General features: G+C 73.4%; 50 protein-coding genes, 1 rRNA gene and 1 pseudogene (1 of these 52 running past the window's edge). 14 read left to right on the top strand and 38 right to left on the bottom strand.

Translation table 11 applies throughout. The annotated features are described in order from the left end of the window. On the bottom strand, positions 1 to 230 hold the beginning of the coding sequence (locus tag ABZ340_RS14375; RefSeq protein ID WP_358782075.1) for a GNAT family N-acetyltransferase. The gene continues 250 nt to the left of window position 1, outside the view; the window shows 230 of its 480 coding nt (coding positions 1-230); it begins with the start codon at positions 228 to 230; its stop codon lies beyond the left edge, outside the window. Between the two features lie 213 nt (positions 231 to 443). On the opposite strand from ABZ340_RS14375, the gene ABZ340_RS14370 reads away from it, so the two are divergent. After that, positions 444 to 1,529: a lytic polysaccharide monooxygenase gene (locus ABZ340_RS14370; RefSeq protein ID WP_358782074.1), complete on the top strand. Its 1,086-nt coding sequence runs from the start codon at positions 444 to 446 to the stop codon at positions 1,527 to 1,529. Between the two features lie 154 nt (positions 1,530 to 1,683). Here the strand turns inward: ABZ340_RS14370 and ABZ340_RS14365 are convergent, their stop codons facing one another. Then, positions 1,684 to 2,130, bottom strand: a complete 447-nt coding sequence (locus ABZ340_RS14365; protein WP_358782073.1) for a MarR family transcriptional regulator — start codon at positions 2,128 to 2,130, stop codon at positions 1,684 to 1,686. Between the two features lie 99 nt (positions 2,131 to 2,229). On the opposite strand from ABZ340_RS14365, the gene ABZ340_RS14360 reads away from it, so the two are divergent. Both ABZ340_RS14360 and ABZ340_RS14355 read left to right on the top strand, forming a co-directional pair. Continuing rightward, complete coding sequence (locus ABZ340_RS14360; protein WP_358782072.1) at positions 2,230 to 2,604, top strand: cupin domain-containing protein; 375 nt, start codon at positions 2,230 to 2,232, stop codon at positions 2,602 to 2,604. A 215-nt stretch (positions 2,605 to 2,819) separates the two neighbouring features. Continuing rightward, on the top strand, positions 2,820 to 3,887 hold the full coding sequence (locus tag ABZ340_RS14355; RefSeq protein WP_358782071.1) for a DUF3533 domain-containing protein: 1,068 nt from the start codon (positions 2,820 to 2,822) through the stop codon (positions 3,885 to 3,887). A 55-nt stretch (positions 3,888 to 3,942) separates the two neighbouring features. On the opposite strand, the gene ABZ340_RS14350 is transcribed toward ABZ340_RS14355, so the two are convergent. The 3 genes from ABZ340_RS14350 to ABZ340_RS14340 form a co-directional block, all read right to left on the bottom strand. Further along, entirely contained in the window at positions 3,943 to 5,028 is a 1,086-nt protein-coding gene (locus ABZ340_RS14350; RefSeq protein WP_358782070.1) for a S1 family peptidase, read from the bottom strand. Positions 5,029 to 5,364: 336 nt separating this feature from the next. Continuing rightward, positions 5,365 to 6,270, bottom strand: a complete 906-nt coding sequence (locus ABZ340_RS14345) for a S1 family peptidase (RefSeq protein WP_358782069.1) — start codon at positions 6,268 to 6,270, stop codon at positions 5,365 to 5,367. Between the two features lie 244 nt (positions 6,271 to 6,514). Beyond that, a complete protein-coding gene (locus ABZ340_RS14340) occupies positions 6,515 to 7,300 on the bottom strand; it encodes a DUF1684 domain-containing protein (protein WP_358782068.1) in 786 nt (261 codons plus the stop codon). 428 nt (positions 7,301 to 7,728) lie between these two features. Between ABZ340_RS14340 and ABZ340_RS14335 the strand changes: the two genes are divergently transcribed. Continuing rightward, positions 7,729 to 8,166: a cell division protein SepF gene (locus ABZ340_RS14335; RefSeq protein WP_358782067.1), complete on the top strand. Its 438-nt coding sequence runs from the start codon at positions 7,729 to 7,731 to the stop codon at positions 8,164 to 8,166. 51 nt (positions 8,167 to 8,217) lie between these two features. Here the strand turns inward: ABZ340_RS14335 and ABZ340_RS14330 are convergent, their stop codons facing one another. Continuing rightward, positions 8,218 to 9,390, bottom strand: a complete 1,173-nt coding sequence (locus ABZ340_RS14330; protein WP_358782066.1) for an acyl-CoA dehydrogenase family protein — start codon at positions 9,388 to 9,390, stop codon at positions 8,218 to 8,220. A 255-nt stretch (positions 9,391 to 9,645) separates the two neighbouring features. Further along, complete coding sequence (locus ABZ340_RS14325) at positions 9,646 to 11,250, bottom strand: MFS transporter (RefSeq protein WP_358782151.1); 1,605 nt, start codon at positions 11,248 to 11,250, stop codon at positions 9,646 to 9,648. A gap of 270 nt (positions 11,251 to 11,520) precedes the next feature. On the opposite strand from ABZ340_RS14325, the gene ABZ340_RS14320 reads away from it, so the two are divergent. Further along, a complete protein-coding gene (locus tag ABZ340_RS14320) occupies positions 11,521 to 12,687 on the top strand; it encodes a glycosyltransferase family 39 protein (protein WP_358782065.1) in 1,167 nt (388 codons plus the stop codon). A gap of 239 nt (positions 12,688 to 12,926) precedes the next feature. Continuing rightward, a complete protein-coding gene (locus ABZ340_RS14315) occupies positions 12,927 to 13,961 on the top strand; it encodes a phosphatase PAP2 family protein (RefSeq protein WP_358782064.1) in 1,035 nt (344 codons plus the stop codon). 154 nt (positions 13,962 to 14,115) lie between these two features. On the opposite strand, the gene ABZ340_RS14310 is transcribed toward ABZ340_RS14315, so the two are convergent. Further along, a complete protein-coding gene (locus ABZ340_RS14310; RefSeq protein WP_358782063.1) occupies positions 14,116 to 14,331 on the bottom strand; it encodes an I78 family peptidase inhibitor in 216 nt (71 codons plus the stop codon). Positions 14,332 to 15,080: 749 nt separating this feature from the next. Here ABZ340_RS14310 and ABZ340_RS14305 point away from each other — a divergent pair. Both ABZ340_RS14305 and ABZ340_RS14300 read left to right on the top strand, forming a co-directional pair. Then, positions 15,081 to 15,848 (top strand): hypothetical protein, encoded by a 768-nt coding sequence (locus tag ABZ340_RS14305; protein WP_358782062.1) that lies wholly within the window; start codon positions 15,081 to 15,083, stop codon positions 15,846 to 15,848. Positions 15,849 to 15,921: 73 nt separating this feature from the next. Continuing rightward, positions 15,922 to 16,203: a hypothetical protein gene (locus ABZ340_RS14300; RefSeq protein WP_358782061.1), complete on the top strand. Its 282-nt coding sequence runs from the start codon at positions 15,922 to 15,924 to the stop codon at positions 16,201 to 16,203. An 83-nt stretch (positions 16,204 to 16,286) separates the two neighbouring features. Here the strand turns inward: ABZ340_RS14300 and der are convergent, their stop codons facing one another. From der to aroH, 5 genes are all read right to left on the bottom strand, one after another. Then, the gene (gene der / locus ABZ340_RS14295; RefSeq protein ID WP_358782060.1) at positions 16,287 to 17,765 is read right to left on the bottom strand and encodes a ribosome biogenesis GTPase Der; all 1,479 of its coding nucleotides are present in this window, start codon (positions 17,763 to 17,765) and stop codon (positions 16,287 to 16,289) included. 59 nt (positions 17,766 to 17,824) lie between these two features. After that, positions 17,825 to 18,427, bottom strand: a complete 603-nt coding sequence (locus ABZ340_RS14290; protein WP_358782150.1) for a lysophospholipid acyltransferase family protein — start codon at positions 18,425 to 18,427, stop codon at positions 17,825 to 17,827. A 53-nt stretch (positions 18,428 to 18,480) separates the two neighbouring features. Further along, on the bottom strand, positions 18,481 to 19,176 hold the full coding sequence (gene cmk, locus ABZ340_RS14285; RefSeq protein WP_358782059.1) for a (d)CMP kinase: 696 nt from the start codon (positions 19,174 to 19,176) through the stop codon (positions 18,481 to 18,483). A gap of 111 nt (positions 19,177 to 19,287) precedes the next feature. Then, positions 19,288 to 20,373, bottom strand: a complete 1,086-nt coding sequence (locus ABZ340_RS14280) for a prephenate dehydrogenase (protein WP_358782058.1) — start codon at positions 20,371 to 20,373, stop codon at positions 19,288 to 19,290. Further along, the gene (aroH, locus tag ABZ340_RS14275) at positions 20,370 to 20,732 is read right to left on the bottom strand and encodes a chorismate mutase (protein ID WP_358782057.1); all 363 of its coding nucleotides are present in this window, start codon (positions 20,730 to 20,732) and stop codon (positions 20,370 to 20,372) included. The genes ABZ340_RS14280 and aroH overlap by 4 nt, the downstream gene beginning before the upstream one ends. Positions 20,733 to 20,986: 254 nt before the next feature. On the opposite strand from aroH, the gene ABZ340_RS14270 reads away from it, so the two are divergent. Both ABZ340_RS14270 and ABZ340_RS14265 read left to right on the top strand, forming a co-directional pair. Next, positions 20,987 to 21,397 (top strand): Rieske (2Fe-2S) protein, encoded by a 411-nt coding sequence (locus ABZ340_RS14270; protein ID WP_358782056.1) that lies wholly within the window; start codon positions 20,987 to 20,989, stop codon positions 21,395 to 21,397. Positions 21,398 to 21,418: 21 nt separating this feature from the next. Continuing rightward, positions 21,419 to 22,199, top strand: a pseudogene (locus tag ABZ340_RS14265) (nucleotidyltransferase domain-containing protein). Here ABZ340_RS14265 and ABZ340_RS14260 read toward each other — a convergent pair. The 10 genes from ABZ340_RS14260 to ABZ340_RS14215 all read right to left on the bottom strand — a co-directional run bounded on the left by ABZ340_RS14260 (position 22,125) and on the right by ABZ340_RS14215 (position 33,931). Next, a complete protein-coding gene (locus tag ABZ340_RS14260; RefSeq protein WP_358782055.1) occupies positions 22,125 to 22,877 on the bottom strand; it encodes a nucleotidyltransferase domain-containing protein in 753 nt (250 codons plus the stop codon). The pseudogene ABZ340_RS14265 and the gene ABZ340_RS14260 overlap by 75 nt on opposite strands. A 154-nt stretch (positions 22,878 to 23,031) precedes the next feature. Continuing rightward, positions 23,032 to 24,078: a pseudouridine synthase gene (locus ABZ340_RS14255; RefSeq protein WP_358782054.1), complete on the bottom strand. Its 1,047-nt coding sequence runs from the start codon at positions 24,076 to 24,078 to the stop codon at positions 23,032 to 23,034. Further along, positions 24,078 to 24,770: an SMC-Scp complex subunit ScpB gene (gene scpB / locus ABZ340_RS14250; protein ID WP_358782053.1), complete on the bottom strand. Its 693-nt coding sequence runs from the start codon at positions 24,768 to 24,770 to the stop codon at positions 24,078 to 24,080. Before scpB ends, ABZ340_RS14255 begins: the two co-directional genes overlap by 1 nt. Beyond that, positions 24,767 to 25,825: a segregation/condensation protein A gene (locus ABZ340_RS14245; RefSeq protein ID WP_358782052.1), complete on the bottom strand. Its 1,059-nt coding sequence runs from the start codon at positions 25,823 to 25,825 to the stop codon at positions 24,767 to 24,769. The genes scpB and ABZ340_RS14245 overlap by 4 nt, the downstream gene beginning before the upstream one ends. 18 nt (positions 25,826 to 25,843) lie before the next feature. Next, on the bottom strand, positions 25,844 to 26,416 hold the full coding sequence (locus ABZ340_RS14240; protein WP_358782051.1) for a hypothetical protein: 573 nt from the start codon (positions 26,414 to 26,416) through the stop codon (positions 25,844 to 25,846). Further along, positions 26,401 to 27,537, bottom strand: a complete 1,137-nt coding sequence (locus tag ABZ340_RS14235; protein WP_358782050.1) for a ParA family protein — start codon at positions 27,535 to 27,537, stop codon at positions 26,401 to 26,403. The genes ABZ340_RS14240 and ABZ340_RS14235 overlap by 16 nt, the downstream gene beginning before the upstream one ends. Before the next feature lie 410 nt (positions 27,538 to 27,947). Further along, entirely contained in the window at positions 27,948 to 29,072 is a 1,125-nt protein-coding gene (gene ald, locus ABZ340_RS14230; protein ID WP_358782049.1) for an alanine dehydrogenase, read from the bottom strand. 187 nt (positions 29,073 to 29,259) lie between these two features. Then, complete coding sequence (locus ABZ340_RS14225) at positions 29,260 to 31,296, bottom strand: tetratricopeptide repeat protein (RefSeq protein WP_358782048.1); 2,037 nt, start codon at positions 31,294 to 31,296, stop codon at positions 29,260 to 29,262. Positions 31,297 to 31,515: 219 nt separating this feature from the next. Further along, positions 31,516 to 32,142 carry an NUDIX hydrolase gene (locus ABZ340_RS14220; RefSeq protein WP_358782047.1) on the bottom strand — a complete coding sequence of 209 codons (627 nt, stop codon included), beginning with the start codon at positions 32,140 to 32,142 and terminating at the stop codon, positions 31,516 to 31,518. Positions 32,143 to 32,266: 124 nt separating this feature from the next. Beyond that, positions 32,267 to 33,931 carry a CTP synthase gene (locus ABZ340_RS14215; RefSeq protein ID WP_358782046.1) on the bottom strand — a complete coding sequence of 555 codons (1,665 nt, stop codon included), beginning with the start codon at positions 33,929 to 33,931 and terminating at the stop codon, positions 32,267 to 32,269. Positions 33,932 to 34,471: 540 nt separating this feature from the next. Here ABZ340_RS14215 and ABZ340_RS14210 point away from each other — a divergent pair. Beyond that, a complete protein-coding gene (locus tag ABZ340_RS14210) occupies positions 34,472 to 36,274 on the top strand; it encodes a glycoside hydrolase family 15 protein (protein WP_358782149.1) in 1,803 nt (600 codons plus the stop codon). Positions 36,275 to 36,331: 57 nt separating this feature from the next. Here the strand turns inward: ABZ340_RS14210 and ABZ340_RS14205 are convergent, their stop codons facing one another. Both ABZ340_RS14205 and ABZ340_RS14200 read right to left on the bottom strand, forming a co-directional pair. Beyond that, positions 36,332 to 37,948, bottom strand: a complete 1,617-nt coding sequence (locus ABZ340_RS14205; protein ID WP_358782045.1) for an NAD(P)/FAD-dependent oxidoreductase — start codon at positions 37,946 to 37,948, stop codon at positions 36,332 to 36,334. A gap of 10 nt (positions 37,949 to 37,958) precedes the next feature. Next, a complete protein-coding gene (locus ABZ340_RS14200; RefSeq protein WP_358782148.1) occupies positions 37,959 to 39,395 on the bottom strand; it encodes an APC family permease in 1,437 nt (478 codons plus the stop codon). 353 nt (positions 39,396 to 39,748) lie between these two features. Here ABZ340_RS14200 and ABZ340_RS14195 point away from each other — a divergent pair, with 353 nt between their 5' ends. Further along, positions 39,749 to 41,404, top strand: a complete 1,656-nt coding sequence (locus ABZ340_RS14195) for a PucR family transcriptional regulator (protein WP_358782044.1) — start codon at positions 39,749 to 39,751, stop codon at positions 41,402 to 41,404. Positions 41,405 to 41,413: 9 nt separating this feature from the next. On the opposite strand, the gene ABZ340_RS14190 is transcribed toward ABZ340_RS14195, so the two are convergent. The 6 genes from ABZ340_RS14190 to ABZ340_RS14165 form a co-directional block, all read right to left on the bottom strand. Beyond that, positions 41,414 to 42,556: a glycosyltransferase family 4 protein gene (locus tag ABZ340_RS14190; protein ID WP_358782043.1), complete on the bottom strand. Its 1,143-nt coding sequence runs from the start codon at positions 42,554 to 42,556 to the stop codon at positions 41,414 to 41,416. A 562-nt stretch (positions 42,557 to 43,118) separates the two neighbouring features. Then, positions 43,119 to 43,892, bottom strand: coding sequence for a hypothetical protein (locus ABZ340_RS14185; protein WP_358782042.1), 774 nt, complete (start codon positions 43,890 to 43,892; stop codon positions 43,119 to 43,121). A gap of 141 nt (positions 43,893 to 44,033) precedes the next feature. Further along, positions 44,034 to 45,776 (bottom strand): DNA repair protein RecN, encoded by a 1,743-nt coding sequence (gene recN, locus ABZ340_RS14180; RefSeq protein ID WP_358782041.1) that lies wholly within the window; start codon positions 45,774 to 45,776, stop codon positions 44,034 to 44,036. Positions 45,777 to 46,045: 269 nt separating this feature from the next. Further along, positions 46,046 to 46,957 carry an NAD kinase gene (locus tag ABZ340_RS14175; protein ID WP_358782040.1) on the bottom strand — a complete coding sequence of 304 codons (912 nt, stop codon included), beginning with the start codon at positions 46,955 to 46,957 and terminating at the stop codon, positions 46,046 to 46,048. Further along, the gene (locus tag ABZ340_RS14170) at positions 46,954 to 47,769 is read right to left on the bottom strand and encodes a TlyA family RNA methyltransferase (RefSeq protein WP_358782039.1); all 816 of its coding nucleotides are present in this window, start codon (positions 47,767 to 47,769) and stop codon (positions 46,954 to 46,956) included. Before ABZ340_RS14170 ends, ABZ340_RS14175 begins: the two co-directional genes overlap by 4 nt. A gap of 7 nt (positions 47,770 to 47,776) precedes the next feature. Beyond that, positions 47,777 to 48,121: a hypothetical protein gene (locus tag ABZ340_RS14165; protein ID WP_358782038.1), complete on the bottom strand. Its 345-nt coding sequence runs from the start codon at positions 48,119 to 48,121 to the stop codon at positions 47,777 to 47,779. Between the two features lie 42 nt (positions 48,122 to 48,163). On the opposite strand from ABZ340_RS14165, the gene ABZ340_RS14160 reads away from it, so the two are divergent. After that, positions 48,164 to 48,511 (top strand): SCP2 sterol-binding domain-containing protein, encoded by a 348-nt coding sequence (locus tag ABZ340_RS14160; RefSeq protein WP_358782037.1) that lies wholly within the window; start codon positions 48,164 to 48,166, stop codon positions 48,509 to 48,511. On the opposite strand, the gene ABZ340_RS14155 is transcribed toward ABZ340_RS14160, so the two are convergent. The 4 genes from ABZ340_RS14155 to ABZ340_RS14140 all read right to left on the bottom strand — a co-directional run bounded on the left by ABZ340_RS14155 (position 48,495) and on the right by ABZ340_RS14140 (position 52,616). Then, entirely contained in the window at positions 48,495 to 49,382 is an 888-nt protein-coding gene (locus ABZ340_RS14155) for an ABC transporter ATP-binding protein (protein ID WP_358782036.1), read from the bottom strand. The genes ABZ340_RS14160 and ABZ340_RS14155 overlap by 17 nt on opposite strands. Next, positions 49,379 to 50,416 carry an iron chelate uptake ABC transporter family permease subunit gene (locus ABZ340_RS14150; protein ID WP_358782035.1) on the bottom strand — a complete coding sequence of 346 codons (1,038 nt, stop codon included), beginning with the start codon at positions 50,414 to 50,416 and terminating at the stop codon, positions 49,379 to 49,381. Before ABZ340_RS14150 ends, ABZ340_RS14155 begins: the two co-directional genes overlap by 4 nt. Next, a complete protein-coding gene (locus ABZ340_RS14145; protein WP_358782034.1) occupies positions 50,413 to 51,456 on the bottom strand; it encodes an iron chelate uptake ABC transporter family permease subunit in 1,044 nt (347 codons plus the stop codon). Before ABZ340_RS14145 ends, ABZ340_RS14150 begins: the two co-directional genes overlap by 4 nt. 128 nt (positions 51,457 to 51,584) lie before the next feature. Beyond that, positions 51,585 to 52,616 (bottom strand): HAD hydrolase-like protein, encoded by a 1,032-nt coding sequence (locus tag ABZ340_RS14140; RefSeq protein ID WP_358782033.1) that lies wholly within the window; start codon positions 52,614 to 52,616, stop codon positions 51,585 to 51,587. 72 nt (positions 52,617 to 52,688) lie between these two features. Between ABZ340_RS14140 and ABZ340_RS14135 the strand changes: the two genes are divergently transcribed. Then, on the top strand, positions 52,689 to 53,993 hold the full coding sequence (locus tag ABZ340_RS14135; RefSeq protein WP_358782032.1) for a DUF1015 domain-containing protein: 1,305 nt from the start codon (positions 52,689 to 52,691) through the stop codon (positions 53,991 to 53,993). Between the two features lie 91 nt (positions 53,994 to 54,084). Here the strand turns inward: ABZ340_RS14135 and ABZ340_RS14130 are convergent, their stop codons facing one another. The 3 genes from ABZ340_RS14130 to rrf all read right to left on the bottom strand — a co-directional run. Then, the gene (locus tag ABZ340_RS14130) at positions 54,085 to 54,819 is read right to left on the bottom strand and encodes a tetratricopeptide repeat protein (protein WP_358782147.1); all 735 of its coding nucleotides are present in this window, start codon (positions 54,817 to 54,819) and stop codon (positions 54,085 to 54,087) included. Next, positions 54,711 to 55,535: a hypothetical protein gene (locus ABZ340_RS14125; RefSeq protein WP_358782146.1), complete on the bottom strand. Its 825-nt coding sequence runs from the start codon at positions 55,533 to 55,535 to the stop codon at positions 54,711 to 54,713. The genes ABZ340_RS14130 and ABZ340_RS14125 overlap by 109 nt, the downstream gene beginning before the upstream one ends. 284 nt (positions 55,536 to 55,819) lie before the next feature. Further along, a 5S ribosomal RNA gene (gene rrf / locus ABZ340_RS14120) occupies positions 55,820 to 55,910 on the bottom strand; the annotation flags it as partial.

Below are 55,910 nucleotides of genomic sequence, written 5' to 3'. Positions count from 1 at the left end.
GCCTCGACCACGACAAGGCCGTCCACCCGCCCGCTTCCGGGCTCCTCGGTCACGAACACCTTCCCGGCGGCCACGTCCGCCGCGTGGTCCGCCTCCATGGGCTGCGGCACCACGCCGATGCGCGCGATGTAGGGGTGGTACGCCGTGTCGGTGACGTCCTTCACCGCCGGTACGTCGGCCGCGACGGCCGGCCTGACGCGCCGGCCCCGGTCCACGAGATCGTCAGTCATGCCGTGAACAGTAGCTACCTGAGGGCAGTCTGATCACTTCCTTAACGCGGCCATAAGGATCTCCCTCACCCGCCTCGAACAGGCGATTTCCCGGTCGTCGGGGGGCTAGCTTGCTGATCGCCCCCCACGGGCCCGGGCCGCTCGGCCCGCGAACCGGCAGCCGGTCTCACCGCATCTCATCGCAACCCACCGCATCTCTTCCGAGGAGTCCCCATGCCCGCACGCCGCAGGGCCACCGCCGTCGCCGCCGCCGCCGGCATCGCCCCGCTCGCCCTGACCGCGCTGGCCGCCGCGCCCGCGTCCGCGCACGGGACGATGGGCGACCCGGTCAGCCGGGTCGCGCAGTGCTACGCCGAGGGCGCCGAGAACCCGACGTCGGCCGCGTGCAAGGCGGCGGTCGCGGCCGGCGGCACGCAGGCGCTGTACGACTGGAACGGCATCCGCGTCGGGGACGCGGGCGGCCGGCACCGGGAAGTGATCCCGGACGGCAAGCTGTGCAGCGCGAACAGCGAGGAGTTCAAGGGGCTGGACCTGGCCCGCGCCGACTGGCCCGCGACGAGCGTGAGCAGCGGCTCGTACACGTTCAAGTACCGCGTGACGGCCCAGCACAAGGGCACCTTCACCGTCTACATCACCAAGCCCGGGTACGACCCGGCCCGGCCGCTCGCCTGGTCCGACCTGGACCTGGCGCACCCGGTGGCGACGGCCACCGACCCGGTCGCCGCCGACGGTTTCTACACCTTCTCCGGCAGCCTGCCCGAGCGCTCCGGCAAGCACCTGCTGTACGCGGTCTGGCAGCGCTCGGACAGCCCGGAGGCGTTCTACTCCTGCTCGGACATCGCCTTCGGCGGCAACGGCAACAGCAGCGGCAGCGGTACGGCGGGAGGCGGCGCCCCCGCCCCGGCGCCCACGGCGTCCACGCCGTCCGACGCGCAGATCGAGGCCGGTGCCGACAAGTCGACGATCGAGAACCACGGCCACGGCGACCACGACCCCCACACGACCGCGGACCCGGCCGCGGAAGCGGCCGGCGAGACGGCCGGCGAAGCCGACGGCGCTCGGGAGCCGGCGGCCGGCACCGCCACCGAGACGGCCGGCGGCGGCAGCGCGGACGCGGCGGCGGACACCGGCGCCAACCGGCCGGAGGCCGCCGGCGCCGGCGAGCGGCTCGCCGAGACCGGCGGCGACGGCACCACGCCGTACCTCGCCGTCGGCGGCGCCGCCGTGCTGGCGCTGGGCGCGGCGGTGCTGTTCGCGTCGGTCCGCCGGCGCGCGGTGGGCGGCCGGCACGGTCGCTGACCCGCGGCGCGCGGGGCCCGTCCGGCGGCTCGGTCCGGGCGGGCCCCGCGGCGTGCCGGCCGTCCCGGAGAGCCGGGTGGCACAGCGCCGGGTCAGGGGCGGCGGCCACCCGGCGGTGAGCCGTCCGGCGCCCGCCGCGCCGGGTGACGGCCCCTCACCAGACGGGCTTGACCGGGCCGTTGGGTGCGAGACGCAGCAGACGGTCCCGCAGCAGGCGGACCTCGTCCTCGCCGAGCACCTCGGCCCACGCCCGTACGGCCTGGGCCGCCGCCTCCTCCGCGGCCCGCGTGCAGGCCAGCCCCCGCCCGGTCAGCACGATCAGCCGCGCCCGCGCGTCCTCGGGATGGGGCCGGCGCTCGGCGTACCCCTTGCGGACGAGTTCGTCGACGAGCTGGCTCGCGGCCTGCTTGGTCACCCCCAGGTGGACCGCGAGGTCGGTGACGGTCGCGCCGTCCGGGAGGAGCCGGGTGAAGGCGAAGCCGTGCGCGGGCCGCAGCCCTTCGAAGCCACGGGCGACGACACCGTCGTGGATCCGGTGGGTCAGGTCACCGGCGACGGCGAGCAGGGCGGCGGTCAGGGCCATGGCGTCGGAGTTCTGCACGGAGGCATTCAAACACCCTTGACGGATTGGTCAAGCTGCTTGACCATAAACCCATCCAGTTGGTCAAGCTACTTGACCACATGACCGGAGGGAGCAGCCATGCCCGTCGTCCGCTCGTCCGAAGCCGTCACGCACGAGATCCACGGCGCCCGTTTCGTCTCGTACGCCACCCCCCGCACCGGCAGCCGGGAGCTCGCCGCCTGGCGGGGCGAGATACCGGCGGGGACCAGGGCGCCCGCGCACACCGTCAGCCGCGAGGAGATCTTCCACCTGCTCAGCGGCGAGCTGCTCATCACCCTCGACGGCCGCACCGAGCGCGTCACCGCGGGCGACACGGTGATCGTCAACCCGGGTGCGACGCTCGGCGTCGAGAACCCCACCGGCCACACCGCGGTCTCCTGGGTCACCACCTCCCTCGGCCTGGAGGCGGAACTGGCCGACGGCACGCGTCTCACACCCCCGTGGGCCAACTAGGACCCGTCTTCCGGCGAAGGGCCCCGGTCGGGCTCGGTGGCCCTGGTTCCAGGCCCGGCCGCTCACCGGTCCGCCCACGTCGTCGAAGAGTTCCGGCCAGTGCGTCCCGCCGCCCGAGCGCCCGCCCCGCCCGGGCCGTTCCTCGAACGGACGGGCGACACACGTTCGGCCCCTTCCCGCCTGCGTGAGCGGCCGGTGCCCCGGACCGTGGTGGCATGACGCACACCGCCGGCGCCGGTCTCCCCCCTGACTCCCGTGGCTCGTTCCTCGGCGAGGTGCGGGACGCCGTCACCCCGCGGGCCACGCTGCTCGTGCTCGGTGTGATCGCCCTTCAGCTGCTGTTCATCGCCTCCTACGTGGGGGCGCTGCACGACCCGAAGCCGAGGGACGTGCCCTTCGCGGTCGTCGCGCCCCGGGCCGTCGCCGAACGGACGGTGGCCCGGCTGGAGCGGCTGCCCGGCTCGCCGCTCGATCCGCGCGCGGTGGCCGACGAGGCGACCGCGCGGAAGCAGATCACGGACCGGGACGTCGACGGCGCCCTGGTCGTCCACCCCGCCGGCCCCACCGACACGCTCCTGGTCGCCTCCGGCGGCGGAACCGTCCTGGCCACCACCCTGGAGAAGCTCGTCGGCACCCTGGAACAGGCGGAACGGCGCACCGTGCGGACCGTCGACGTGGCCCCCGCCTCGGCACGGGACTTCGACGGCCTGTCGTCCTTCTACCTCGTCGTCGGCTGGTGCGTCGGCGGCTATCTGTGCGCCTCGATCCTGGCGATCAGCACCGGCGCCCGGCCGGCCGGTCCGCGCCGCGCGGCGATCCGGCTGATCGTGATGGCGCTGGTGTCGATGGCCGGCGGCCTCGGCGGCGCGGTCGTCATCGGGCCGGTCCTCGGCGCCCTGCCCGGTGGGGTGGCCGCCCTGTGGGGCCTGGGCGCGCTGACCACCTTCGCCGTCGGCGCCGCCACGCTCGCCCTCCAGGGCGTCTTCGGCATCGTCGGCATCGGGCTGGCGATCCTGCTCGTGGTGATCGCGGGCAACCCGAGCGCGGGCGGTGCCTTCCCGCTGCCCATGCTGCCGCCGTTCTGGGAGGCGATCGGGCCGGCGCTGCCGCCGGGCGCGGGCACGTGGGCGGCGCGTTCGATCGCGTACTTCGAGGGCCACGCCCTGACCGGCGCGCTGCTGGTGCTCTCGGCGTGGGCGCTGGCGGGGATCGTGGTCACGATGGCGGCGGCGGCACTGCGGCGCGGGCGGCAGGAGGCGGAGCTGCCCACCCAGGCCACCTGACGGCGTGCGGTCCCGCCCCTCGCGCGCGGGGCGGGACCGCAGGCGAGGCGCGCCGTCAGCCGATCTCCGTCCCGGTGTCCGCCAGAGCCTCCGTCACCGGCTGGAAGAAGGTCTCCCCGCCCGAGGTGCAGTCGCCGCTGCCGCCGGAGGTCAGGCCGATCGCGTCGGGGCCGGTGAAGAGCGGTCCGCCGCTGTCGCCGGGCTCGGCACAGACGTCGGTCTGGATGAGGCCGGTCACGACGTCGCCGTTGCCGTAGTCGACGGTGGCGTCCAGGCCGGTGACCGTGCCGGAGTGCACCTGGGTGGTGGAGCCGCTGCGGGTCACCTCCATGCCGACGATGGCCTCGGCCGCGCCCGTGATCTCCTGCGCGCTGCCGTTGTAGAGGTTCACCTCGCTCGGGTGGTCCACGCCGGCGGTGTACCTGACCAGGCCGTAGTCGTCACCGGGGAAGCTGGAGTCCACGGTCCGGCCGACCCTGCGGCCGGAGGAGTCCGACCAGAGGAAGGCGGCCTCGGTGCAGTGGCCGGCGGTCAGGAAGTACGGCCTGCCGTTCCTGACCACGTTGAAGCCGAGCGAGCAGCGTCCGCCGTTGTTGCCGAGGATGGCGTCGCCGCCCGCGAGCAGCGGCTTGAACTCCCCCTCGGTCCGCTTGAGTCCGGCCGCGGAGCCGAGACCCCCGACCACCTCGGCCAGTCTGGCCCACTCGGCCTTCGACACCGTGCGGTCGGCGGTGACGACCACCTTGTTGGCGACCGGGTCGGTCACCCGGGAGGTGCCGGGGACGGCCGCCTCCCGTTCGAGGGTGGTGTGCACTCGCCGCAGCTCGGCGAGGGAGTGCTCGACGACTCTCGCTCTGGCGCCGGCCGCCTCGACGGCCCGCGCGGTGCTCTCGTCGACCACGTTGACCACCAGGGTCCTGGTCTTCGCGTCGTAGTACGCGCCCGCCGTCCCCTCGCCGAGGTCCTCGGCGAGCGTGGAGGCGAGCCGTCCGGCCGCCGTGGCCGACAGGGTCTGGGGCGTGGGGGCCTGCGGGGTTCCCTGGGCGTTCGCGCTCTGGGAAGTGAATCCCGTGGCGAGCAGTGCGGCGATGCCCGCACCCGCCACGGCGGCACGCCGCACGGGTACGCGTCGGTGTTTCAACACACGTCCTCCTGTGGGGGGATCGGCACAGGAGGTGGTGGGGACCTCGTGCGCCGGAAGGATGGTGACGAACACCCAATGTCCCGAAACCCGCCGGAAGCACACAAGGTCGACTTCTGCACGCGCGTGCAGGCGAGTTCGTGCGCCCCCTCTGCCTTGTTCGTGCTCCGTCACCGAGGGGATGCGCACGGCGGACCCCACGGGCCGGGCAGCCGCCGCGGCGGGGCGAGGCTCCCGCCCGTTCCGGTTCCGCCCTCGCTCCCCGACGGTGAGCCCCCGCACGCCGGTTGCGCGTGCGGGGGCTCACCGTACCGTCGGAACGGGGTGCGCGGCGGCTCAGTAGACGCTGACGCCGTAGGCGCTCAGGGCCTCGGTGACGGGCTGGAAGAAGGTCGTACCGCCGGAGGTGCAGTCGCCGCTGCCGCCGGAGGTCAGGCCGTAGGCGACACCGTTGCTGCCGTAGAGCGGGCCGCCGGAGTCGCCGGGCTCGGCGCAGACCGTGGTCTGGATCAGGCCCGAGACGATGTCGCCGCCGCCGTAGTTCACGGTCGCGTTGAGGGCGGTGACCCGGCCGCTGTGCGTACCGGTGGTGGAGCCGTCACGGATGACGGTGGTGCCCACGCTCGGCGTGGCCGCACGGGTGATGTCCACGCCGTTGGCGGTGCCGGGCCGGCTGACGGACCCGCTGTAGCGCACGATGCCGTAGTCGTTGCCCGGGAAGCTGGAGCCGGTGGTCGTGCCGATGACCGAGGTGCGGCCGGAGTTGGAGTACCAGGTGCCCGCGCCGTCGGTGCAGTGACCGGCGGTCAGGAAGAACTGGGTTCCGCTGCTGTTCTGGACGTTGAAGCCGAGGGAGCAGCGCCAGCTGCTCGCGTAGATGGCGTCGCCGCCCTGGATGAGCTTGCTGAACTTGCCGGGGGTGCGCTTGATGGTGAGCGCGTCGGCGTTGGCGCCGGCCTGCTTCTTTATCTTGGCTATCTCGGCCTGGGAGACCGTGCTGTCGACGGTGACGAGCACCTGGCCGGACTTGCTGTCGACGGCCCAGGCGGTGCCGGGGACGTCGGCCTTCAGCACCGAGTCGCCGGCGCTCTTGAGCTCGGCGGCGCTGAAGGTGGCGGGGGTGTCGGACGCGTTCGCGCTGGGGACCGCGATCGCGGCCGCGGCCACGAGTCCGGTGGTGACGGCGATCAGCCGAGTCCGTCTCGTGATGCCGCTGCGGGGGGTGGTGCGCTTGATCCTCACTTTTCGTTCCTCCACAGGGGAAGTCGGGGGCCCTCGTGGGGTCTGGGGCCCGTGAGGCGCAGCCGGAGGCACCGGGTGTCCGGATTCCGGATCCGTCGTGCCCCTGACAAGCGCTGGAGGGAGTATTCGGCCGAACGGCCGGTCGGCGCAAGGGCACCTTTCGGCCGCCACCGCTCCTTCCGAACGGTCCACGGCCCCGGGGGCGAACCGCCGCCCGCCCCGCGCACCCCTCCCCCGGCCGCCCTCAGAGCAGGTTCCGCTCCCCCGCCTCCACCGCGATCCCCAGCGTGTTCCCCGGCGGCGGGAAGGGGCAGACGAAGTGGCCGGCGAACGCGCACGGCGGCAGCAGCGCGCGGTTGAAGTCGACCGTCGTACGCCCGTCGGCGTCCGGCGCGGCGGGGTGCAGGAAGCGGAAGCGGTAACTGGTGCTTCCACTGGTGGAGTCGGCGAAGACGGCCCACAGCGAACCGCCCTGCTCGACCGAGACCTGCAACGTCAGCTCCCGCCCACCCAGAGTGAAGGCCAGTTCCCCGCCGAGCCCGAGCCCGCGCTCCCGGCCGTCGGCGTTCGGCACGCGCACGGTGCGGCTCCCGTCGCCGTACGGGGTGAAGCGCCCCGGCACCGACCAGCGCGGGTCGTACGGCGTGACCGCGATGCCGCAAAACCTCCGCCGCGCCTCGGCGTCCGGATCGAAGTCGCGCACACCCCACACGCCCTCACGGGCCATCACGACCAGGCGCCGTTCCCCGCAGGCCACCCGGGCCGCGTCCGCCGGCCCCCGGTCGGCGGTGAGCCGCACCTCCCCGTCGGCGGGCCGCCCGTCCACGGTCAGCCCGTCCGCCCCGGTGGCCGTCAGCACCACCGCGTCGCCGTCCGCCCGCCAGGTCCCCGGGATGCCCGGGAGCCGGCCGTCCGGATGGTCCTCCAGCCAGTGCGTGCCCGTCAGCGCCGGCGGCCCGTAGGGCGCCGACACCGTCGCGACGCGCTGCTCGCGCCACCGCTTCCACGCGTCGGATGCGTCCGTCGTCATGGGAACCACCCTTCCACACCGGCCCGGAACGGCCGAGAAGGGTCACGGGGTGCCGCTTTCCGGGCGGATGACGGCGAATCGGAGACGTCCCGGGGGCACGGCCCCGCCGTACACCGCCCCCGACGGTTCCGGAAGCAACGCTTCCCCGCGATTCCGCACGGCGCCGGGCCGCGGCACCGCGCCGGCCGCCGCGTTCACCCGTATGTCCCCGCCCCTCACCCGTGCGCAGGGAAGAGTCATATTTCACTCATGGTCAGCGCCCGTTTGTGCAACGGCCCTTGGGACATACGGACTCTCGACGGATTCGCTGTGCACCAGTACCGTCACAAACCCCCCGCGCGGCGTCTGTCCACTTGGCGCGACGTCCGCATCATGGATGACCATAGGGATGCGGAAGGCACGAAAGACCGCAGAGAGAGGAGGCGTCCATGGGATCGGTACGCAAGGCGAGTGCGTGGCTCGGCCTCGTCGACGACAACGAAGACGAGCGCTACTACGACGACGACTACTCCGAGGGCACCGACTCCGGGGACGCCTGGGTCACGGACCCCCGCGTGAAGGTGGCCGCGGACTCCGCCGAGGAGAAGGGCCGCCGCATCGGCACGGTCACCCCGGACAGCTTCCGCGACGCGCGCGCCATCGGCGAACTGTTCCGGGAGGGCGTCCCGGTCATCATGAACCTCACGGCGATGGAACCCGTCGACGCCAAGCGCGTGGTCGACTTCGCGGCCGGGCTCATCTTCGGCCTGCGCGGTTCGATCGAGCGGGTGTCCACCCGCGTGTTCCTGCTGAGCCCGGCCGACACCCAGATCGTCAGCGGCGAGCGAGCCGCGCACCGCACGGACGGCTTCTTCAACCAGAGCTGAGGCGGGGCCGCGCACCGCAGCCCTGCCCGCGCCTCCTCCCCGCCCCGGCGCCTACCGGAACGCGTCGATCCCGGTGAGCGCCTTGCCCAGCACCAGCTGGTGCATCTCGACGGTGCCCTCGTAGGTGAGCACCGATTCCAGGTTGGTCGCGTGCCGCATCACGGGGTACTCGAGCGAGATCCCGTTGGCCCCGAGGACCGTGCGGGCCGTGCGGCAGATCTCGATGGCCTCGCGGACGTTGTTGAGCTTGCCGAAGCTGACCTGCTCGGGACGCAGGCGGCCGGCGTCCATGCGCCGCCCGAGATGATGGGCGAGCAGAATCCCCTTGTGCAGTTCGACCGCCATGTCGGCCAGCTTGGCCTGCGTGAGCTGGAAACCGCCGATGGGCCTGCCGAACTGCTCCCGTGTCTTCGCGTAGTCGACGGCGGCCTCGAAACAGCTGCGCGCCGCCCCCATCGCGCCCCAGACGATGCCGTACCGGGCGTGGGTGAGACAGCTGAGCGGCCCGCGCAGCCCGGTGACCTCCGGCAGCACGGCGTCGGCGGGCAGCCGTACGTCGTCGAGGACGAGCTCGCTGGTGACGCTGGCCCGCAGCGACCACTTGTGCTTGATCTCGGGCGCGGAGAACCCGGCGCTGTCGGTGGGCACGACGAACCCGCGGATCCCCTCGTCGGTCCGCGCCCACACGACGGCGACCCCGGCGACGGACCCGTTGGTGATCCACATCTTGCGCCCGTTGAGGACCCAGTCGGAGCCGTCGCGCTTGGCGTACGTCCGCATCGAGGCGGGGTCGGACCCGTGGTCGGGCTCGGTCAGCCCGAAGCACCCGATGACCTCGCCGGCGGCCATCCGCGGCAGCCACCGCTGCTTCTGTTCCTCACTGCCGAACCGGTGGAGGGCGTACATGGCGAGGGAGCCCTGCACGGAGACGAGGGACCGGATGCCGGAGTCGGCCGCCTCCAGCTCCAGGCAGGCCAGCCCGTACTGCACGGCGCTCGCGCCGGCGCACCCGTACCCGCTGAGCGACATCCCGAGCGCCCCGATCCCGCCCAGTTCCCGGGCGAGTTCCCGGATACCGGGCAGTTCCCCCTTCTCGTACCAGTCGGCGACGTACGGCAGCACCCGGTCCGCGGCCCACGCCCGCACGGTGTCCCGGACGGCGAGGTCCTCCGGTTCGAGCAGGTCGTCGATGCCGAGGGGGTCGGCGGGGTCGAACGGGGACATGGCACACCCTCCGAGGACTCACTCAAAACTAGCAGTGCTAGTCACGGCTCCGGCCCGACGTTACGTGGCAGTGCCCCGCGCGTCCACCCTGCCCGGTCCTCACGGCGAGCCTGCCCGGCCCCTGCGGCGAGCCGCGACGGCGCTCGCCCCGCGGCCCGCCCGCTCACCCGGAGCCGCCGGCCGCGCCCGGCCCCACGAGCGACGCCCGCCTCCCGACGGACGGCGAACGGGCGGTGCGCGGACGGGAGAGGGGCCTCACGCCGAGACGCGGGACTCCACGGCGTCCCTGGGCGCGGGCACCTCCACACACTCCCCGGCCTCGCACTGCATCACCCGCGGCAACCGCAGCGCCATCACGGCCCCCGCCAGCAACAGCCCCGCGCTCACCAGCAACGTCACGTGCAGCCCGTGTACGAAGGAGTCCGCCGCCGCCCGCCGCAGGGCGGCCCCCGCGGGCCCCCCGAGCCGCGCGGCGACCTCGTACGCCTCCCCCAGCGAATGCCCCGCCGCCGCGGAGGCCGACGCCGGGACGCCGGGCACGTCCGCCAGCCCGGGCGCGTACGCCGCGTTCATCACGGTGCCCAGCAGCGCGATGCCGATGCCCGCGCCCAGCTGGTACGACGTCTCCCCGATCGCCGCGGCCCCGCCGGCCCGGTCCTGCGGCGCCTCGCTCAGCATCGACTCGTACGCCCCGAACAGGGTCGTCTCCAGCCCGAAGCCGAGCAGCACGAACCCGGTCAGCAGCAGCGGGCAGTCGTCCGTCCGGCCCATCGCCGTCAGCAGCACCACCGCGCCCGCCGTCAGGCAGAACCCGGAGCACACCATCCGGCGCGGCCCGAACCGGCGCAGCATCCGTGCCCCCGCCAGACCCGCCGCCATCGCCGCGAACGTCAGCGGCAGCAGCCGCAGCCCCGTCTGGAGCGGCGAGAGCCCGAGCACGAGCTGGAGGTACTGCGCGGCGATCAGCTCCAGGCCCACCAGCGCCAGCATCGCCAGCACGATGCAGCCCACGGAGGTGCTGAACGCCGGGCGCCGGAACATCCCCAGGTCCACCAGCGGATGCGCCCGGCGCCGCTGCCGCCGTACGAACCCGGCCAGCAGGGCGGCACCCGCCACCAGCGGCACCACGGTGAGCGCACCGGATGCCGGCTCGCCGCCGCCGAGCCGTTTGACGCCCAGCACCACGGCGAACAGCCCGGCCGCCGCCATCAGCGCCCCGGTCACGTCCCACGGGCCGGTGCCGTCGCCCTTGGACTCGGGCAGCAGCAGGCGTCCCACCGGCAGGCTGACCAGCATCAGCGGGATGTTGACGAGGAAGACCGACCCCCACCAGAAGTGCTCCAGCAGGAAGCCGCCGAGCAGCGGCCCGATCGCCGCGCCCACGGCGGCCACCGCGCTCCAGACGCCGATCGCCAGCGCCCGCTCCCGCCGGTCGGGGAAGACCTGCCGCAGGATCGACAGCGTCGCCGGCATGATCATCGCGCCGCCGGCGCCGAGCAGCGCCCGGGCCACGACGAGGACCTGGGCGGTCTCGGCCAGGGCCGCCAGGGCGGAGGCGACGCCGAACAGGCCGTATCCGAGGAGAAGGACCCGTCTGCGGCCGACCCGGTCGCCGAGCGTGCCGAACAGGATCAGCAGCGAGGCGCAGACGAGCGGGTAGACGTCGACGATCCAGAGCAGTTCGATCGCGCCGGGCCTGAGGTCCTCGGTGACGGCGGGCACCGCCACGTGCAGCACGGTGGCGTCGACGGCGACGAGCAGCAGGCTGACGCAGAGGACGACGAGCACCAGCCAGCGGTTGGCACCGGCCCCGGCCGTCCGACGGCGCGGCGTGGTGGCGGCCGTGGTCGTCCCGGACATGCCGGACATGTGCGCACCTCCCAGAAGTTCCCTCGCCTCCGGCGGGCTCACGGGGGCGGGGACTCCCCCGCGGCTCGGCCGGGGAGGAGCGGTGGTCCCCGGCCCGCGCTGCGGAAGGCGAGTGACTGGCAGCGTACGCGAGTCCGTGCCCAGGTCACGTGGCGGACCTCTCACCCGTCCGGCGCAACGGTGTGGCGTACGCCACTGCGCTTTCCGGCCGTCCCGCCCCTGCGGACGGCCCGGTTCCGGGCGCCGCCGATAATCGAGCGCGTGACCGACCTTGAGACGCGCGCGATCCCGGCCCGCTCCGGGGCCCTGCGCCGGGCCGCCCCGGCGCTCCTCGGATACGCCGCCGTACGCGCCCTGGGCCTGCTCGTCCTGGCCCTGTGGAGCGCCGCGCGCGACAAGAGCGCGTACACGCTGCTGACCGCCCGCTGGGACTCCCTCTGGTACCAGAGGGTCGCCGAGCGGGGGTACGGCTACGAGGTGCGCCTGCCCAACGGCGACGTGCACTCCGATCTCGCCTTCTTCCCGCTGCTGCCTTGGCTGGAGCGGCTGGGCGCGGCGGTGTCGCCGCTGTCGCACGCCGGCGCCGGGTTCGTGGTGAGCCTGCTCGCCTCGCTCGCGGCGGCGTGGGGGATCTTCGCGGTGGCGGACCACGTGTACGGCCGCCGCGCGGGGGTGTGCGCGGTGCTGCTGTGGGCGGTGCTGCCGGTCGGGATCGTGCAGTCGATGGCGTACAGCGAGTCGCTGTTCACCGCCCTGGCCGCCTGGTCGCTGTACGCGGTGCTCACCGGCCGCTGGGTGACGGCGGGCGTCCTGGCGCTCCTGTCCGGGCTGACCCGCCCGGTGGGGCTCGCCGTGGTGGCGGCGGTGTGGGCGGCCGGCGTCGTCTCGTACGGGCGACACCGGAGCGCGGTCGACGAGCACGGCGCACGCGCGGCGCCGCGCGCCCTCGGCATGATCCTCGCGCCCCTCGGCGCCGCCGGGTATGTGCTGTGGGTCGGCCACCGCACCGGCAAGGGCCCGCTCGGCTATCTCGACGTCCAGGCCGGGTGGCGCAACGGCTTCGACGGCGGGTGGGCCTTCGCGCGCTTCGTCGCGGAGAAGTTCACGTCGTTCCCGTCGGCCCTGGCGGGGCTCGGGCTGATCGCCGGGGTCGCCCTGGTGGCCTGGCTGTACGCCGTCTGCGTCCGGCAGCGCCAGCCGCTGCCGCTGCTGGTGTACGCGGGGATCGTCACCGCGCTCGCCCTGTGCGCGTCGAGCTACTTCGGCTCCAAGCCGCGCCTGCTGCTGCCCGCCTTCCCGCTGCTGCTGCCGCTCGCCCGGGCCCTGGCCGGGCTGCGGACCTCCAGGTCGGCGCTGGTGGCGGCCGGTGTCGCGGTCGCGTCGGCGGTGTACGGCGCCGTCTGGCTGAACGGCTCCGGTCCGCCCTGACCGGCCCGGGGCGGGCGGGTGAGCAGCCGGGTAATTCCGCGCCAGCTTTCGGTGAACCAATTCATAAGCACGATAAAACTGCCGCCCGGACCGATCAAAAGAAATGAAGGTGGTCGGGCGCATGTTTTAGGGAATCGGGGGAATTAGTCTTCGCCCTGAGAGGAATCCCACATCACATCGTCATCACAAAGCCGTTGATTCGGCGGGGATCACACCTCACTCGCTGTAACGTCGATTGGGTGCGTACCGAACGGAACCTCACCCGGCTGGACCGGGTGTTCGCGAGGCTGGACCGTGAGCCGGAACGACCGGCCCACCTCGACGTGCCGAAGATGAGCCGGCACAGGATCGTGCTGTTCGCCTCGACCCTGGCCTTCTATCTCGCGATCGTGTGGGCCGTGCTCATCACCTCGTGGCTGGTCCGGCTCGACTGGCAGGTCATGTTCTTCCGGCCGTACCAGCAGTGGCCGGAGATCCACGCGTTCGTCGACTACTACGTGGTGCTCGGCCAGCGCGGCCCCACCGCCGTGATGGTCGCCGCCTGGCTCGGCTGGCGCTCCTGGCGGCAGCACACCCTGCGCCCGCTCCTCGCCCTCGGCGTCTCCCTGCTGCTGCTGAACGTCACCGTCGGCGCCGCCAAGATCGGCATGGGCCGCCTCGGCCCCCACTACGCGACCGAGATCGGCTCGAACGAGATGTGGCGGGGCGGCGATATATTTCCGAGCGGTCACACCGCCAACGCCGTGGTGACCTGGGGCATCCTGGCCTATCTGGCCTCGACGCCGAGAGCGCGCCGCTGGCTGTCCGCCCTGTCCGCCGTCACCTCGCTCGGTGTCGGCATGTCCACCGTCTACCTCGGTACGCACTGGCTGAGCGACGTCCTCCTGGGCTGGGCGGCGGGCCTGCTGATCCTGCTGGCCCTGCCCTGGTTCGAGCCGCTGATCGCCCGCGCGGAGGCCGTGATCCTCGGCCTGCGGGACCGTCTGCGCGCCCGCCGCGGCCGTACGGCACCGGCGCACGAGCCCGCGCGGCAGCCGGCCGCCACGCCGCCCGTGGTGCTCCTGCCGCCCGTCTCCGGCCGGAAGGACGCCCCGGCACGCGAACCCGTCTCCCCGTCCCGCCCGCGGACACCGGCCTACCTGGCCCCGGGCCCGCACACGGCCCGCGCGGAGCGCACGCCGGTCACCCCGGCCGGCAGCCGCCGCCCGCCGCACTCCGAGCGCGTCCTGCGCGGCACGGCCGGCTCCGGCTCGAACTCCACGGCCCGCCCCTGACCCCGCCCGAGGCCCGCGCGGGGACCCGGTACGCACAGCCCCTCCCCCGCGGCGGCCCGCCCGCCACCCGGTCGCACACGACGGCCCCGGCCCTCCCTCGCGGAGGTCCGGGGCCGTCGCCGCGTGCGGGCCGCACGGAGCGGCGTGAGCGGCGTCAGCCCTTCCAGGCGCGCGCCACGCGGCCGTCCTTCACCTCGAAGTTCAGCCGGCCCACGCGGTACTCCATGGTGATGACCGCGCCCGGCGGCAACGACCGCACCGTCGGCCATCCCCGGTCCCGCGCGAGCCGTTCGGCCGCCTCGGAATCGAGGCCGACGTATGTGTCCGGACTGTCCTGGGGTTCGGCTGGGGGCGTCGGAATCGGTGCCATGCCGCCACGCTATGCCCTGTCCTACTGCGGGGGAAGGCGAAGCCGGTAACACGGCTCACGGACTCCTCCAGGGTCACACTTCTGTCACAGGATCTCGGTCCGTGTTTTGACCGAACTCCGTCACACGGACGAGCGGTTCCCTGCCGCCGACAGGAGCACGGGAAGGGAATTCCGCACACCCCGGCACCCCTTCGAATAACCGCACGGAAAAGGCCGGGCAATGGCCCCCTCCGCCCTTTCCATTCCGAGCGCGCACGGGCCGCCGGAAGCCGCCGCGAGCACAGGTAATACACAACTCGGGCACACGATCTCTCAAGCGGGCCAGGGGCGCACCCACGACACCGTGGCACGCCCGCCCCCGGACGGGAGCGCCGACGGGCCGCCGCACGGGCAATCCCGCCGCGGCCCCGCCCACCCTTCCGGACCGGTCCGCCGTTACCCCGGGTATCGGCGTTTTTCAGCCACCCGCTTCATCGGCCAATTTCCCGATTTGTCGACCAGCGATTCCCGCCCCCCGCCTCGCGCCACGCCCACTCAACGTCCTTGTGGCCAGGCCCAGTTGGCGTCTCGTTCCCGCTTCCACGGGACAGGCGACCGCGCGCGCCGGATGGTTCGATTCCATTCGTCGCGGGGCGTTACTCCCGCCACAGGTCCCCCGTTGTCATCTTCACGAGCCGGGGACCCGCCCGGACCACAGGCCGGGAGCCGCTCCCGGCCTCGCCACGCACCGCATCCCGAGGGAGCCACCCGTGCCGCCCATGCTCGACGTCAGCGACGAGGTACGCGCCGAGATCGGCGACGAAGAAGCCGACCGCCTGCTCACCGGAGAGACCGCCCCGGCCAGCTACGACTGCACGTCCTGCCGCACCCCCGGCGACCCCCGGCAGGAGCGGACCAGCACCGTCCTGTTCATCGGGGACGAGACCGCCGTCCTCGCCTTCGCCCACGCGGGCTGCCTGCCCTCGCAGACCGTCAAGGTCACCGAGGAGCAGCTCCAGGGCGCCGTGAAGTCCATCGCCGGCGACACCGTCGACCTGGAGCCCCAGCAGGCCGTGCTCGGCGTGACCAGCGGACTCGTCCTGATCTCCGGAGAGCTGCACCCCGCCCTCGTCGTGGAGCCGACCGCTCCCATCGCGCGCCCCGGCACCACGACCGCCGGCGACGACTTCCTGCCGCTCCTCCTCGAGCAGGGCTTCCTGCCGGTGAGCGACCTGTCCGCCGTACCGCCCGTGCTGCACGGCTGGTCGGTGCTGCTCGCCATGGGGCAGCTGCACGCCGTACTGCAGCCCTCCCCGGGCGACGGCCGGCCGGTGGCCTGGTGGCAGGCGCACCAGCCCCTCCAGGTCACCGACGGCTGGCGCGCGGCGGCCGGCAAGCACCAGCAGGTGCTGATGTTCGCGGCGCCGGTCGGGTCGATCGGGCGGCAGCCGCGGGAGGACCTGCTGCGGGACGCGCTGGACAAGGCGGCGGCGGGCGGGCGGCTCGTCGCCGCCGCCCTGCCGCTGGCCGGCACCTGACGCACGGCTCCCCGCACCCCGGCACGGCGGCACCCGGCCGCATCCCTTCGTGCCCGGGGTCGTTTGGACATACGTGCACGCATACGACGTTTCCCACCGCCAGGGTGGCCCCTCGGCCACGCCGATCTACGACGCGCTCTACGCCGAGTACGTCAGGTCCTTCCGTGCCCTGCCGGGCGACCGCAGCGGCGAGGAGGAACTGGGATTCACCGCCTTCCGGAGCATCCCCGCCGGCAGGGGCTCGTACAGTGCCTACAGCGCCGGGGCCCACAGCGCCCGCCGCGCGCAGCAGTCGCCCTGGCAGCGCGTCGGCGCCCATCCCGCGCTGCCACCGGCGCCCCGCACGGGCACCTGACAGGACATGCGGAAGAGGGCGGTTCCCCCACGGGGAACCGCCCTCTTCCGCTGCTGCTTCCGCTTCCGTCTCCGGAAGGACTTCTACTTCTTCTTCGCGCCGCGCTTCTCGCGCACCCGCACCGAGAGGTGGATCGGCGTCCCCTCGAAGCCGAACTCCTCGCGCAGGCGGCGCTCGATGAAGCGCCGGTAGCCGGCCTCGATGAACCCGGTGGCGAAGAGCACGAACCGCGGCGGCTTGGTGCCGGCCTGGGTGCCGAACAGGATGCGCGGCTGCTTGCCGCCCCGGATCGGGTGCGGGTGGGCGGCGACCAGCTCGCCGAGGAACGCGTTCAGGCGGCCCGTCGGCACCCGGGTCTCCCAGCCCGCCAGGGCCGTCTCGATCGCCGGGACCAGCTTCTCCATGTGGCGCCCGGTGCGCGCCGAGACGTTCACCCGCGGAGCCCACGCCACCTGGCCGAGCTCGGTCTCGATCTCCCGCTCCAGGTAGTAGCGGCGCTCCTCGTCGAGGGTGTCCCACTTGTTGAACGCCAGGACGATCGCGCGGCCCGCCTCGACGGCCATGGTGACGATCCGCTGGTCCTGCACCGAGATCGACTCCGAGGCGTCGATGAGGATGACGGCGACCTCGGCCTTCTCCACGGCGGCGGCGGTGCGCAGCGAGGCGTAGTAGTCGGCGCCCTGCTGGAGGTGGACCCGCTTGCGGATACCGGCGGTGTCGACGAACTTCCAGGTCACGCCGCCCAGCTCGATCAGCTCGTCGACCGGGTCGCGGGTGGTGCCCGCGAGCTCGTTGACGACGACGCGCTCCTCGCCCGCCACCTTGTTCAGCAGGGAGGACTTGCCGACGTTCGGGCGGCCGATCAGGGCGATGCGGCGCGGGCCGCCGACGGCGGTGCCGAAGGTCTGCGCCGGGGCCTGGGGCAGCACCTCCAGGACCTTGTCCAGCATGTCGCCGGTGCCGCGGCCGTGCAGCGCGGAGACCGGGTGCGGCTCGCCCAGGCCCAGCGACCACAGGTACGCCGCGTCGGCCTCGCCGCTGGGGCCGTCCACCTTGTTGGCGCACAGCACCACCGGCTTGCCGGCCTTGCGCAGCAGCCGTACGACGGCCTCGTCGGTGTCGGTGGCGCCGACCTTGGCGTCCACGACGAAGACGACCGCGTCGGCGGCCTCGATCGCGTACTCGGCCTGGGCGGCGACGGAGGCGTCGATGCCGAGGACGTCCTGCTCCCAGCCGCCGGTGTCGACGACCTTGAAGCGGCGGCCCGCCCACTCGGCCTCGTAGGTCACGCGGTCGCGGGTGACGCCCGGCTTGTCCTCGACGACCGCCTCACGGCGGCCGATGATCCGGTTGACCAGGGTCGACTTGCCGACATTGGGGCGGCCGACGACGGCGAGGACGGGCAGCGGGCCGTGCCCGGCCGCCTCGATGGCGCCCTCGACCTCCTCGATGTCGAAGCCCTCTTCCGCGGCGAGCTCCATGAACTCCGCGTACTCGGCGTCGCCAAGCGCCCCGTGGTCGTGCTCCTCGCCCGAGCCCTCGGAGTGGATGTCGTCGTTCATGAAGTCCGTACCTCGTTCATCGTGGTGATCGGTGGAAAACCCCTGTACCGGGTGATCCACTACTCAAGTGTCGCCCGGCGCCCGGTCAGGTGCCTGGCGTTTTCCAGGTGCGCGGTGAGCTGCTTCCGGATGCGTTCGGTCGCCTCGTCCAGCGCCGTGCGGGTGCGCCGCCCGCTGCCGTCGCCCGCCTCGAAGGGGTCGCCGAAGACGACGTCGATGCGGGACCGCAGGGGAGGCAGCCCCTTTATCAACCGCCCGCGCCGCTCGGAGCTTCCCAGCACCGCCACCGGGACGACCGGCGCGCCGCTGCGCACGGCGAAGTAGGCGAGCCCGGCGCGCAGCGAGGCGAAGTCGCCCTCGCCCCGGGTGCCCTCCGGGAAGATCCCGAGGACCCCGCCGGCCGACAGCACGTCCAGCGCCCGCGTGATCGCCGTGCGGTCGGCGGTGGCGCGGTCCACCTTCAGCTGGCCGATGCCGGTCAGGAAGGGGTCGAGCGGGCCGACGAACGCCTCCTTCTTGATCAGGAAGTGCGTCGGCCGGGGCGCCACGCCCATGACCATGGGGCCGTCGAGGTTGTGGCTGTGGTTGACGGCGAAGATCACCGGGCCGGTCGCGGGCACCTTCCAGGCGCCCAGCACGCGCGGCTTGAACAGCCCGTACATCAGGCCGACGCCGATGCGCCGCCCGACCTCGGCGCCCTTTTCGGACGGAAGGCTCACTTCCCGGCCCGCTTCTCCTCGACGAGCGTGACGACGCACTCGATGACCTGCGGCAGCGTGAGGTCGGTGGTGTCCACCTCGACGGCGTCGTCCGCCTTGGCCAGCGGCGAGGTCTTGCGGCTGGAGTCGGCCTGGTCCCGCTTGATCAGCGCCTCGCGGGTGGCGGCGACGTCGGCTCCCTGGAGCTCGCCGCTGCGGCGGGCGGCGCGGGCCTCCGGGGAGGCGGTGAGGAAGATCTTCAGGTCGGCGTCGGGCAGCACGGTGGTGCCGATGTCGCGGCCCTCGACGACGATGCCGGTCACCGCGGAGGCGGCGATCGCCCGCTGGAGCTCGGTGATCCGGGTCCGCACCTCCGGCACGGCGCTGACCGCGCTGACCTTGGAGGTGACCTCCTGGGTGCGGATCGGGCCGGAGACGTCCACGCCGTCGACCGTGATGGTCGGGTCCGCCGGGTCGGTGCCGGAGACGATGTCCGGCTTGCCGGCCGCGGCGGCGATGGCGTGCGGGTCGTCGGTGTCGATGCCGTTGGTCACCATCCACCACGTGATCGCCCGGTACTGGGCCCCCGTGTCCAGGTAGCTCAGGCCGAGCTGCGCGGCCACGGCCTTCGACGTGCTCGACTTGCCCGTGCCGGAGGGGCCGTCGATGGCGACAATCACGGGCTGGGCGGTCCGGGCGGCGCCGTTTTCCACGGGGGGACACCTTCCTGGTGCGGTGCGGTGGGAGTGTGCGGGGCACGATCGCGCCCCGCACAAGGTTACTGGCAACGCGGAGGCCCTATGACAAACACGTGATCGGCCGGATCACTGCCGGATGGCCCAGCCCCGCTCCCGCAGGGCCGCGGTCAGCCCGGCGGCCGCCTTCGGCTCCACCATCAGCTGCACCAGACCGGCCTGCTGCCCGGTGGCGTGCTCGATCCGTACGTCCTCGATGTTGACCCCGGCCCGTCCCGCGTCCGCGAAGATGCGGGCCAGCTGGCCGGGCTGGTCGTCGATGAGGACGGCCACGGTCTCGTAGACGCGCGGGGCACTGCCGTGCTTGCCGGGGACGCGGACCTGGCCGGCGTTGCCGCGGCGCAGCACGGCCTCGATCTCGGCGGTCCCCTCCCGGCGCTTGTCCGCGTCGGAGGACTGCAGCGCGCGCAGGGCCCGCACCGTCTCGTCCAGGTCGGCGGCGACGTCGGTGAGCAGGTCGGCGACCGGTCCCGGGTTCGCGGACAGGATGTCGATCCACATCCGCGGGTCGGAGGCGGCGATCCGGGTCACGTCCCGGATGCCCTGCCCGCACAGCCGTACGGCGGCCTCCTCAGCGTGCTCCAGGCGGGCCGCGACCAGGCTGGAGACCAGGTGGGGCATGTGGGAGACGAGGGCGACGGCGCGGTCGTGGGCGTCGGCGTCCATCACCACGGGCACGGCCCGGCAGTGCGAGACCAGTTCCAGGGCGAGGTTGAGGACCTCGGTGTCGGTGTCCCGGGTGGGGGTGAGCACCCAGGGGCGGCCCTCGAAGAGGTCGGCGGTGGCGGCGAGCGGGCCGGACTTCTCACGGCCCGACATGGGGTGGGTGCCGATGTAGCGGGTCAGGTCCAGGCCGCGGGCCTCCAGCTCGCGGCGCGGGCCGCCCTTGACGCTGGCCACGTCGACGTAGCCGCGCGCCGCCCCGCGCCGCAGGGCGCCGGCGAGCACGTCGGCCACGTGGGCCGGCGGAGCGGCCACGATCGCGAGGTCGACCGGCCCGTCCGGGGCCTCGTCGGTGCCGGCGCCGAGCGCCGCCGCCGTACGGGCCTGCTCGGGGTCGTGGTCGGCGAGGTGGACGACGACGCCGCGCCGGGTCAGGGCGAGGGCGGCGGAGGTGCCGATGAGGCCGGTTCCGATGACGAGTGCGGTTCTCACTGGGCGATGTCCTTGCGCAGGGCCGCCGCGGCGCCCAGGTAGACGTGGGCGATCTCGGAGCGGGGCTTGTCCGACTCGATGTGCGCGAGGACGCGGACGACGCGCGGCATGGCGCCCTCGACGTCCAGCTCCTGGGCGCAGATCAGCGGTACGTCGGTGATGCCGAGCTTGCGGGCCGCGGCGGCCGGGAAGTCGCTGTGCAGGTCGGGCGTGGCCGTGAACCAGACGCTGATCAGGTCGTCGGCGGTCAGGCCGTTGCGCTCCAGGAGGGCGGTGAGCAGGGCCGCCACCTGCTCGTCCATGTGGCCGGCCTCGTCTCTCTCCAGTTGGACGGCGCCCCGGACCGCTCGTACCGCCACGGCGTGCTCCTTGCTGACGTGCGTATCGGCTCTTGGTCCGTCCAGCCTAGTCAGGCGGCCCACGGGCGGTGTGCGGCGCCCGCTCGCTGAGACGCCGGCGCTCTTCCGCCGTGCCGTGCTCCTCCCGCGCCCCAGGGGTGCTTTCGTCCGCCTCCTCCAGGTTGCTTCCGCTTCACTCGCTTCGATGCCAAGATGCTCCCCCGGTCGGCATATCTCCCTTCTCATCTCCCTTCTCACCCCCTCGGAGTGACGACATGACCCACCCCCCGACGCGGCGCACGGTCCTCATGGCGACGGGAGCCGCGGCGCTCCTGGCGGGATGCGGCGGCTCCGGCGACGGCTCCTCCGGCGAGACGGCCGCCGGGGCGGCCTCCCCGGGCCGGGAACTGGCGAAGACGGCCGACATCCCGGTCGGCGGCGGCACGGTGTTCAAGGACGAGCAGGTCGTGGTGACCCAGCCGCGGGAGGGTGACTTCAAGGCGTTCTCGGCGATCTGCACCCACCAGCGCTGCCCGGTGGCCAACGTGGAGGCCGGCACCATCAACTGCACCTGCCACGGCAGCAGGTTCCGGATCACGGACGGCTCGGTGGCGAACCCGCCGGCGACCCGGGCCCTGCCCGAACGGAAGATCACGGTGGAGGGAAATTCCATCCGCCTGGCGTGAGGGACCACGTACGCTCCCGGCATGCATCCCCAGACCCTGGTGCGCGACCACACGATCTACGCCTGCGTCATGGGGTCGCGTGCCTTCGGTCTGGCGACGGACGGCAGCGACACCGACCGCCGGGGCGTGTTCCTCGCCCCCACCGCCCTCTACTGGCGCTTCGACAAGCCGCCGACGCACGTCGAAGGGCCCGCCGAGGAGCAGTTCAGCTGGGAGCTGGAACGCTTCTGCGAGCTGGCCCTGCGCGCCAACCCGAACATCCTGGAGTGCCTGCACTCCCCGCTCGTGGAGTACGCCGACGACACCGGCCGGGAACTCCTCGCCCTGCGCGAGGCGTTCCTCTCCCGCCGGGTGCACGAGACGTTCACCCTCCCCCACGCTCGGCTTCGCTCGCGCGGGCGGTACCCCCATCGCCCACGGCCAGCGCCGCAAGCTGGAGGCCCACGTCCGCGCCCACGGGGTCCCGCGCTGGAAGCACGCCATGCACCTGCTGCGCCTGCTGACCAGCGCCCGCGACCTGCTGCGCACGGGACGGCTCACCCTCGACGTCGGCGGCCGTCGCGAGCCGCTGCTCGCCGTCAAGCGGGGCGAGGTCCCCTGGCGCGAGGTCGAGTCCCGGATGACCCGCCTGGAGCGGGAGGCCGAGGAGGCCGTCCGCCGCAGCCCCCTGCCCGAGCTGCCGGACCGGCGCCGCGTCGAGGACTTCCTGGTCCGCGTCCGCCGGGCCTCAGCCCTCCAGCCGGGCCCGTACGACGAAGGCGTGCAGGGCGTCGTGGGCGGACGGGGCTCCGGGGAGCGCTGACGCCTCCTGCGCCGCGTCCAGCACGGTGTGCAGCCGCTCCACGTCGGCCCGCACGCGCGCGTGGCCGACGTCGGCCGTGCCGTGCTCCCGTTCCGCCTTCGCCTCGATCAGCTCCGGCAGGTACCCGGGCGCCTCGGCGACCTGGCCGGCGAGCGTGGGCAGGTGGGCCTGTACCTCGCCGCTGCGCATCAGGTGGATGCCGGTGAGCAGCACCCGGAAGGTGTACAGCAGCGGCTTCAGCTCGCCGGTCCTCTCGAACAGCCGCCACTGGGTCCGGGCGAAGCCGCGGTAGTGGTGGGCGTGGTGGCCGGTGAGGACGCCCGGCGCGAGCGCGGCCAGCTCCCGGTGCGCCTCGCTGGCGTGCACGACCAGCGGCGACAGCAGCTGCTCCAGCACATAGCCGTTGCGGCGCAGCATCAGCCGTACGAACTTGCGCAGGTCGTGCGTGACCAGGTCCATCTCGACGCCGTCGCGCACCCACATCCGCGACCGTGTCTCCTCCGGCTCGCGCAGCCCGACGAGGTCGGCGGCCGGCAGCAGGTGGACGCCGCGCAGGTCGACGTCGGAGTCGCGGGACGGGAAGCCGTAGAGGTGGGCGCCCGAGACGGTGGCGAACAGGACCGGGTCGGGCTGCTCGGCGACCACCGGGGCCAGGTCGAGGGCGAGGGCGTCGATCATCGCCCAAGCGTCCCAGACGGGCCCGGGCGCCGGCCGCCCGCCCCTGGGGGCGGCGAGGCCCGGGAGACCGGACGGGCGGACCGGTCTCCCGCGGGCCGGACCTCCTGGAGGCCGGCCTCCTTACACCTCCTGGAGGCCGGCCTCCTTACACCTCCTAGAGGTCGACCTCCTTCATCAGCATCCCGACCTCGGTGTTCGACAGCCGCCGCAGCCAGCCCGACTTCTGGTCGCCCAGCGTGATCGGGCCGAAGGCGGTGCGGACCAGCTTGTCGACGGGGAAGCCCGCCTCCGCCAGCATGCGGCGCACGATGTGCTTGCGGCCCTCGTGGAGGGTGACCTCGACCAGGTAGTTCTTGCCGGTCTGCTCCACGACCCGGAAGTGGTCCGCGCGCGCGTACCCGTCCTCCAGCTGGATGCCGTCCTTCAGGCGCTTGCCGAGGTCGCGCGGGATCGGGCCGACGATGTGCGCGAGGTAGGTCTTCCGCACGCCGTACTTGGGGTGGGTCAGCCGGTGCGCCAGCTCGCCGTGGTTGGTGAGCAGGATGACGCCCTCGGTCTCGGTGTCGAGGCGGCCGACGTGGAAGAGGCGGGTCTCCCGGTTGGTGACGTAGTCGCCGAGGCACTGCCGGCCCTCCGGGTCCTCCATGGTGGAGACGACCCCGGCGGGCTTGTTGAGCGAGAAGAACTGGTACGACTGAGTCGCCACGGTCAGGCCGTCGACCTTGACCTCGTCCTTCTCCGGGTCGACCCGCTTGCCCTGCTCGGTGACGATCTCGCCGTTGACCTCGACGCGGGCCTGGTCGATCAGCTCCTCGCAGGCCCGCCGGGAGCCGTAGCCCGCGCGCGCGAGGACCTTCTGGAGCCGCTCGCCCTCCTGCTCGGCGCCCGGGAAGGTCTTGGGCAGCCTGACCTCCTTGCGGCCCGCGTACCGGTCCCGGTTGCGCTCCTCCATCCGCGTCTCGTACTCGCGCGAGCGCGCCGGGGCGCTGCGGCCCCGCCCGCCCGGCTTGGCGCCGCCGCGGGCCGCGCCGCCGCGCCCGGCCTTCGGGCCGTCCTTGGTGGCGCCGGGGCCCACGTCGTAGCGGCGCTCCTCGGGGCGGGGCTTGCGGGGGCGGCCCTGCCCCTGCTTCTGGTCCCTGTTGTTGCCGGCGCCGCGGTGGTTACCGCGCCCGCCGCTCTTGCCGCTACCGCTGCTTCGCATCAAAGTTCCGTCGTCGTCGTGTCTGTCGTACTGGGCATGTTCGTCGCGGGACCGCCGTCCGGGTCCGGGGCGTCCGGATCGAACGACGGCACGCCTTCCTGGGTCTCGGCCTCGATCGCCTCCGCCTCCGGGAGGAAGGGCGCGAGCTGAGGGAGCTCGTCCAGACCGCGCAGGCCCATCCGCTCCAGGAAGTAGTTCGTCGTCCTGTACAGGATCGCACCTGTTTCGGGTTCCGTGCCCGCCTCCTCGACCAGACCCCGCTGGAGGAGGGTGCGCATCACGCCGTCGCAGTTCACGCCGCGCACCGCGGAGACGCGGCTGCGGCTGACCGGCTGCCGGTACGCCACCACCGCCAGCGTCTCCAGCGCCGCCTGGGTGAGCCGGGCCTGCTGCCCGTCCAGGACGAACCGCTCGACGGCGGGGGCGTACTCGGCCCGGGTGGAGAACCGCCAGCCGCCCGCGACGTACCGCAGCTCGAACCCGCGCCCCTGCGCGGTGTACTCGTCGGCCAGCTCCCGCAGCGCGTCCGCGACCTGCCGCCGGGGCCGCTCCAGGATCTTCGCCAGGTGCTCCTCGGCCGCGGGCTCGTCCACGACCATCAGGACGGCCTCCAGGGCGGGCTTGAGCTCCAGGCCGGCGACGGCCCGCAGCCCGGCCGGAAGCCCGGCGGCGGCCTCCTTCTCCTGTCTCACGCCTTCTCCTCCTCCTTCTCGGGCCGCCCGGACCGCTCCGGCTGCTCGGGCGGCCGGTCGAACTCGTCGGTCACCAGGGGGGCGGTGTCCCCGTCGCCGCCGGTCCAGCGCACCCGCAGCTCCCCGAGCGCGGTCTCCTGCTCCAGCGCCACGGCCTTCTCCCGGTACAGCTCCAGCAGGGCGAGGAAGCGGGCGACGACCGTCAGGGTGTCGTCGGTGTCCTCGACGAGGGCCGGGAAGGCGGCCTCGCCCAGCTCCTTCAGCCGGGCGACGACGATCCGCGCCTGTTCCTGCACGCTGACCAGCGGCGCGTGGATGTGGTCGACGTACACCTGCGGCTCGGGCCGGGGCTGCATCGCCTTGACGGCGAGCCTGGCCAGGCGCTCCGGCCCGATGCCGAGGACGACCTCGGGGAGCAGCTCGGCGTAGCGCGGTTCGAGTCCGACGGTCCGCGGGTACCGCCGGGCCTCCGCGTCGAGCCGCTCGCTGAAGATCTCCGCGATCCGCTTGTACGCGCGGTACTGCAGCAGCCGCGCGAACAGCAGGTCGCGGGCCTCCAGCAGGGCCAGGTCGGTCTCGTCCTCCACCTCGGCGGCGGGCAGCAGCCGGGCGGCCTTCAGATCGAGCAGGGTGGCCGCCACGACCAGGAACTCGGTCGTCCGGTCCAGGTCCCAGTCCGGCCCCATGGCCCTGATGTGCGCCATGAACTCGTCGGTCACCTGGGACAGCGCGACCTCGGTGACGTCCAGCTTGTGCCTGGAGATCAGCTGGAGCAGCAGGTCGAAGGGGCCTTCGAAGTTGGCGAGCCGCACCCTGAAGACGCCGTCGTCCCCGTCATCCGGCCCCGGCTTCGTATCCGGCTCCCCGGGGGCGGCGGACCCGGCGCCGGCCGGGGGCCGCGCGGCGGCCGGCGCGGGCGGCGCGGGCGGCGCGGTTCCGGGGCCGGGCTCGGCCGGCGGCGTCACCCGCGCGGCCCCCGGCCCCCGTCCCAGTGCGCGCCGGCGGCCGGCCGGGCCGGAGGAGGGGGCGGGGGCGGGGGTTCCGTACGAGGTCATGGCCCCCGCAGGCTACCGCTACCGCCCGCGCAGCCGCCGTACGAGGATGCTGGCGTCCCCGCGGGTCTCCAGGTCGGCGAGGACCACGGCGACCGCCTCGCGGACGATCCGGCCGCGGTCGACGGCGAGCCCGTGCTCGCCCCTGAGGACCAGGCGGGCGTGCTCCAGGTCCATGAGCTCCTCGGCGGAGACGTACACGGTGATCTTCTCGTCGTGCCGCTCCCGGCCGCTGGGGCGGCGGGTGGCGGTCCGGCCGCGCTTGCGGGGCTGGGCGGCGGCCGCGGCGGAGGCAGAACCTTCCTGCGCCACACCCGCGCGCCGCGCGGAGCGCTCGGTGCCGCGGGCGCGCGACTCGCCGGCTCCGGCCGGGTCCGCGTCCGCCGCGACGTGCTCGGCGCCTTCGCCGTCACCGCCCCGCGCGGGCACCGCCTGCGGTGCGTCCTCGGCGGCCGCGGGGTCGGTCTCCCCCGCCGGCGCCGGCACCCGGGCGTCCCCGTTGGCCTGGCGTCGCGGGGTGGACGGCTGCAGCGCCGTTCCCCCTGTCGTACGGAAGAGTTCGTCGGCCCCCGGCAGACTCACTCGGCGTGACACCGGGCGAGCACCTCCCTGGCGAGCTGGCGGTAGGCGGCGGCGCCGACGGAGTTGGAGGCGTAGGTGGTGATCGGTTCACCGGCGACCGTGGTCTCCGGGAAGCGGACCGTGCGTCCGATGACCGTGTGGTAGACGTGGTCGTCGAACGCCTCGACGACCCGCGCGAGCACCTCACGGCTGTGCACCGTGCGCGAGTCGTACATCGTGGCGAGGATGCCGTCGAGCTCCAGGTCGGGGTTGAGCCGCTCCTGGACCTTCTCGATGGTCTCCGTCAACAGGGCGACGCCGCGCAGCGCGAAGAACTCGCACTCCAGCGGCACGATCACCTTGTGGGCGGCCGTCAGGGCGTTGACCGTGAGCAGGCCGAGCGAGGGCTGGCAGTCGATCACGACGTAGTCGTAGTCGGGCAGCAGCGGCTTCAGCGCGCGCGCCAGCGACGACTCGCGGGCGACCTCGGAGACCAGCTGGACCTCGGCGGCCGACAGGTCGATGTTGCTGGGCAGCAGGTCCATGTTGGGGACCGCCGTCTTCAGCAGCACCTCGTCGGCCGACATGCCCCGCTCCATGAGCAGGTTGTAGACGGTGAGGTCGAGCTCCATCGGGTTGACGCCGAGGCCGACCGAGAGCGCGCCCTGCGGGTCGAAGTCGACGAGCAGCACCCGGCGCCCGTACTCCGCGAGCGCGGCGCCCAGGTTGATGGCCGACGTCGTCTTGCCGACGCCGCCCTTCTGGTTGCACATCGCGATGATCTTCGCGGGGCCGTGGTCGGTCAGCGGGCCCGGGATCGGGAAGTACGGCAGCGGGCGCCCGGTCGGGCCGATGCGCTCCCGGCGCTGCCGGGCCGCGTCGGGCGCGAGCGTGGCCGCGTACTCGGGGTCCGGCTCGTACTCGGCGTCGGGGTCGTAGAAGTGCCCCTCGGGGATTTCCTCGTAGTCGGCGAAGTGGTTGTGGGGGGCGCCACTTCCGTCGCCGGCCATGGCGTTCACGTGTTGGCCATCCATGCTCTGGTGTGCTGACTGAGTCGCCCCTGACATCTGGTGACTCTGGTGGGCTGCGAAGGTGCGCACAGCGACGGAGCCGACAGCCTCGTACCGCCCAGGGACCTGGCCCCGCGCAGGCATTCCTGGTTGACCACCCCCGGGAGTAAATGTCGACTCATTCACAAGTCGTCTTACCTCCTTGGTGACCAGGAAACTTCTAGACAGGTCAGCGTGGCACCATGCCGACGGTTGGCGACTCTATGGCGTGTCGGCGGTTCGCAGCAACACAATCCGCCGGACCCGGCCTGATGTGTCGGCAATGAAACATCCCTCTGTCAAGGGCGTACGGCCGTCGCACAGCAGGTTTCACCGGTGTGCGAATCGGCTCAAGGGGTGCGTTCGAGGCGAGTTGCCCGAGAATCGCGAAGTGACCATACACACACCCGGCCGGACCTTGTGGGACAAGGTCCGGCCGGGTGCGTGAGGTTGACGGCACGTGTTGACGTATCGCCTTTTACTGGTGACGACTTGACCGGAGACCGGCCGGCGGGTCAGCCGAGCAGGGAGGACAGCTCCACGTGCTCCAGGCCGTGCGCCTCGGCGACCTCCTTGTAAACGACCTTGCCGTCGTGGGTGTTGAGGCCCTTGGCGAGCGCGGGGTCGCGGCGCAGCGCCTCGACCCAGCCGCGGTTGGCCAGTTCGACGATGTACGGCAGCGTCGCGTTGGTCAGCGCGTAGGTGGAGGTGTTCGGCACGGCGCCCGGCATGTTGGCGACGCAGTAGAAGACCGAGTCGTGGACCTGGAAGGTGGGCTCGGCGTGCGTGGTCGGGTGCGAGTCCTCGAAGCAGCCGCCCTGGTCGATCGCGATGTCGACAAGGACACTTCCCGGCTTCATGCGGGACACCAGCTCGTTGGTGACCAGCTTCGGGGCCTTGGCACCCGGGATGAGGACGGCGCCGATGACGAGGTCGGCCTCCAGGCAGGCCTTCTCCAGCTCGAAGGCGTTGGAGACGACGGTCTGGATCTTCGTACCGAAGATCTTGTCCGCCTCGCGCAGCTTGTTGATGTCCTTGTCGAGCAGGGTCACGTGGAAGCCCATGCCGATGGCGATCTGCGCGGCGTTCCAGCCGGAGACGCCGCCGCCGATGACGACGGCCTTGCCGGCCTGCACGCCGGGGACACCGCCGGGCAGGACACCGCGGCCGCCGGCCGCGCGCATCAGGTGGTAGGCGCCGACCTGCGGGGCCAGGCGGCCCGCGACCTCGGACATCGGGGCGAGCAGCGGCAGGGCGCGGCCGGGCAGCTCGACGGTCTCGTAGGCGATCGCGGTGGTGCCGGACTCCAGCAGGGCGTCCGTGCACTCCTTGGAGGCGGCCAGGTGCAGGTAGGTGAAGAGGGTCTGGTCCTTGCGGAGGCGGTGGTACTCCTCCGCGACGGGCTCCTTGACCTTCAGCAGCAGGTCCGCGGCGGCCCAGACCTCGTCGGCGGTGTCGAGTATCTGCGCGCCGGCGGCGACGTACTCGGCGTCCGTGATCGACGAGCCGACACCGGCGCCGCGCTCGATGACCACCTCGTGGCCATGGCGCACCAGCTCGTTCACGCCGGCGGGGGTGATGGCCACCCGGAACTCGTTGTTCTTGACCTCGCGGGGAATGCCGACCTTCACGTCGATCACGGTCCTTGGCTCAGAGAATGGGGCTATGACAAGACATACCCAGGCGCACGGGGCACACCGGGAGAGACCGCAGGAGAAAGTGCGGCAGAGCCAGTCTAATGAAGGTGTTCCCGCTGTCTAGCCTTTCATTGCACCAATCTTCAGCGGATGCACTACGGATTTCGCAGGCGTTAGGGCCGTGTTCCGGTCATGCGTCGGGGTCAGGGGCCCCGGACGGGGGTTCCTGGAGCTCCTCGCCGAGCATCCGCTCGGCCGTGCTGCGGTGCAGCCCGGCCGCCGTGGGGTCGCCGAGGTGGTCCAGGGTGTCGGCCAGCCGCAGGTGCAGCGCGGCCTGGAGCCGTACGTCGTCGGCGCGGCGGGCCCACTCGACCGCCTCCTGGCAGGTGCGCAGCGACTCCTCGAAGCGCCCGGCGTACTCCTGGACGCGGGCCAGCTCGCTCAACGCCCGCGCGTGGGCGGCCACATCGCCCGCCCTGCGGTGGCCGGCGATCGCCGCGCGCCAGTTGCGCAGCGCCTCGCCGTAGCGGCCCGCGTAGGTGTGGGCGGTGGCGATCCGGCCGTACAGCCGGGCGGCGTCGGCGCGCTCCTCGCGGGCGAGCCGCTGGGCGAGGGCGCGGCCGAACCAGTCGGCGGCCCGGTCGTAGTCGCCGAGCTCCAGGTGGGCGCCGCCTACGGATTCCATCGCGCGGCCGGTCGCGTACGGGTCGTTCGCCTCCCTTCCGGCGTCCAGCGCGGCCCGGTAGCGCACCAGGGCGTCGGCCGTGCGGCCGGTGCGGGCGTCGAGGTCGGCCAGGTTCAGCAGGGCGGCGGCCTTCTCGCGGGGCAGCGCGCGCCGCTCGGCGACGTCGAGGACGAGCCGGTGGACGCCGTACAGGTCGGGCGCCGCTGCCTGGGTGCCGATGTGGGCCACCATCGTCCGCACCAGCTGGGACATCAGGCGCCGGGCGAGGGTGTCCAGCTCGCCGTCGGCGACCGCGAGGCGGGCGGCGGCCAGCAGCGCGGGCCGGCGCAGCCGCAGCCACTCGGCGGCGGCCCGCGGTGTGGGGAAGCGCACCGCGGGCGACATGCCGAGGAGCTTCTCGCGGGCCTGCGGACTGTCCGTCTCGGTGATCGCCCGGCAGGCCTGGAGCAGCCGTACCGTCCGCTCCAGCATGCGGGCGCGGGCCAGCCGGAGCTCGGCGGGCCGCTCGTGCCGCTCGGCGAGGGCCAGCAGCAGGGGGTGCAGGCAGCCGGGGACCTCGTACTCGGGCAGCGGGGAGTCCACCGCCCGCAGCAGGCCGAGGGCGACGAAGTCGTCCAGGGTGGTGCGGGCGCCGTTGACCGAGCAGCCGGCGAGCGCGGAGGCGGTGTGCGGGTCGACCAGGCCGGCCGGGGCGAGGGCGAGCAGGCGCAGTATCCGCGCGGCGGGGCTGGGCAGGGAGGCGTGGACGAGGTGGAAGACGCGGCTGAGCGGGGTCCCCTCGCCGTCCTCGGCCCGCAGGTGCTTGGCGAGGTCGGCGACGGCCGCCTTGGGGCGGGCGGCGAGCCAGCCGCCGGCCAGGACGAGGGCGGCGGGCTGGCCCTGGCACTCCTCGGCCAGGCCCTCGGCGGCCCGGGGGTCGACGGTGACGCGGACGGAGCCGATGCGCCGGGAGATCAGCTCGACGGCCGACTTGGTGTCGAGGCCGCCGAGGGTGCACGGGCGGACGTCGGCGATGCCGGTGAGCGGGCCGCCGGAGACGGCGACGGCCAGGCAGTCGGGGGCGTCCGGCAGCAGGGCGTCGACCTGCTCGGCGTCGGCGGCGTCGTCGAGCAGGAGCAGGACCCGGCGGCCGGCCAGGGCGGTGCGCAGGGCCTCGGAGAGGACGTCCGCGTCGGCGCCGGCCGGGGTGGGCCGGTCCAGCGCCGTGAGCAGTTCCCGGGCGGCATGCTCGACGGGCACGCGGGTGCCGTCGGGCTCGCTCAGCCGGACCCGCAGCACGCCGTCGGGGTAGCGGTGGGCGACCTGGCGGACGAGTTCCCCGGCGAGCGCGGTGCGGCCCGAACCGGGCCGGCCGGCGATGAGCAGCACGCGCGCGCGGGGGGCCTTGCGGCCGGAGAGGGTGTCCAGGCCGGCGCGCTCGATGTCGGCGCGCAGTTCCTTCAGCTCCCGGGTGCGGCCCAGGAAGCCGCTCGCCCCGGCGGCGTCCCCGGCAACATCGCCCGACAGCCGCACGCCGTCCGTGTCCACCGCCTGATCCGTCACGGGCCACACTCCCGGTCCCACCGCACGCCGACGCCCGCCGGAACTCCGGCACGGGCGTTTTTCCGAGCCTAGTTCACCCTCTGCTACGGGCCGGGAGGAGCACGGCGGGCATGGCGGGCACGTCCCCCGATCGGATCAGCCGATCGTCATACCGGGAGCGTCATGACGGGAGCGCCATGGCGGAGACGGGGAGGGCACACGGCCCTCCCCGGAACGGCTTCAGTCCTCGAAGGGACGGGCCGGCCACGGCGCCCGGGCCGGGCGCAGCGCGTCGAGCCCGTCGCCCTGCCGGGCGGCGACCAGGGAGAGGACGCCCACCACGAGGCAGTTGTTCTGCAGGTCGCCGGCGAGCACCCCGCGGACCAGCTCCGCGACGGGGACCCGCTCCAGCTCCATGTCGGCCTCTTCGTGCTCGACCTCGAACCGCTCGCCCTCGGCCTCGGACAGCCCCCTGGCGAGGAAGATGCGCACGGCCTCGTCACAACCGCCGGGTGTGGTGTAGACGTCGGTCAGCACCCGCCAGTCCTCGGCCTTGACGTGGGCCTCCTCGTACAGCTCGCGCTGGGCGGCGTGCAGCGGGTTCTCGCCGGGGACGTCGAGCAGGCCGGCCGGGATCTCCCACAGCTTCCGGCGCACGGGGTGCCGGTACTGGCGGATGACCAGGACGCGGTCGGCGTCGTCCAGGGCGAGCACGGCGACGGAGCCGGGGTGGACCTGGTAGTCGCGGGTCACCACCGTGCCGTCGGGCATGACCACGTCGTCGGTGCGGACGGAGGTCTTGTTGCCCCGGAAGGGGACGTCCGTCGCCCGGATCTCCCACTCCTCGTGGCTGTCCTTGATCGTCATGCCTGTCCTTCCAGACCCTTCCGGACGTACAGAAGTCCTGCGCACGAGCACGTCACGTGCACGAACGCAGCCGGGGTGCCCGTCTTCCGAAGACGGACACCCCGGCCACCGTACAACCGTCGCGTTACTTGGCGATCTTCCGCCCGGCCTGCTGCCGCTCCACGGCCGCCTTCACCAGTCCGGCGAACAGCGGGTGCGGGCGGGTCGGACGCGAGCGCAGCTCCGGGTGGGCCTGCGTGGCGACCAGGTACGGGTGGACGTCGCGCGGGTACTCGACGTACTCGACGAGCTTGCCGTCCGGGGAGGTGCCGGAGAAGACGATGCCGGCCTTCTTCTCCAGCTCCGCGCGGTAGGCGTTGTTCACCTCGTAGCGGTGGCGGTGCCGCTCCTCGATGTACTCCTTGCCGTCGTAGACCTCGCGCACGATGGAGCCCTCGGCCAGCTTGGCCGGGTACATGCCCAGGCGCATCGTTCCGCCCATGTCGCCCTCGCCGGCGACGATGTCGAGCTGCTCGGCCATGGTGGAGATGACCGGGTGGGCGGTGGCCGGGTCGAACTCGGTGGAGTTGGCGTCGGTGATGCCGGCCAGGTTGCGCGCGGCCTCGATCACGATGCACTGCAGGCCCAGGCACAGGCCCAGCAGCGGGATCTTGTTCTCGCGGGCGTACTTGATCGCGCCGACCTTGCCGAGCACACCGCGGTCGCCGAAGCCGCCGGGGATGCAGATGGCGTCGACGTCGCCGAGCTGCGCCTTGGCGCCGGCCGGGGTCTTGCAGTCGTCGGAGGTGACCCACTTGATCTTGACGCGGGCGCGGTTGGCGAAGCCGCCGGCGCGCAGCGCCTCGGTGACCGACAGGTAGGCGTCGGGCAGGTCGATGTACTTGCCGACCAGGGCGAGGGTGACCTCGTGGTCGGGGTTGTGGACGCGGTCGAGCAGGTCGTCCCAGGTCGTCCAGTCCACGTCGCGGAAGGGCAGGTCCAGCTTGCGGACGACGTAGGCGTCCAGGCCCTCGGCGTGCACGACCTTCGGGATGTCGTAGATCGAGCGGGCGTCGGGGCAGGCGACGACGGCGGCCTCGTCGACGTCGCACATGAGCGAGATCTTGCGCTTGATCGCCGTGGGTACCTCACGGTCACAGCGCAGCACGATCGCGTCCGGCTGGATGCCGATGTTGCGCAGGGCGGCGACCGAGTGCTGGGTGGGCTTGGTCTTCAGCTCACCCGAAGGGCCGATGTAGGGCAGGAGCGAGATGTGCACCACGAAGACGTTGTCCCGGCCGACCTCGTGGCGGACCTGGCGGACGGTCTCCAGGAACGGCAGCGACTCGATGTCGCCGACCGTGCCGCCGACCTCCGTGATCACGACGTCCACCTCGTCGGTGGCCATGCGGCGGATGCGGTGCTTGATCTCGTTGGTGATGTGCGGGATGACCTGCACGGTGTCGCCGAGGTACTCGCCGCGCCGCTCCTTGGCGATCACCGTCGAGTAGACCTGGCCGGTCGTCACGTTCGCCGAGCCGTCGAGGTCGACGTCGAGGAACCGCTCGTAGTGGCCGATGTCCAGGTCGGTCTCGGCACCGTCGTTGGTGACGAACACCTCACCGTGCTGGAACGGGTTCATCGTGCCAGGGTCGACGTTGAGGTAGGGGTCGAGCTTCTGCATCACGACGCGCAGGCCCCGGGCCTTGAGCAGCATGCCGAGGCTGGAGGCGGTCAGCCCCTTGCCGAGAGAGGAGGCGACACCCCCGGTGACGAAGATGTGCTTGGTCGTCGAGGATTTGGGCGGCATGGCCAAGAGGGGGCTCCCGTGGTCGCTGTCTGGGGGTGCGGTGCGGCTTCCTGCCGGAGGTTTCCGGCGGTGCCGTCGCTGCGGTTCGGGGCTCCCCTGCGGTTGTTTCCTTCTGGGGGCGTCCACCGGTCCACGGGCTACCAGCGTATCAGCGCCGGAAGGCGATGGCTTCCGGCCACGCTCCGCGCACGCGCCGACACGGACGCGGGCACCGGCCGGGGGCCGCCCGGCGCTCATCCGTTCGGCGGGGAAAAGGTCGTCCGAAGCAGGATACGGATCGTCTGCGTGCGTCGTATCCTGCTCGGACATTCACCGCCGAGCCCGGCCGGCTGCGCGGCACCACCCCCCGCCCTCCCGCACCGGAACAACGAGAGCTCGTCGGTTCGTTGAGCAACAATTGTCTTTCGGCTTCACAGTGATTGGCTTCAGAGCCGATCGGCTGTTTTGCTTCATCGCTCAACGACGCTTTACAACCACCCCTTGACCGCACTAGCGACCGCCCCCTCGCGGGGTGACGTGGCCGTTCGACTGGAGTTGCACGTGGCCGGGCGCATCGAAGACTACGCACTCATCGGAGACATGCAGACCGCTGCGCTGGTCTGCCGGGACGGGACAGTCGACTGGCTGTGCCTGCCCCGCTTCGACTCGCACGCCATCTTCGCCGGCCTGCTGGGCACAGAGGAACACGGATTCTGGCGGCTCGGGCCCGCCCACGACGCGGACGCCCGCCCGCCGGCCGCGGACCGGCGCTCCTACCGCGGCGACTCGCTGATCCTGGAATCCGAGTGGGACACCCCGCACGGCACGGTCCGCGTGACCGATTTCATGCCCCCGCGCGACGGCGCTCCCCAGGTCATCCGCATCGTGGAAGGCGTCTCGGGCCGGGTGCCGATGCGGTCGGAGCTGCGGATGCGGTTCAGCTACGGGCGGGTGGTGCCGTGGGTGCACAAGCACGAGGGGCGCACGGTGGCGGTCGCCGGCCCGGACTCCGTGTGGTTCGACACGGACGCGGAGACCTACGGCCAGGAGCTGACCACCTACGCGGACTTCACGGTCACGCCCGGTGACCGGATCGCGTTCACCATCTCCTGGCAGCCCTCGCACAAGGGGGCGCCGCCGCTGCCGGAGCCGGAGCAGTCGCTGGAGGCGGCGGAGGAGTTCTGGCGCGAGTGGGTGGAGCACTGTACGTACCACGGCCCCTACCGCGAGGCCGTGATCCGCTCCCTGATCACGCTGAAGGCCCTCACCTACGCCCCGACCGGCGGCATCGTCGCCGCGCCCACCACCTCCCTGCCGGAGGAGATCGGCGGCGTGCGCAACTGGGACTACCGCTACACCTGGCTGCGGGACGCGGCGATCACCCTGTCCTCGCTGCTGCGCACCGGCTACCGCGAGGAGGCCCGCGCCTGGCGCGAGTGGCTGCTGCGCGCGGTGGCCGGCGACCCGGAGAACCTCCAGATCATGTACGGCATCGCCGGCGAGCGCGAGCTCGGCGAGGCGGAGCTGGACTGGCTGCCCGGCTACGAGAACTCCGCCCCGGTCCGGGTCGGCAACGGCGCCGCCCACCAGCTCCAGCTCGACGTGTACGGCGAGGTCACCGAGGCCCTGCACCTGGCCCACATGACGGGCCTGGCCCGCAACGACTACGCCTCGCTGCTCCAGCTGAAGCTGATCCGCTACCTGGAGGACCACTGGCAGGACCCGGACGAGGGCATCTGGGAGGTGCGCGGCCCGCGCCGCCACTTCGTGCACTCCAAGGTGATGGCCTGGGTCGCCGTGGACCGCACCATCAAGCTGATCGAGTCCGGTGACGCCGACGGCCCGCTGGAGCGCTGGAAGCAGCTGCGCGACGACATCCACCGGGACGTGTGCGAGAAGGGCTACGACAAGGAGCGCAACACCTTCACCCAGTCCTACGGCTCCCGGGAGCTGGACGCCTCGCTGCTGCTGATCCCGCAGATGGGCTTCCTGCCGCCGGACGACAAGCGGGTGATCGGCACCATCGAGGCGATCCAGCGGGAGCTGTCCACCCCGGACGGCTTCATCCTGCGCTACCCGACCGAGGGCGAGAGCGCGGGCGTCGACGGCCTGCCCGGCGACGAGGGTGCCTTCCTGGCCTGCTCGTTCTGGATGGCGGACGACCTGGCGATGATCGGCCGGGTGGACGAGGCCCGCCAGCTGTTCGAGAAGCTGCTGTCCCTGCGTAACGACCTCGGCCTGCTCGCGGAGGAGTGGGACCCGCGCCTCAAGCGCCAGGTCGGCAACTTCCCGCAGGCGTTCAGCCACGTGCCGCTCATCGACACGGCCCTGCGGCTGACGGCCTCGGGGGCGTACGGAGGCTGAACGGCGGTGTCCCGGCGGCCGTGGAGCACGGCCGCCGGGACACCGCCCGCCGCCGGGTCACCCCAGTGCGGCGATCACCTCCCGCGCCGCCCGCTCCCCTTCGGTGGCGCCGCCCTCCATGAACCCCTGGAAGTCGTACGAGCAGTGCTCGCCGCCGATGTGGACGTTGCCCTGCGCGACGCCCTCGTAGCCCGCGTACCGGTGCAGGTAGCCCACCGGCCAGTACGAATAGGCGCCCAGCGCGTACGGGCTCAGGTGCCAGGCGGACAGCTGGGCCCGGCCGGTCCAGGCCGCCGAGGTGCCGGGGAAGAACGCGTCGATCTCCTTGAGGTACGTCTTCGCCAGTCCGGCGACGTAGGGGTCGCTCTCGTACGAGAACGGCCCCGCCGGTGTCAGCGCCTTGGCGGGGCTGCCGCCGCCGTACTGGATGAGGATGCCGCCGGTGCCCGGCTGGACCTTGGTGGTGTCCCAGGTCTGCTGGACGCGGGCGTCGGTGAAGCAGTCGCCGGCCGAGACTCCCGGCCAGGGGCCGGTGCCCCGCCAGGGACGGGAGGCGAACTGCATGTTGAGCTTGGTGCAGTGCCCCATGCGGGCGTCCCGCAGCAGGCTGCGCATCCGGGGGTCGAACCCGGCCCGGGTCAGGTCGATCCGCTGGAGCACCGGCAGCGGCACGCACAGCACGGTGTGGTCGGCGGTGACCGTCCGCACCGCTCCCGCCACGCGGAAGGTGAGCGTCTGCGTGCCGTCGCCGTCCGCGCGCACGGCCTCCAGCGACCAGCCGTGCCGGATCGTTCCCTCCGGCAGGGCTCCGGCGATGGCGCGCGGGAGCCGGTCGTTGCCGCCGACGATGTGGTAGCGCTCGTCGGACAGGCCCCACACGTCGAAGTTGCCGGGATTGGTCTGGTAGCCCATCAGCAGCACCAGGGCGAGCGCGGACTGCTCGGTGGTGTCGGCGCCGTACTCGACGGCGTAGGCGACGTCGAAGAAGCGGCCCAGCGGGGAGTCGTGGCCGCCGGGGACGCGGGACTCGATCCAGTCGTACAGGGACATGGTGTCCAGGGCCGTGCCGGCCTCGGTGGTCCGGTTCCACTTCACCTCGCCCGCTTCCAGCAGGTCGCGGTGGAGGGCCTGGTAGACCTCCTTGAAGTCCTCGTCGGCCCGCTCGCGCGGGTAGTAGGCGCCGCCGAACCACAGGACTTCCTCGGCGCCGTTCGGGCCGCCGCCGAGGAAGTCCTCGACCGGCAGGGAGAAGCGGCGGCACAGCTGGAGCATCTTCTTGTGGCTGGTGTCGATCAGCTCCCCGCCGATCTCGGAGGTCTGGCCGTACGCCCAGTGGTCGCGCTGGGTGTGGATCCGGCCGCCGACGCGGTCGGGGTGGGCCTCGTACAGCGTGCAGGCGTACCCCGCGTCCTGGAGGGTGAGCGCCGCGGTGAGGCCGGCGATCCCGGCGCCCACGACGGCGATCCGGGGCGCCGTGGCGCCCGCGGCGGCGGACGCCGCGGGGACGGGGGCGGTGGCGGTGACGGCGGCGGTCGCCGCGAGGGCGGCGGCGCCTTTGAGCACCGAGCGGCGGCGCAGGCCCCGCGCCTCGGCCACGGGCAGGCCGAGACGGTGGGCGGCGGCGTGGTCGGCGACGAGGGTGCGCAGGGCGTGCAGGGCGTGCGTACGGGACACGGCGGCCTCCTCAGGCGCGGGCGGGGGCTTCCTTCACGTCGTCGTCCGTGCGTTCGGCCGCGTCCTCCAGGACGATCCGGCCGATGATCTCGTAGCGCTCCGGCCGCCGGGCCCGCAGGTACAGGCCGAGCCCGAGGCCGCCGAAGAAGACCAGCCCCACGATCCACGGGATGGCCTCGAAGAACAGGGAGCCGGCCGCCGTCCCGGCCGCGGTGTCCAGGTTCACCACCAGCAGCACCACCACCGCGGTCATGCCGATGCCGCCGAGCAGCGGGGCGGTGAGGGTGCGGAACCAGTGCCGGTCCTCGGGGTGGTGGCGGCGGAAGTAGCCGATCACCGCGAAGGAGCACAGGGTCTGCACGATGAGGATGGCCATCGTGCCGAGGATCGCCAGCAGGGTGTAGAGGTGGATGTACGGATCCTGCCCGGTCAGCCAGAACGCCCCGACCAGCGCGATCGCGATGGCCGACTGGACGAAGGAGGCGATGTACGGCGAGCCGTGCCGGGCGTGGGTGCGGCCCAGGGCCGGGTGCAGGAAGCCCTCGCGGCCGATGGCGTACAGGTAGCGGGCCGCGCACTGGTGGAAGGCCATCCCGCAGGCGAACGAGCCGGTGATCAGCAGCCACTGGAAGGCGTCGACCGCCCAGGCGCCGATGTAGGTGTGCGCCGGGTCGAAGAACAGGTCCAGAGGGCTGCTGCCGGAGGAGACCTCCACCGCGCCCTTCAGACCGTTCCCGGCAATGGTCATCCAGGACACGTAGATGTAGAACAGGCCGACCCCGACGACCGAGATGATCGTCGCGCGCGGGATGACGCGCTTGGGGTCGCGGGACTCCTCCCCGTACATCGCGGTCGACTCGAAGCCGACCCAGGACCAGAAGGCGAAGAACAGGCCGAGCCCGGCGGAGGCGCCGGTGAAGGCGTTCTTCGGGTTGACCGGCTCGACAGGGATGCCGTCCGGGCCGCCGCCGTGCAGCAGGACGGCGGTGGCGACGGCGAACAGGACCGCGATCTCGGCGACCAGCATCACGCCCAGCGCCTTCGCCGTCAGGTTGATGTCGAAGTACGACAGCACCGCGGTGACCAGCAGCATCGCCGCCGCGTACAGGACCCAGGGCAGGTCGGCGCCCAGCTGGTCGCGCACGGTGGTCTGCGCGAAGTAGGAGAAGACGCCGACGATGGACGCCTCGAAGACGATGTACGCCAGCACGGCGAGCATCCCCGAGGCCATGCCGGCGATGCGGCCCAGGCCGTGCGAGATGAAGCCGTAGAAGGCGCCCGCGGCGGTGATGCGGCGGGCCATGGCGACGTAGCCGACGGAGAACACCGTCAGGACGAGCGTGGCGAAGAGGTACCCGGCGGGCGCGCCGGTGCCGTTGCCGAAGCCGACCGCGATGGGCAGGTTGCCGGTCATCGCGGTGATCGGCGCGGCGGTGGCGACCGCCATGAAGACCACGCCCACCAGGCCGACGGAACCGGCCTTGAGCCGGTGGACCTCTCGCCCGGGTGTCCCGGGCGTCCCAGGTATCCCGGGTGTTTCGGGTGTCCCGGATGCCTTCGGATGTGCCTGTGCCATTCCCGCTCCTCTCAGCAGTACAGCGCGACGAAATCCGAAGATCGGCCGGGGCTCCTCTTGCGGATGCGTCAGTGTGGCGGCGAAGTGACGTACACCACAACAGACATGCGGTCGTGCGATCCGGCGCCGGGCGCGACGCTCTGTCGGGTGCCGGGGGCCCGGTGCGCGCCCCCGTAACCGCCCGGATATGCCTCCGAAGCACGCACGCCGGTAGCGTCCGGCCCATGAACAGCGGTATCAGCAGCAGGGACGGCGGATTCGACACCCACGGCGCCGGGATCACCGTGCAGCGGGCTCTGGAACTTCCCGGGCTGCGCAGCGGGCTGCCCGAGGTGCTGGCGGGCGCCGACCGGCTGCGCCGCACCGTGCGCTGGGTGCACGCGGGCGAGGTGCCCAACATCGCGTCCCTGCTCAAGGGCGGCGAACTGCTGCTGACCACGGGGTACGGCCTCGGCACCCGGCCCGCCGACCAGCGGGCGTTCGTACGCACCCTGGCCGAGCGCGGCATCGCGGCCCTCGTGGTCGAGCTGGGCCCGCGCTTCACGCGGCTGCCCGCGGCCCTCGTCGACACCGCCCGGACGGCCGGACTGCCCCTGGTGCAGCTGCACCGCGAGGTGCCGTTCGTGACGGTCACCGAGGAGATCCACACCGAGATCGTCAACGGCCACTACGCGCTGCTCCAGCGCGCCGAGGAGGTCCACCGCCGCTGCACCGAGGCCCTGCTGGGCGGCGGCGGGGTGCCTCGGGCGCTCGGGATCCTCGCCGACTTCGGCGGCAACCCCGTCTTCCTGGAGACGGCCGACGGACGGCTGCTGTACGCCGCCGGGGCGGGACCGGAGGGCGCCGACCCGCTCCAGGTGTGGGAGGGGCTGCGGGGCCAGCACAAGGACACCCCGCCGCCCGCGGGCTCGGTCCTGGTCGACGTGCCCGGCGGCGGGCCCGGCGCCGGGTCGGTGCGGGCGCGACTGGTGCTGCTGCCGGTGCGGGCTCCGCTGGCGCCGGTGCACCGGATGGCGGCGGAGCGGGCGGCGGGCATCCTGGCCGTGGTGCTGATGCAGGCCCGCCAGGAGGAGGAGCTGGCCGCGCGCGGGCGCGGCGACTTCCTCACCGACCTCGCCGAGGGCCGCGTCGCGGCGGAGGACGCGCCGGCGCAGGCCCGCGTCCTCGGCTTCAAGCCGGGTGACGGCCCTCTGCTGCCGGTGGTGATGCGGCTGGGTGACGCCCTGTCGCCCGCCGGGGGCGGCTGGGCGGTGCTGGCGCGCGCGGTTGCGGAGGAGCTGGCGGCGGTCGGGGTTCCCGTCCTGCTGGGCGTACGGCCCGTCGAGGGCCGCGTGCCGCTGCTGCTGGGCCTGCGCTCGGAGTCGGAGCGGGCGGCGGTCGCGGACCGGGTCGCGGCGGCGCTGCGGGCGGGCGTGGAGCGGGCCGGGATGCAGCGGCCGGGAGCGCAGCCGCCCGTCGTGGTCGTCGGGCCGGCCGGCGGCTGGGTGGCGGCGTCGGCGGGGCTGCGGCACGCGGCGGAGACGGCGGCCGCGGCGCAGGGCCTGCCGGACCGGCCCTGGTACGACGCCCGCCGCCTCGACATCGACCTGCTGCTGTGGCGGCTGCGCGACCACCCGGACCTGGCGGCGTTCGTGGACCGGGCCATCGGCCCCCTGCGCGACCACGACCGGCGCTCCAAGCCTCCGCTGCTGCCCACGCTGGAGACGTACCTGGCGCACGCGGGCCGCAAGGCGGAGACGGCCCGCGAGCTCCACCTCAACCGGCAGACCCTCTACAACCGCCTCGCCCGCATCGGCGAGTTGCTCGGCACCGATCTCGACGACCCGCAGACGGTCCTGGCGTTGAGCCTGGCACTGCGCGCCCGCCGGCACGTGTCCTGACGGCAGGCTCTAGAGGTACGGCTGCGGCTGTGTCAGCTCGTCGTACACGCTGAGCACTTGGGCGACGGTCTCGTCCTCGGTCGGCCAGGTGGCCGCCTGCCGGGCCCCCTTCTCCCGCAGCTCCGCCCGCCGCCCGGGATCGCCGAGGAGCCGGACGACGGCCTGCGCGAGCGCCTCCGCGTCCCCGTACGGCACGAGTTCGGCGGCGTCGCCGACGAGTTCGGGGATGCCGCCGACGTCGGTCGCGACGAGCGGCACGCGCGCGTGGAGGGCCTCCTGGGCGAGGAGCGAGCGCGCCTCCCGGCGGCTCGGCAGCAGGGCGAGGTCGGCCGCCGCGAGCAGGTCGGTGACGTCGTCGCGGCGGCCGATGAGCCGGACCGGCAGCCCTTCGTCCTCGATCCGCCGCTGCAACGCCGCGCGCAGCGGCCCCTCCCCGGCGACGACGGCCAGCGGTACCGGATCGAGGCGGCGCCACGCGCGCGCGGCGTCGAGCAGGACGTCGTAGCCCCGGTGCCGGTCGAGGGAGCCGACGGCGATGAGCAACGGGCGTTCGACGGCGCCGAGTTCGGCCCGGAGCTTGGGGTGCAGCCCGTCCGGGTCCCCGGGCGGGGCGGGACGGCGGGGCCCGGGCAGTGCGACGGCGGCGAGCCGGGCGTCCCGCGCGCCCGTCCGCCGCGCCCGGTCGACCAGGTCCGAGGTGGTGCCGAGGACCACGGTGGCGGTCCGCATCACCCGCCGCTCCAGCACGCGCAGCAGATGGGCGCGCGGCCCTTCGGCGTGGGCGCGATCGTGCCAGGTGACGACGAGCGGGGTGCGCACGCGCCGCCCGCTGAGGGCGAGCACGGCGCGGAAGGAGGCGTGCAGCCCGTGCGCGTGCACCAGGTCGGCGTCGGCGCAGGCCGCCCGCAGCGCGGCCACGGCGACCGGGTCGCTGCTGCGCGGCACGTGGACGTGGTCGGCGCCGGTGCCGGTGAAGTCGTAGGCGTGTTCCGCTTCGACGGGGGCGCACACCGTCACCTTCACGCCCCGCGCGACGAGCCCCGCGGCCAGCGAGCGCACGTGGGCGCTGCTGCCGGCGTTGCCGCCGCCCAGCACCTGCACGGTGCGCAGCGGCGGCCGGCCGTGCGGTGCGTGGCTGCTCACGGGGGTCACGTGGCCGGGGCTCCTGGTTCGGCGTCGGGCGGTCACGAAGAACGTACAGAAGGATGGAGCGACAGGGGCGCACCGTGCGCTTTTCTCCGGGTTCTCCGCCAAGAATGCCAGGACGCGAGGGTGTTCCGGGAACGCCGGCCCCGCGAGGGCCCGGCGGAACGGCACGTCGGGTCACCCACAGGGGTGAGGTGCGGGCGGCGGGTTTCCGGACGAGAGGGCCGGGACGCGGCGCCGGCGCACTTCCCGCGCACGAACGCGCTCACCCACCACGGGACCACCGCACGCCGCCCAGCCCTTCCCGCCACGGACCACCGCACGCCGCCCAGCCCTCTTCCGCCACGGACCACCGCACGCCACCCAGCCCTCTTCCGCCACGAACCACCGCACGCCACCCAGCCCTCTTCCGCCACGAACCACCGCACGCCGCCCAGCCCTCTTCCGCCACGGACCACCGCACGCCACCCCGCCCTCTTCCGCCGCGGGCCATCGCACGCCACCCCGCCCCTCCCCACCACGGACCACTGCGCGCCATCCCACCCCCTCCCACCATGGACCACCACGCTCACCCGATCCCCTCCCACCGCTCCCACCGCGCCACCGCGCTCACCCGGTCCCCGTACGCCGCCGCGGCCACCAGCGCGGCGGCGTGCGCGGCCAGCCCGGCGCGCCCGCGCGAGAGGGCGATCGCCGTGCCCAGAGCCGCGCCCAGTGCGTGTGCGCCCGTGTCGCCGAGCATCTCCCGCCCGCCGAGGTCGTCGGGGAGGACGGCCGCGGCGGCCCCCATCGCCGCGGCGGCGCACCGCGCCCCGGGTCCTTCCCGCAGCAGCCCCGGCGCCCCCAGCGCGAGCACCGCGGCGGCGGCCCGCCCGGGCCGTACGTCGACGAGGTTGACGAGATGCGCGGTCCCGGCGATCACCACCCCCGCGAGCACCTTGTCGAGCGCCCGTTCCTTGAGCAGCGCGCCCGCGACGAGCCCGGCCGCGGAGATCCCGAACAGCTTCACCGCCCCGCTGGTGACCTCGCCCTCCCGCAGCGCCCCCAGATGCGCCCGGAAGCCGCGCCGGGGATCCCCGGCCCCGGCCACGTCGTCGTACGCTCCGCAGGCACCGGCGGCCAGCACCGCGAACCCGGCGGCCGGCCGGACCCGCCCGGCGCCGACGGCCGCCGCGAGGGCGGAGGCGGGCCCGGCGTACAGCGCGACGGGGCGGCCCGCGTGATTCGTCCGCTCCCAGCGGGCCCGCCCGCCCGGCGCCGTGGCGCGCAGCGCGGTCAGGCCGGCCCTGGTGAGCGCGGCGGCGAGTCCGAAGGAACCGGTTTCACGTGCGCGGTCGATCATCCGGCCAGCCTAGGAGGCGGCACCGGCACCCAGGGGCGCGCCCCGCGCGCCCGCCCGTTCCCCGGCACGCCCGCACGCACTCATCCCCACGCACCCGGCACCCGCCACACACCCGGCCCCCGGCGCGGCCCGCGCGCCGCCCTACAGATCCGCCCGCGCCGTGGCCAGCAGCTCCTCCGCGTGCGCCCGGGCCGTCTCCGAGTCCTCCTGCCCGGCGAGCATCCGGGACAGCTCCCGGATGCGTTCCTCGCCCTCCAGGACCTTCACGCCGGACCGGGTCACCGACCCGTCGTTCGTCTTCTCGACCAGCAGCTGCCGGTCGGCGAACGCGGCCACCTGCGGCAGATGCGTGACGACCACGACCTGCGCGGTCTTCGCCAGCTTCGCCAGGCGCCGCCCGATCTCGACGGCAGCCTTGCCGCCGACCCCGGCGTCCACCTCGTCGAACAGGTACGTCGGCACCGGGTCGGTCCCCGCGAACACGACCTCCACGGCCAGCATCACGCGCGACAGCTCACCGCCGGACGCGCCCTTGGCGATGGGCCGGGCCGGCGCTCCCGGGTGCGGGGCGAGCAGCAGCTCGACCTCGTCGACGCCCGACGGCCCGTAGGCGACCGTACGCCCGCCGACCTCCACGCCCTCCGGGTCCTCCGTCTGCCGGATCGAGAACGACACGCGCGCGTGGGGCATGGCCAGCGAGGCCAGCTCGGCGGTCACGGCGGCGGCGAACCGCTCGGCGGCCTCCGTCCGCGCGTCCGTCAGCGCCTGCGCGAGGCCGCCCAGTTCGGCCCTCAGGGCGTCCCGTTCGGCGGTCAGTTCCCCGATCCGCTCGTCGTCGCCCTCCAGCTCGGTCAGCCGCGCCGCGCTCCGCTCGGCCCACTCCAGTACGGCGGCGACGTCCTCGCCGTACTTGCGCGTGAGCCCGTTGATCGCGGCCCGCCGTTCCTCGACCGCCGCCAGGCGGCGCGGGTCGGCCTCCAGGTCGTCGGCGTATCCGGCGAGCTCCCCCGCCACGTCGCGCAGCAGGATCCCGATCTCCGCGATCCGGTCCGCGAGCGGCGCCAGCGCCGGATCGTGCGACCGGACGGCGTCCAGGGCGCGCTGGGCGCCCGCGACGAGGGTCGCCGCGTCGACGCCCTCGGGGTCCTCCGGATCACCGGCGAGCGCGGCGTGCGCGGCCGTCGCGGCGGACGCCAGCGCCTCGGCGTTGCCCAGCCGCTCCGCCTCCTCCGCCAGCTCCACGTCCTCGCCGGGGCGCGGCTCGACGGCGGCGATCTCGTCGAGCCCGTAGCGCAGCATGTCGGCTTCCTGGGCGCGCTCACGCGCGCGCGTGGTGATCTCCTCCAGCTCCGCGGAGACCGCCCGCAACCGCTTGTACGCCGCGCCGTACTTGGCGAGCGGCACGGCGACCGCGTCGCCCGCGTACCGGTCCAGCGCCTGCCGCTGCCGGGACTGCTTGAGCAGCCCCTGCTGGTCGGTCTGCCCGTGCACGGCCACCAGTTCGTCGGCGAGCTCGGCGAGCAGCCCGACAGGCACCGACCGGCCGCCCAGGTGCGCCCGCGACCGTCCCTCGGCGGAGACAGTACGGCTGATCAGCAGCGCCCCGTCGTCCAGCTCGGCCCCGGCCTCCTCGGCCCGTACGACGACGGAGGCGTCCGCGGGCACGGCGATCCGCCCCTCCACGACCGCGTTCTTGGCGCCGATCCGCACCAGGGCCGGGTCGGCGCGCCCGCCCAGCAGCAGCCCCAGGCTGGTGACCACCATGGTCTTGCCCGCGCCCGTCTCACCGGTGACGGCGGTGAAGCCGGGCGACAGCTCGACGACCGCGTCGTCGATCACTCCGAGCGACCGTATCCGCATCTCCTCCAACACGCACCCGACCATACGAGGTTTCGCCCGTGCTGTGCGACGTCACCCCACCCAACCGGGGCTGCCGCAGGCCGTGCCCCGCCCCGGCGGGTCACCCGTTGCACGAGTGTTCCCCACTGCCGCGCGGGGTGTTCCCCACTGCCGCACGGGGCGATCCGCTCGTATCCGCGAGGGACGAGCCTCGGCCATGTCCGGGACGAGGTCCGGATACGCCGCTCCCCGCCCGCACGGGGATGCGGGCGCCACGCCGCTTCACGCCGGGTGCGGCACCCGCGCCATCCGCTTCACGCCGGGTGCGGCGCCCCGCGCCATCCGGACACCGGCAGCGCGAACTTCGCCACCAGCCGGTCCGTGAAAGAAGCGTGGTGCAGCCGGGCCAGCCGTACCGGCACCGCCCCCCGCCGCACCTCCACCCGCGCCCCGGCCGGCAGCTCCACCGTCCGCCGCCCGTCGCACCACAGCACCCCCGGCGGGATGTGCGGCAGCACCTCCACCGCCAGCACGGAGTCCGGCGACGTCACCAGCGGCTTGGCGAACAGGGCGTGCGCGCTGATCGGCACCATCAGCAGCGCCTCGACCTCCGGCCACACCACGGGTCCGCCCGCCGAGAAGGCGTAGGCGGTCGACCCGGTCGGCGTCGCGCACACGATCCCGTCGCAGCCGAACCCGGTCACCGGCCGCCCGTCGATCTCCAGCACCACCTCGAGCATCCGCTCCGCGGACACCTTCTGCACGGCCGCCTCGTTCAGCGCCCAGTCGGTGTGCACGACGTCCCCGTTGCGGTGGACGACGACGTCGACGGTCATCCGCTCCTCGACCTCGTACGCCCGGCTCACCACCCGCTCGACGACCTGGTCGAGGTCGTCCCGCTCGGCCTCCGCGAGGAAGCCGACGCGCCCGAGGTTGACGCCGAGCATCGGCACCCCGGAGGCGCGGGCGAACTCGGCGCCGCGCAGCAGGGTGCCGTCACCGCCCAGCACGATGAGCAGCTCGCACCCGTCCAGGCTCTCCGGGGTGGCCTCCTTGACCAGCTCCACCTCGTCCGGCAGCGGCAGGTCGCACGCCTCCGCCTCCAGGACGCGTACGCCCAGCCCGGAGCGCAGCAGCCCTTTGACCACGAGCTCGGCACTGCGCACGGCGGCGGGCCGTCCGGTGTGGGCCAGCAGGAAAACAGTACGAGCTCGGTTCTGTGTCAACGCGGCCCCTCCGCCACTGCACGGTCGATGTCGGCCGGGTCCACCTCCGGTGCCCCGGCCCGCAGCCACAGAAAGTACTCGACGTTGCCGGAGGGGCCGGGCAGCGGACTGGCGGTGACACCCCGCACGCCGAGCCCCAGTTCCCACGCCCTGCCGGCGACGCCCCGCACCGCCTCGGCCCGCAGCTCGGGGCTGCGGACGACTCCGCCGCTGCCCAGCCGCTCCTTCCCCACCTCGAACTGGGGCTTGACCATCATCACCAGATCGGCGTCCGGCCTCGCGCACCGCACGAGGGCGGGCAGCACCAGTCCGAGCGGGATGAAGGACAGGTCCCCCACGACGAGGTCCACGGGCTCCCCGTCGATCGCCTCCAGCGTCAGTTCGCGCACGTTGGTGCGGTCCTTGACGGTGACGCGTTCATCGCTCTGCAGCGACCAGGCCAGCTGTCCGTACCCGACGTCGACGGCGACGACGTGCGCGGCGCCCGCGCGCAGCAGGACGTCGGTGAAGCCACCGGTGGAGGCACCGGCGTCCAGCGCCCGCCGTCCCTCGACGACCAGGCCCTGCGGCACGAACGCCTTCAGCGCCCCGGCGAGCTTGTGCCCGCCGCGGGAGACGTACTCCGGGTCGCTGTCGTCCTGCGCGACGACGATGGCCGCCGCGGTCTCCACCTGCGTGGCCGGCTTGGTCGCGACGGTCCTGCCCACGGTGACCCGCCCGGCGGCGATCAGCTGGCTGGCGTGCTCGCGCGAGCGCGCGAGCTTCCGGCGGACCAGCTCCGCGTCGAGACGGCGGCGTGCGACTCCTGCCACGTTCGGTTCAGCTCCTATTGCCGTACGTCGAGGGGGGCGCCGGAGGTCCCGGGCGGGCGTCGAGCGCGGTGAGCGCGTCGCGCAGCCCCCGGTGTACATCCTCGTACACCTCGACGTGTCCGTCCGTGGCGAGGTGGTCGGCGTCGGCCAGCCGCTCCAGGTGGGCGTCCACCTCGGCATTGCCGGTGGGCGTGCGGGGGACGTGCAGCGGGGCGGGGCCGACGGGGGCGTGCTCCGCCTCCGGATCCGCCTCCGCGCCCACCTCCGCCTCCAGATCCGTCTCCGGGGCCAGATCCGTCTCCGTCTCCGGGTCCGTCCCCGGGGTCTCGGCCGGGGCAACTGCATCGTCCATGCCCCGACGCTACCCCGAACCGCTGGGGTACCGTCGGTCGCGATGGCCACGATCGAGGAGTGCCGCGCCGCACTCGACACACTCTCGGACAACATGCAGAACGCCGAAGGGGACGTCCGCGAAGCCGCGGCCCTGGACCGTTCGGTGAGCTGCCACATCACGGACCTCGACGTCACCTTCGCCGGCCGTCTCGTGGACGGCCGGATCCGGGTCGACGACACCTTCCCGGGGCCGCCGCGCGACAAGGCCCAGATCAGACTGTCCCTGGCCGGCGACGACCTGCTGGCGCTGGTCGACGGCGAGCTGAACTTCGCCAAGGCGTGGGGGTCGGGCCGGGTGAAGCTGGAGGCCGGCCTGCGCGACCTGTTCCGCCTCAGGAAGCTTTTGTAGCCGCCAGTTTCCCGGAACCGGCGCCCGCACCCTCCCGCGCCTTGCGCGCGGCCGGCACGATCAGCGGCGTCCCCGTCTCGGGGTCGTCGATGACCTGGCAGCGCAGCCCGAAGACCTCCTCGACCAGCTCGGCCGTGACGATGTCGTTCGGCGCGCCCTGGGCGATCACCTTGCCGCCGCGCAGGGCGATGAGGTGGGTGGCGTAGCGGGCGGCGTGGTTGAGGTCGTGCAGGACGGCGACCAGGGTGCGCCCCTGCTCCTCGTGGAGTTCCGCGCACAGGTCCAGCACGTCGATCTGGTGCTGGATGTCGAGGTAGGTCGTCGGCTCGTCCAGCAGCAGCAGCGGCGTCTGCTGGGCGAGGGCCATCGCGATCCACACGCGCTGCCGCTGGCCGCCGGAGAGCTCGTCGACGTACCGGTCGGCGAGTTCGGCGACCCCGGTCTGCCGCATGGACTCCTGCACGACCCGCTCGTCCTCGTCGGACCACTGGCGCAGGAGGCCCTGGTGCGGGTAGCGGCCCCGGCCGACGAGGTCGGAGACGGTGATCCCGTCGGGCGCGATCGACGACTGCGGCAGCAGGCCGAGGGTGCGCGCGACCTTCTTGGCGGGCATCGACTGGATGACCTGCCCGTCGAGCAGCACCCGGCCCTGGCTGGGCTTGAGCATCCGCGACAGGGCCCGCAGCAGCGTCGACTTGCCGCACGCGTTGGGGCCGACGATCACGGTGAAGGAGTTGTCGGGTATCTCCACCGACAGCTGCTCGGCGATGACGCGCTGGTCGTAGGCGAGGGTGACGTTCTCGGCGGACAGACGGTTCACGGTGCTCCTTTGGTTGTTCAGCCCGCTGCTGACGCTGGTGCCGGCGCTCATATCCGGCCCTTCTTGCGCTCGGTGACCAGCAGCCACAGCAGGTAGGCCCCGCCGAGGACGCCGGTCACCACGCCCACCGGCAGCTGGTCGGCGCCGAAGGCCCGCTGCGAGACCCAGTCGGCGGCGACCAGCAGGGCGGCGCCCATGCACAGGGACGGCAGCAGGTTCGGGCCGGGCGAACGGGTCAGGCGCCGGGCGAGCTGCGGCGCGGTGAGCGCGACGAAGCTGACCGGTCCGGCGGCGGCGGTGGCGGACGCGGTGAGCAGCACGGCGGCGACCAGCAGCAGCATCCTCACCCGCTCGACACGCACGCCGAGCGCGTTGGAGATGTCGTCGCCCATCTCCATCATCCGCAGCCCGCGCGCGTTGACGAGGACCAGCGGCACGAGGACGGCGCACAGCACGAGCAGCGGCCACACCTGCTCCCAGCCGCGGCCGCTGAGGGACCCGGTCATCCACACCACCGCGCGGGCGGCGTCGACGATGTCCGCCTTGGTGAGCAGATAGCCGTTGATCGCCGTGACGATCGCGTTCACACCGATACCGACCAGGACCAGCCGGTAACCGTGCACGCCCCGCTTCCAGGCGAGCAGATAGATGGCGAGACCGGTCACCAGGCCGCCGGCGAGCGCACCGGCCGTCACCTGGGCCGCGCTCCCGGACAGCAGCACGATCACCGTGAGGGCGCCGGCCGTCGCGCCCTGCCCGAGACCGAGCACGTCCGGGCTGCCCAGCGGGTTGCGGGAGATGGCCTGGAACAGCGCACCGCCCAGCCCCAGCGAGGCACCGACCAGCAGGCCCACCAGGACGCGGGGCAACCGCAGCTCGTTGACGATGAACTCCTGGCCGGGGTCCCCCTGCCCGACGAGGGTCTTCAGCACGTCGGCGGCCGGGATCGGGAAGTCGCCGGTGCCGATCAGCACCACACTCGCGGCGAGCGCGGCGGCCAGCAGCAGGACGACGACGGTCACGGCGCGGACGTCGAGACGGAACGAGAGCCCGCCCGGGGTCCGCACGGCACGGTTGGTCTTCACAGCTGGGCCGTCCTCCGCCGTCGTACGAGAAAGATGAAGACCGGGCCGCCGATGACGGCGGTCACGATGCCGACCTGGAGCTCGGCGGGCCGCGCGGCGATCCGTCCGAGGACGTCGGCGCCGAGCAGCAGCACGGGCGACAGGATCGTGGCGTACGGCAGGATCCAGCGCAGGTCGGGTCCGGTGAAGGAGCGGACGACGTGGGGCACCATCAGCCCGACGAACACGATCGGCCCGCAGGCGGCGGTCGCCGCCCCGCACAGCACGGTCGCGGCGAGCATGGCCAGCGCCCGGGTGCGGTTCAGGTCGGCGCCGAGCGCCTTGGCGGTGTCGTCACCCATCTCCATGGCGTTCAGCGGCCGGGCCAGGACGAGCGCCAGGACGGTGCCCACCACGAAGAACGGCAGCACCCGCAGGATGGTCTCGTCGGTCGCCGAGGACAGCGAACCGACCGTCCAGAAGCGCATCGCGCCCAGCGCCGCGTCGTCCAGGATCATCACGGCCTGGAGGTAGCCGAAGAGCGCGGCGCTGATCGCCGTACCGGCGAGCGCGAGCCGCACCGGCGTCGCCCCCCGGCTGCCGCCGAGGAACCACACCAGCGCCCCGACGGCCGCCGCTCCCAGGAACGCGAACCACACGTACCCGGTGAGCGAGGTGACCCCGAAGAACGAGATGGCGGTAACGACCGCGGCGGACGCGCCCGCGTTGAGGCCCAGCAGCCCGGGATCGGCCAGCGGATTGCGGGTCAGCGCCTGCAGCACCGCGCCGGACAGGCCGAGCGCGGCACCGGCGAGGAGTCCGAGGACGGTCCTCGACAGCCGCTCGCTCACCACGACGTCGCCATAGCTGCCCGAGTCGTGGAACAGGCCGTGCCAGACCTGTCCGAGAGAGAGGTCCTTCGCGCCGACCGCGATGCTCACCATGGCGACGAGCACCAGGATCGCCACGGAGACAAGCAGCCCAAAGGCACGTATCGCCCGGCGTTTTGGGGGCGCGGGGGCGATTTCCGCGCGCTGTTCGGGAGGACTGTCGACCAACACGCAGTTAGGTTAGCCTACCCTCGCATTCGATCACGATCCCCGAGGCGTCACCCCGCGTGGAGCCCGCCCGGGAACCGTACGCCCCTCCACCGGCCCCACAACACCCCCGTACCGGCCCCGCCCCGGCCTCAGAGCCCCAGCCGCGCCAGCGCCTTCCCCGCCTCCAGCGTGCACACGCCCTCCCCGGCCGCCGTCCAGGCCACCGCGCACAGCGCACGCAGCCCGTCCAGGGCCTCACCGTCCCCCTCCAGCTCCAGCCGCCCCGCTCCGGCCGCCGCCGTCCAGCCACCGCAGCGGAACCCGCCGTCCGCCGCCCCGGTGACCTCCGGCTGCCCGGTGAGCAGCCCCCGCAGATCGGCGTCGACGTACGTCGGCCGGTGCTGCGGCGGCGCGGCCAGCAGCCGGGCCCCGTCGGTCACACCGGTCAGCACGAGCAGCGAGTCCACGTCCCCGTTGAACGCGCCCTCGATGTCGGTGTCCAGCCGGTCCCCCACCACCAGGGGCCGCCGCGCCCCCGTCCGCAGGATCGTCTCCCGGTGCATCGGCGGCAGCGGCTTGCCCGCGACCTGCGGCGTGGCACCGGTGGCGATCCGCACGACCTCCACCGCCGCCCCGTTGCCCGGCGCGATGCCCCGCGCGCCGGGAATCGTCAGATCCGTGTTGGACGCGTACCACGGCACGCCCCGCGCGATGGCGTAGCACGCCTCCGCGAACCGCCCCCACGGCAGCTCGGGCCCGCCGTACCCCTGCACCACCGCCGCCGGGTCGTCGTCCGCGGACTCCACGGGCTCCAGCCCGCGCTCGCGCAGCGCCACCCGCAGCCCCTCCCCGCCGATCACCAGCACGCGCGCCCCCGCCGGCACCTGCTCGGCGATCAGCCGCGCCACCGCCTGCGCCGAGGTGACGACGTCGTCCGCCCCCGTCGGTATGCCCAGCTCGGTCAGGTGCGCGGCCACCGCGTCCGGCGTCCGCAGCGCGTTGTTGGTGACGTACGCCAGGTGCATGCCGCCCGCGCGGGCCTCGGCGAGCGAGTCGACGGCGTGCGCGATCGCTTTCCCGCCCGCGTACACGACACCGTCCAGGTCGAGCAGCGCCGTGTCGTACGCCTCGCTCAGGGTCTGCCCACTGCCCTCGGGCCTCGTCCTGACGCTCCGGCTCATTCCGCATCGCTCCTCGTTCGACGGCTTTCCCCCGATCATCCCCCATGCCACCGACACACGTACGATGCCGGGATGGACGCCGGGACGCACACAGCAGGTCACTCGGAGACAACGGCGCACCAGGGCCTGGAACTCACCCCGTTCCGGGGCCTTCGCTACGACCCCGACCGGGTCGGCAGCCTGGCCGCCGTGACCTCCCCGCCGTACGACGTCGTGGTCCGCCCCGACGGCCTGCACCAGCTCGAATCCGCCGACCCGCACAACATCGTCCGCCTGATCCTGCCGCAGGCCGCCACCCCCGCCGCCCGCAACGAGCAGGCCGCCCGCACCCTGCGCCGCTGGCGGGCCGAGGGCATCCTGACCTCCGACCCCGAGCCGGGCCTGTACGTCTACGAGCAGCGCGACGGCGCGGGACTGCTGCAACGCGGCATCATCGGCGCCCTGCGCGTGTCGGACCCCGCCGAGAAGCTCGTCCTGCCGCACGAGGACGTCATGCCGCACGTCGTCGCCGACCGAGCGGCCCTCATGCGCGCCACCTCGGCGAACCTGGAGCCCCTCCTCCTGACCTACCGCGGCGACACCACGACCACCGCGACGGCCGCCCTCGTCGAACGCACCGCCGGCCGGCCGCCCCTCCTGTCGACCACCACGGACGACGGCTTCTGCCACCGCCTGTGGGCCGTCACCGACCCCGGCGACATAGCCCGCGTCCAGACCGACCTGGCCCGGCAGCAGGCGCTGATCGCCGACGGCCACCACCGCTGGGCCACCTACCGCAGGCTCCGCGCGGAACACCCCTCCCCCACCCCCTGGGACCACGGCCTGGTCCTCCTGGTCGACACGGCCCGCTATCCCCTGCGCGTCCGCGCCATCCACCGCCTCCTGCACGGCCTGCCCGTGACGGACGCGCTGACGGCCCTGGAGGGCCACTTCCGCGTCCGCCGCCTCGCCGTTCCCCTGACCGAAGCTCTGACGGCCCTCGCCGAGGCGGCCCGCACGGGCAACGCCTTCCTCCTCGCCGGCGACGGCGCCTTCCACCTCGTCGACCGCCCGGACCCGGCCCTGCTGGCCCGCACGGTCCCCGCCGACCGCCCGGAGGCCTGGCGCACCCTGGACGCCACGGTCCTGCACGCCACGCTCCTCCCCCACGTCTGGCACGTCCCCGAGGACTCCCCGGCCCACATCGCCTACATCCACGACACCGCCGCGACCGTGGCCAAGGCGGAACGCGACGGCGGTACGGCGGTCCTGATGCACCCGGTCCGCGAGGACGTCGTCCGCGACCTCGCCCGCCAGGGCGTCACCATGCCCCGCAAGTCGACGTCGTTCGGCCCGAAACCGGCCTCCGGCCTGGTCCTGCGCGCCCTGGACCTCTGACACCTCCGGCACACCGTCGAACCCCGGACACGCCGAGGGGCGGGACCCGCGCACGGATCCCGCCCCTTCACCACTCGTTCGACGCCTGCCGTCAGTCCCGGTCGTCAGCGCCGGAACCGTCCGCCGGCTCCCCCTCCGCCGCCGTCTCGTCGAGCGCGTCGACGAACTCCACGCCGTCCAGCTCGGCCAGCCGGTCGGAGGCATCGGTGCTGCCGTCCCGGTCGGACTCCACGGCCTTGGCGAACCACTCCCGCGCCTCGCTCTCCCGCCCGGCGGCCAGCAGCGCGTCGGCGTACGCGTACCGCAGCCGAGCGGTCCACGGCTGTACGGCGTTGGAGGCCAGCTCGGGGCTCTGCAGCGTCACGATGGCCGCGTCCAGCTGCCCCATGTCACGCCGGGCGCCGGCCGCGACGAGCCGCATCTCGACCTGCCCGGCCTTGTCCAGCTTGTGCACCTCGGGCGCACCGGCCATCTCCAGCGCCTTCTCCGGCCGCCCGAGCCCGCGCTCGCAGTCGGCCATGAGCGGCCACAGGTCCACGCCACCGGTCATCCGCCGCGCGGCCCGGAACTCGGCCAGCGCCTCGCTGTACTTCTGGTTCGCGTACGCCGCGAACCCGGCCGCCTCCCGCACGGCGGCGACCCGCGACGCCAGCCGCAGGGCCACCTTGGAGTAGCCGTACGCCGCCTCGGGGTCCTCGTCGATCAGCCGGGCCACCATCACCAGGTTCCTGGCGACGTCGTCCGCGAGCGTCTTGGGCAGGCTCTGCAGCTCCTGCCGTACGTCCTTGTCGATCTCGTTGCCCGTGACGTCCTCGGGAATCGGCAGCCGCTTGATCGGCTCCCGGTCCCGGTCCCGCTCGTCCCGGAAGCGTCCCCCGCCACGCCGGTCGTCCCGGCCGCGGTCGTCCCGCCCACGGAACCCGCCGGGACGCCCCCCACGATCGTCCCGCCGACCGTAACCACCACGCCCACGCTCGTCACGCCCGCGGTCATCACGTCCGCGATCATCCCGCCCACGGAACCCACCGCGCTCACCACGCTGGTCGTCCCGCCCACGGAACCCACCCCGCTCGGCACGGTCATCGCGCCGGTCATCGCGCCGGTCGTCCCGCCGGAACCCACCACGGTCACCACGCTCGCCGCCCCGACGGTCATCACGGCGGTCGTCGCGACGACCGAAGCCGGCACGCTCCCCACGCGGTCCCCGGTCATCGTCACGCCGGTGCCCGAAACGGTCACCGTCCCGACGCTCGCCCCGGCGATCGTCCCTACGATCGTCGCGGCGGTCGTCCCTACGGTCGTCACGGCGGCCAAAGCCGCCCCGCTCACCCCTGCTGTCGTCACGCCGGAACCCACCGCGCTCCGGGCGGTCACCCCGATCGTTACGGCGGTCATCGCGGTCATCCCGGCGGAAGGAAGGCCGGTCTCCGTCCCGCCGGAACCCACGGTCGCGATCGTCACGGCGGTCATCACGCCGGTCATCGCGCCGATCGTCACGGCGGTCGTCACGACGACCGTAACCACCCCGGTCACGGTCGTCACGGCGGAAGCCTCCCCGGCTGCCGCCTCCGCGCTCCGCACGGTCCCCGCGGTCGTTGCCACGCCGGGGCCCGCCTCGGTAGCCACCGCGGTCAGAACGGTCACCACTGTCCCGTCGCCGCTGGTCGCGCTCCGGTCGGTCGTCGGGAGAGTTGGTGGACATCGGTGACTCCTGTCTTCGGTACCACAGTTAATTCTCGCGCAGCCGGGTACCCGGCGCGCTCTGGAAAAACAAAAGGACCCCTGGTCCCAGCTGTACGCTGGTGACCAGGGGTCCTCCAAAAATTGTTCGGCGGCGTCCTACTCTCCCACAGGGTCCCCCCTGCAGTACCATCGGCGCTGTAGAGCTTAGCTTCCGGGTTCGGAATGTAACCGGGC

Origin of the sequence: Streptomyces sp. NPDC006134, from assembly GCF_040628835.1 — a bacterium.
Taxonomy (GTDB): domain Bacteria; phylum Actinomycetota; class Actinomycetes; order Streptomycetales; family Streptomycetaceae; genus Streptomyces.
This window is presented reverse-complemented; position numbering and strand designations above follow the sequence as displayed.

What these genes read in the sequence shown, in the direction of transcription:
- ABZ340_RS14370 (WP_358782074.1), top strand. Translation starts at nt 444, where the DNA reads ATGCCCGCACGCCGCAGGGCCACCGCCGTCGCCGCCGCCGCCGGCATC.
- ABZ340_RS14360 (WP_358782072.1), top strand. Translation starts at nt 2,230, where the DNA reads ATGCCCGTCGTCCGCTCGTCCGAAGCCGTCACGCACGAGATCCACGGC.
- ABZ340_RS14355 (WP_358782071.1), top strand. Translation starts at nt 2,820, where the DNA reads ATGACGCACACCGCCGGCGCCGGTCTCCCCCCTGACTCCCGTGGCTCG.
- ABZ340_RS14340 (WP_358782068.1), bottom strand. Translation starts at nt 7,300, where the DNA reads ATGACGACGGACGCATCCGACGCGTGGAAGCGGTGGCGCGAGCAGCGC.
- ABZ340_RS14335 (WP_358782067.1), top strand. Translation starts at nt 7,729, where the DNA reads ATGGGATCGGTACGCAAGGCGAGTGCGTGGCTCGGCCTCGTCGACGAC.
- ABZ340_RS14330 (WP_358782066.1), bottom strand. Translation starts at nt 9,390, where the DNA reads ATGTCCCCGTTCGACCCCGCCGACCCCCTCGGCATCGACGACCTGCTC.
- ABZ340_RS14325 (WP_358782151.1), bottom strand. Translation starts at nt 11,250, where the DNA reads ATGTCCGGGACGACCACGGCCGCCACCACGCCGCGCCGTCGGACGGCC.
- ABZ340_RS14310 (WP_358782063.1), bottom strand. Translation starts at nt 14,331, where the DNA reads ATGGCACCGATTCCGACGCCCCCAGCCGAACCCCAGGACAGTCCGGAC.
- der (WP_358782060.1), bottom strand. Translation starts at nt 17,765, where the DNA reads ATGAACGACGACATCCACTCCGAGGGCTCGGGCGAGGAGCACGACCAC.
- ABZ340_RS14290 (WP_358782150.1), bottom strand. Translation starts at nt 18,427, where the DNA reads ATGTACGGGCTGTTCAAGCCGCGCGTGCTGGGCGCCTGGAAGGTGCCC.
- ABZ340_RS14270 (WP_358782056.1), top strand. Translation starts at nt 20,987, where the DNA reads ATGACCCACCCCCCGACGCGGCGCACGGTCCTCATGGCGACGGGAGCC.
- ABZ340_RS14260 (WP_358782055.1), bottom strand. Translation starts at nt 22,877, where the DNA reads ATGATCGACGCCCTCGCCCTCGACCTGGCCCCGGTGGTCGCCGAGCAG.
- ABZ340_RS14255 (WP_358782054.1), bottom strand. Translation starts at nt 24,078, where the DNA reads ATGCGAAGCAGCGGTAGCGGCAAGAGCGGCGGGCGCGGTAACCACCGC.
- ABZ340_RS14245 (WP_358782052.1), bottom strand. Translation starts at nt 25,825, where the DNA reads ATGACCTCGTACGGAACCCCCGCCCCCGCCCCCTCCTCCGGCCCGGCC.
- ABZ340_RS14235 (WP_358782050.1), bottom strand. Translation starts at nt 27,537, where the DNA reads ATGCCTGCGCGGGGCCAGGTCCCTGGGCGGTACGAGGCTGTCGGCTCC.
- ABZ340_RS14220 (WP_358782047.1), bottom strand. Translation starts at nt 32,142, where the DNA reads ATGACGATCAAGGACAGCCACGAGGAGTGGGAGATCCGGGCGACGGAC.
- ABZ340_RS14215 (WP_358782046.1), bottom strand. Translation starts at nt 33,931, where the DNA reads ATGCCGCCCAAATCCTCGACGACCAAGCACATCTTCGTCACCGGGGGT.
- ABZ340_RS14200 (WP_358782148.1), bottom strand. Translation starts at nt 39,395, where the DNA reads ATGGCGGTCGCCACCGCCGCGCCGATCACCGCGATGACCGGCAACCTG.
- ABZ340_RS14195 (WP_358782044.1), top strand. Translation starts at nt 39,749, where the DNA reads ATGAACAGCGGTATCAGCAGCAGGGACGGCGGATTCGACACCCACGGC.
- ABZ340_RS14185 (WP_358782042.1), bottom strand. Translation starts at nt 43,892, where the DNA reads ATGATCGACCGCGCACGTGAAACCGGTTCCTTCGGACTCGCCGCCGCG.
- recN (WP_358782041.1), bottom strand. Translation starts at nt 45,776, where the DNA reads ATGGTCGGGTGCGTGTTGGAGGAGATGCGGATACGGTCGCTCGGAGTG.
- ABZ340_RS14165 (WP_358782038.1), bottom strand. Translation starts at nt 48,121, where the DNA reads ATGGACGATGCAGTTGCCCCGGCCGAGACCCCGGGGACGGACCCGGAG.
- ABZ340_RS14160 (WP_358782037.1), top strand. Translation starts at nt 48,164, where the DNA reads ATGGCCACGATCGAGGAGTGCCGCGCCGCACTCGACACACTCTCGGAC.
- ABZ340_RS14155 (WP_358782036.1), bottom strand. Translation starts at nt 49,382, where the DNA reads ATGAGCGCCGGCACCAGCGTCAGCAGCGGGCTGAACAACCAAAGGAGC.
- ABZ340_RS14140 (WP_358782033.1), bottom strand. Translation starts at nt 52,616, where the DNA reads ATGAGCCGGAGCGTCAGGACGAGGCCCGAGGGCAGTGGGCAGACCCTG.
- ABZ340_RS14135 (WP_358782032.1), top strand. Translation starts at nt 52,689, where the DNA reads ATGGACGCCGGGACGCACACAGCAGGTCACTCGGAGACAACGGCGCAC.